We start from the raw sequence: 56,322 nt of genomic DNA on the forward strand, positions 1-56,322 counted from the left end.
GCTCGCCGTGAACTTCGCTGCCGCCGTCTCGCTCGCCGCTATCGTCACCTGGTGGGCCTGATTGAGTCTGGAGCCTAGGCCTTGAGCATGCGCCCCTCGGCCACCTGCCGCACGTCGGCAAGGGCGTCCGGCGTGTCCACATCGAGAAAGGCGCCGAGATCGGCCGCCTCCACTTCGCACACCGCCTCGCCATGGGCGGCGATGAGATGGCGCGCGCCCACGTCGCCTTCGAGCGAGCACAGGTCGGCGAAGAAGCGCCTCGACCACAGGACCGGATTGCCCCGCCGCCCCTCCCGCACGGGGACCACGATGAGACGGCCCCGCTCCGGGCCGAAGGCTGCGATCTGCGAATCGATGAGAGCAGTGGACACCAGGGGCATGTCGCCCAGGAGCAGGATCGCGCCGCCGGCGTCGCGGGGCACGGCGGCGATGCCGGTGCGCACGGAGCCGGCCATGCCCTCGGAGAAGCGTTCATTGTGCACGAACATCACCGGCAGGCCGGCCAGTGCGGCCTCGATACGGGGGCCGTCATGCCCGGTCACCACGATGACGGGGCGGGCTGCGGAGGCCAGCGCCGCCTCCACCACGCACCGGATGACAGGGCGACCGCCAACGGGCTCGAGAAGCTTATTGGCGCCGACCATGCGGGTTCCCCGACCGGCAGCGAGAACGACGGCGGCAATGGCGGGGGGATGGTCGGGCGGCGGCTCGTCGCGCGGCTGCGGCCGGGTGGGGATCTCGGTCAGGAGCCCGCCCACGCCGAGCCGGGCGATGTCGGCACCGGTCACCGGAATGTCGGCGAGGACCCGGCCCAGCACCCAGTCGAAGCCATTTTCTTTCGGGCTGCGGGCGCAGCCGGGCGCGCCGAGCACCGGAAGGCTACCGAGCCAGCCCAGCATCAGCAGATTGCCCGGGTCCACCGGCATGCCGAGCCGCTCCACCCGCCCGCCCGCGCGTTCCAAGGCGGCGGGAATGACATCGCGCCGGTCCGCGATGGCGGAAGCCCCGAAAACCAGGATGCACTGCGCCCCAAGGCCGCGGGCCTCGTCCAGGGCGGCGGCGAGCGCGGCTGAGGTGTGAGGCACGCGCAAGTCACAGACCAGGCGCGCTTCCATCCGGGCGAGTCGCTCGGCGGTGACGCGGCGCGTCTTGTCCAGCACCTTCGGGGCGAGGCCGGGCAGCAGGGTTGAAACCAGGGCGACCCGCTGGCGCCGGAAAGGCGCCACCTCCAGCAGGCCCTGCCCGCGGGCGCAGGCCACGGACACGACGGGCTCAGGCACTGCGAAGGGGATGATCTTCACCGTGCCCGCCATGTCGCCGGGCATCACAGGGCTGAAGCGCGGCAAGGTGGCCAGCGTGATGCTCTCATCCACCAGGTTGAAGGCATCCACCGCCTCGGGCGCAAGGCGGAGAAGGCCCGCCTGGACCGCGTGAAGATTGGCGCGGCCGGTGAAGGCGGGCGCAGCCTCAAGGCCCTGGCCCGCCAGCGCCGCAGCGAGGCGGGCGGCGGCTTCATCCTCCGGCACGTCTCCAGGTTCCAGTTCGGCGGCGATGACCGTGCTCAGGCCCTCCGCGCGAAGGATAGCCAGGTGGCTCTCCTCAAAGCGCGTGCCCTTGCGGAACGCATGCCCGCCCGCCTGCACCGAATGGCCGGCGATGCGCCCGAGGGCCTGCGCCAGCGGCACGGGTCCGAATTTCACGCCGCGCCTCCCCGCGTCCCATCCTGTTCCTTGCGCAGGCTGGCAATCACCTCGGCAAGAACCGCCACCGCGATCTCGGCGGGGCTGACGGCGCCAATGTCGAGCCCGATGGGGGCATGGATGCGTCCCGTCTCCTCTGGCGTCAGGCCCCGGGCGGCGAGGCGCTCCAGGCGCTTGGCATGGGTCCGCCGGGAGCCAAGGGCACCCACATAGAAGCAGCCGGCCTTCAGCCCGGCCTCCAAGGCGGGCTCGTCGATTTTCGGATCGTGGGTCAGCGCCACCAGGGCCGTGAAAGGGTCGAGCGCAAGATCGCCCATCACCTCTTCGGGCCAACGCGCCAGCAAGCGCACATCGGGGAACCGATCCGCGGTCGCAAAGGCGGTGCGGGGATCGATGATGGTCAGGTCAAAGTCGGTCAGCTTCGCCATGGGGGCGAGAGCCTGGGAAATATGCACCGCACCGATCACCACCATGCGTGGCGGGGGAACCTGCACGGTGAGGAAGGCCCGCGCCTCCCCCTCCCCCGCCAACGTGCTCTTTCCGGTGCGAAACGCCGCCCGCAGCGCCGGCCCCAGGGGATCCTCCGCCACGTCCGCCGGGCGCACGATCCGCTGCCCGCCGCCGGCCAGCTCGGTCACGAGAATCACGGGACGGCGCATGGCGCGTTCCGCATGGAGGGTTTCAAGCACATCAAGGCGCATGGACGGGACCCGGAATGAAGACATGACAGGACCGCACTGCCGATGACGGCCGCGGCGAGCGCATGTCGCCGCGCGGAGGCCATCGGTTCGCGGGAGGGAAAGGCGTCAGAAACACAGAGTTCCGCTAGTCCACCCGCTCCACATAGACGCGGATCGCGCCGCCGCAGGACAGGCCCACGCGCCAGGCGGTCTCATCCGCCACGCCGAATTCCAGGATCCGCGGGGTCCCGGTCTCGATCACCTCGGCAGCCTCGCCGACCACCGCCCCTTCGACGCAGCCGCCCGAGACGGAGCCGAGAAAGTTGCCCTCCCCGTCAATGGCGAGATGGCTTCCCACCGGCCGGGGCGCCGAGCCCCAGGTCTCCAGGACCGTGGCGAGCGCCACGCCCCGCCCCTCCCTACGCCATTGAAGCGCCGCCCCAAGAACGTCCTCATCCCGTGCCAGCATGGCCAATGCCTCCCTTGAAGGGCTTATGGCTTCGTCATTCCCTTCCATATATAGGAGGCCTGCGCTCCGCCCGCGAGCCTGAAGCGCACCCGTCACCCCGTCTCGGACCCGTAATGACCACTTTGCGTACCGCGGAGGACCTGATCGCCGCCGGCCTCGCGCCCGAAGCCAGCCGCGCCGATCTGGCCCGCATCGCCGCCCGTTATGCCGTTGCGATCACACCGACGCTCACGCGCCTGATGAAGGACGGGCACGACAGTGCCGCCATTGTCAGCCAGTTCGTCCCGGACGTGGCCGAACTGGACGTGCGGCCCATTGAGCGGGCCGATCCCATCGGGGACGAGGCCTTCTCCCCGGTCAAGGGCATCGTGCATCGCTATCCCGACAGGGTGCTGCTGAAGGTGGTGGGGGTGTGCGCGGTCTATTGCCGGTTCTGTTTCCGGCGGGAAATGGTCGGACCCGGCGCGGAAACCACCCTGAGCGAGGCCGAGGTGGCGGCCGCGCTGTCCTATGTGGCGGACCACCCGGAGATCTGGGAAGTCATCCTGACCGGGGGCGACCCCTTCATGCTCTCCGCGCGCCGCATGCGGCATCTGGCGGAGCGCCTCGCCGACCTCTCCCATGTTCACGTGATGCGCCTCCACACCCGCGTGCCCATCGCGGCGCCCGAACGGGTCAGCGCGGATCTGGTGTCGTCCCTGCGGGCGGAGGGGCTCACCCCCTATGTGGCTGTTCATATCAACCATGCGGCGGAGCTGACGCCGGAGGCGCGCGGCGCCCTCGCCCGGCTCGTGGATGCCGGCATTCCCGTGCTCGCGCAGACCGTGCTGCTGCGCGGCGTGAACGATCGGGCGGAGACGCTGGCGGACCTCTTCCGCGCGCTGGTGGCCAATCGGGTGAAACCCTACTACCTCCACCATCCCGATCTGGCGCCGGGGACCTCCCATTTCCGCCTGTCCATTGCGGAAGGCCAGGCGCTGGTGGCGCAATTGCGCGGGCGCATATCGGGCCTTTGCATGCCCACCTATGTCCTGGACATTCCGGGCGGCCACGGCAAGGCGCCTCTGGAGACGGCGGTGGAGCGCGCCGCCGACGGCGCCTTCAATGTGCGGGACCGGGACGGCCGGCTGCATTCCTATCCGGCCGAGCAGTGAGCGCCGGCGCCGAGAGGGCCTCCACCAGCGCGTCCAGGCTGTCCAGATTATGCACGGGGCGGAAGTCGTCCACGTGGGGCAGCAGGGCCCGCACGCCCTTGGCCTTGGGCTCGAAGCCGGCATAACGCAGCAGCGGGTTGAGCCAGATGAGGCGCCGGCAGGAGCGATGCAGGCGGCCGATCTCGTCCTCCAATTCCGCACCGACGTCGCGCTCCAGCCCATCGGTCACGAGGAGGACCACGGGGTTTTGCGCCAGCACCCGGCGCGACCACTCCTTGTTGAAGGCGCGCAGCGAGACGGCGATGCGGGTGCCCCCCGACCAATCCTTCGCGGCGGCCGCCACCTGGGCCAGCGCCTCGTCGGGGTCCTTGTGCCGCAAGGCCCGGGTCACGTTGGTGAGCCGCGTGCTGAACAGGAAGGTGTGCACGCGCTTGCGCTGTGCGGTGAGGGCGTGGAGGAAATGCAGCACCGGGCGGGAATAGTCCGCCATGGAGCCGGAAATATCCACCAGCGCCACCAGCGGTGGCGCGCGCCAGCGCGGCGCCCGATGCCGGAGCGGCAGATACTGGCCTCCGGTGGCCAATCCGGCCCGCAGCGCGGCCCGCAGGTCCGGCCGGCGTCCGCGCGGGTCCGGCGTGAAGCGCCGGGTGGGCACGAGGTCGTCGGGCATGCGCATCTGCGCGATGCGCTGGCGGGCATTGCGCGCCTCGTCCGCGCTCATCTGGGCGAAATCCTTGGCCCGCAGCACCTCCTGTGCGGAGGCGGTGAGGCGGGCGTCCCACTCCATCTCCTGCGGCTCGGGTGCAGGGCGCGTCGTCGGTGGCGGGGCGAAGGCATCCTCCACCCGCCGCAGCAGGCCTTTCTCCTTAGGCGCCGCGCCGACCGCCTCGGGGGACAGGAGGGCGATGAGCTTCTCCATGCGGTCCCGCCGCCGCCAGAACAGGCCGAACGCCTGGTGGAACACCTCATGGTGCTCCCGCCGGGTCACGAACACGGCGTGAAGCGTCCAATAAACATCCTCGCGGCTGCCCACCCCGGCGAGCGCGAGGGCCTGAACCGCATCCAGAATGGCCCCCGGCCCCACGGGCAGTCCTGCCGCCCGCAAGGCACGGCCGAAATAGAGCACATTCTCCGCCAGCCGGCCGTCCGCCACCGCCCTAGCCTTCCGCGGCGGCGAGGCGCGCATCCTCCAGCAGACGCTGAATGCGCGGAGCGTCGGTCCGGGCCAGGTCGTCCTGATATTTCAGAAGCACACCCAGCGTGTCCTTCACCACCGCCGGGTCCAGCGCCACCGCGTCCAGCTCCACCAAGGCCGAGGCCCAATCCAGGGTTTCGGCGACGCCGGGGACCTTGAACAGGTCCTCCTTGCGGATGGCCTGCACGAAGGCCACCACCTGCCGCGACAAGGTCTCGTCCACACCGGGCAGGCGCGCACGCAGGATGGCCCGTTCCCGGTCCGCGTCCGGGTAATCCACCCAATGGAACAGGCACCGCCGCTTCAGCGCATCATGGATCTCGCGGGTGCGGTTGGAGGTCAGGATCACGATGGGCGGCTGCGGCGCGCGGATGGTGCCGAGCTCGGGAATGGTGATCTGGAAGTCCGACAGCAATTCCAGCAGAAAGGCCTCGAAGGCTTCGTCGGTGCGGTCGAGTTCATCCACCAGCAGCACCGGCGGACCGGCGGGATCGGGATTGAGCGCATCCAGCAATGGGCGTCGCAACAGGAAGCGTTCGGAGAAGATGTCAGAGGCGATGGTCGCCTTGTCCGCGTCGCCGGCCGCTTCCGCAAGCCGGATGGCAATCATCTGGGCGGGATAGTTCCACTCATAGGCCGCAGCCGCCAGGTCCAGACCCTCATAGCACTGCAGCCGGATGAGGCGCCGTCCCAGGGCCCGGGCGAGGGTGCGGGCCACCTCCGTCTTGCCTACCCCCGCTTCCCCTTCCAGGAGCAGCGGGCGGCCCATGCGCAGGGCGAGATGGACCACGGTCGCCAGCGCACGGTCTGGCACATAGCCGGCGTCCCGCAGCAGATGCGCGGTATCGTCGATGGATGCTCGACGTGCAGGGTGCTCCATCATCCCACCTCCGGCGTCCGACACGCGGCGCGGATCGGCGAAAAAGCGAACCGCTGGCGGACGATAAAGGCTGCCCCCTGCCCCTGCAATCCGCCCGCCGCCCGCCGTTTCGCGTCGGCGTATAGGGCGCTCGGAATGAACAGGCATTCAGGATGAAACATGCATCGCGCGCCAAAAATCCGTCACGTTATGGTTCATGTCACGAAGACGGGAGATTTATCTCCCTTCAAATCGCCACAAGGCTACGCTAAAGGCGGACAAACTGCTCACGATCGCGTCCACAGCGAGAATAAAAAATGGCCTTTACGGATTCGACTTTCGTCACGCTTCGCGGCTCAGCCTATGACGACTTGATCGAGGGCACTGACCTCGCGGAACGCCTGCTCGGACATGCCGGCAACGATACGCTTTTGGGCGGCGCCGGAGGCGACATCCTGAATGGCGGCAAGGGCGACGACGTGATGATCGGGGGCGCCGGCGGCGACCTCTATCGCGTGGATTCGGCGGGCGATCTGGTGGACGAGGAAAGCGGCCAGGCCGTCGATGACGGCGCCGTCGATACCGTCGTCTCCAAGGTGGACTTCACCTTGCCCGACTTTGTGGAAAATCTCCGGCTCGTAGGCAGCGCCCTCATCGGCTCCGGCAACGGCCTCGACAATGTGATTTTCGGCAATGCCGCCGCCAACGAGCTCTATGGCGGGGCCGGCAATGACGAGATCTTCGGCCGCGCCGGCGACGATGCACTGTTTGGCGGCGACGGAAACGATCACCTGGTGGGCGGCCTGGGGGCCGATCTGTTGTTCGGCGGCGCCGGAAACGACATTTTGTCGGGCGGCGCGGGCGCCGACAACCTCTATGGCGGCGACGGCAATGACGTGCTCGGCGGCGGCGCAGGGGCCGACCACCTTTATGGCGGCCTCGGTAATGACACCTTGCTGGGTGGCGCCGGCACCGACTTCCTGGATGGTGGCCTCGGCGCTGACGTGATGCAGGGCGGCGCCGGTTCGGACGTCTATTTCGTCGACAATGTGGGCGATGTGGTGGACGAGAAGGGCGGGGACGGGGCGGCCGACACCGTCATATCCACCATCTCCTATATCCTCGGCGACCGGGTGGAAAACCTCACCTTGCTCGGCAGCGAGGGATTGTCCGGCACCGGCAACGGCCTTGCCAACACGCTCATTGGCAATGACGGCGACAATGCCCTCTACGGCGGCGGCGGCAGCGACCTGCTGTTCGGCGGCGCCGGCCGGGATTATCTGGACGGCGGTGCCGGCTCCGATCACATGTATGGCGGCGCCGGCTCCGACTATTACGTGGTGGATTCCGCGGGCGACGTGGCCATTGAGAACGCCGGAACGGATGATGGCGCCTGGGACGTGGTCTATGCGGGTGTGTCCTACACCCTCGGCGACCACATCGAGGTGCTTCAGCTCCAGGGCAGCAAGAACCTCTCCGGCACCGGCAACGACGAATCCAATTACATCTACGGCAATGACGGCGCCAATGTCCTCACGGGCCTCGGCGGCAACGACTATCTGGATGGCGGCGCCGGCGCCGATGTGATGCGCGGTGGCGCAGGCGCCGATTATTACAAGGTCGACAACATCCTCGACATCGTGAACGAGGTGTTCGGCCAGACCATCGACGATGGCTCCATCGACACGGTGGAAAGCTCGGTCTCCTTCAAGCTCGGCGCCAATGTGGAGAACCTCACCCTCACCGGCCTCGCGGACCTCTCCGGGACCGGCAACGACATCGGCAATCTGATCGTCGGCAATGAGGGGGCCAATGTGCTTTCCGGCTTCGGCGGGAACGATTATCTGGCCGGACGCGGTGGCAATGACGTGCTGGACGGCGGTGCGGGAACCGACACCCTCGAAGGGAATCAGGGCGCCGACATCTTCGTGATGGGCAAGGGCTACAGCTTCGACCAGATCGCCGATTTCGAGGCCGGCATCGACAAGGTCCAGATCAAGGCGGATCTCAACGTCGACACCAGCGCTCAGGTTCTGGCCCTGGCCCAGCAATGGGGCAACGATGTCGCCTTCGTGTTCGGCAATGACGATGTGCTGCTGGTGCGCAACATGACGGTGGCCCAGTTCGACGGCAGCGACTTCCTGTTCAGCTGACGCCTCCGCCCTTCAGTAACCGGCCGCCCCTTGGGCGGCCGTTTGCGTTTCAGGGCTCCTCTTCCGGGCTTGGCGCATGCCTCCGTCCGGCTCCGGGGAAGCGCGTGACCAGGTTCAAGAGATAGGCGAGCATGGCATATTGCGGCGTCATCAGGCTCAGCCCGGCCGACAGTGCCGCCGAGGCGATGAAGACCGGCATGTGCGCACCTGCCACCTGCCAAAAAGTGGGGTGCGCCCCCTCGGCGATGTCCTGATAGCGCAACGCAATGGACAAGAGGCCCAGGGCGATCATGTTCCCGGCATAGAACATGACCGCCGGAGGCAGGCCGCCATACTTTCCCACAAGACTTGAGGAAAACGGCACAAGGGTCACGAAGAACAGATAAATCAGCTGCAGATGCACTTGCCCCGCGGTGGCCGCCCGGCGGCCCGGCCGCCATTCGGCGATGCCCCGCCAATGGGCGCCGAGCACGAAGAAGCTGATGACATAGGTCACCGTCTGCGGCCACAGGCTGACCAGATGGGCCGTCAGATCAGCGGAGGTGGTGAGCGGCAGATCCGGCGGCAGCCGGATGTCGAGCACCAGCACGGTCATTGCGAAGGCGAAGATGCCGTCGGTGAGGCTGTCGAGGCGCGGCCGGGAAAATCGGCTCATGGCATGTGGGCCCTGCTGCGGCACCTCGGTCCGGCGGGATGGGCAACACCCCGCCGGTCGGGTCACATCCTGAAAAGATCAGCCGCTGATGGCCTCCACCGCGCGCTTGGCCATCACCTTGGCCAGATGCGCCCGGTATTCGGCGCTGCCGTGCAGGTCCGCCATCACGTCTGAGGGATCGAGCGTCAGCGGGTCAAGGGCCTGGGGCGTGAAGGAGGTGGCGAGCGCCGCCTCCGCTTCCCGCCAGCGGAACACGCCGCCCTGCCCCACGCCGGTGATCGCCACCCGCACGCCGCCCGCCGTCTGCGCCACGAAGGCACCGGCCATGGCATAGCGGGAGGCGGGATTGCGGAACTTGCGATAGGCGGCCCGGGCGGGCTTGGGGAAGGAGATGGCCAGGATGACTTCGTCCTCCGCCAGCGCCGTCTCGAACAGGCCGATGAAGAAGTCGTCCGCCGCGATCTCCCGCGCCGAGGTGAGGATGGTGGCCCCCAGCGCCAGACAGGCGGCGGGATAGTCGGCAGTGGGGTCGTTATTGGCCACCGAGCCGCCCAGGGTGCCTCGGTTGCGCACCGCGGGGTCGCCGATGAGCCCAGCCAGATCCGCCAGCGCGGGGATGGCGGCGCGGACCACGTCCGAGCCCGCCACCTTGGCGTGGCGCGCCATAGCGCCGATCTTCACGCCATCGCCGGTGGCCTCGATGACGTGGAGGTCGGGGATGGCGGACAGGTCCACCAGCGTGCCGGGCTGGGCAAGGCGTTGCTTCAGCGTGGGCAGGAGCGTCTGGCCGCCGGCCAGGAGCTTGGGCTCGGCCCCCTCGCGCAGCAAGGCGACGGCGGCATCCACGGCGGCCGGGCGCTGATAGTCGAAGGCATACATGCTCGCGTCTCCTTCACTCGGCCGCGCGGCGCGAAACGGCGCCCTGCGCGATGGCCCAAACCTTGGCCGGCGTTGCCGGCATGTGAATGTCCTGCGTCCCCAATGCGTCGGTCAGCGCATTGATGACGGCGGGCGGCGCCGCGATGGCCCCAGCTTCCCCGCAGCCCTTGATGCCCAGCGGGTTGGAGGGGCAGCGCGTCTCCGTCAGTCCCACCGTGAAGGACGGCAGGTCACCGGCGCGCGGCATGGTGTAGTCCATGTAGGAGCCGGTCACGAGCTGGCCGTCCTCGTCATAGCGCACGCCCTCGTGCAAGGCCTGGCCAACGCCCTGGGCGATGCCGCCATGGACCTGGCCCTCGACGATCATGGGGTTGATGACCACCCCGAAATCGTCCACCGCCACCCAATTGACGATCTCAGTCACCCCCGTGTCCGGGTCCACCTCCAGCTCGCAGATGTGGCAGCCGGCGGGGAAGGTGAAGTTGGTGGGGTCGTAGAAAGCCCCTTCCTTCAGACCTGGTTCGATCTCGGAGGTGGGGAATTTGTGCGCCACATAGGCGTTCAGCGCCACCTCGGCGAAAGCAAGCCCCCGGTCGGTGCCGGCCACCGTGAAGCGGCCATCCTTGAACTCGATGTCGCCTTCGCTCGCCTCAAGAATATGGGCGGCGATCTTCCTGGCCTTGGCCTCCACCTTGTCCAGCGCCTTGGAGATGGCAGACATGCCCACCGCCCCCGAGCGCGAGCCATAAGTGCCCATGCCGAACTGCACCTTGTCGGTGTCGCCATGGATGACGCTGACCTGGTCGATGGGGATGCCGAGGCGAGAGGAGACCAACTGGGCGAAGGTGGTCTCGTGGCCCTGGCCGTGGCTGTGGGAGCCGGTGAGCACCTCCACATTGCCGGTGGGGTTCACGCGCACCTCGGCGCTCTCCCACAGGCCGACGCCGGCCCCCAGCGAGCCCACCGCCGCTGACGGGGCGATGCCGCAGGCCTCGATATAGTTGGACAGGCCGATGCCCCGCAGCTTGCCGCGCCGGGCCGCCTCGGCCTTGCGCGCCGGGAAGCCCGCATAGTCGATGAGCGCCAGCGCCTTGTCCATGGAGGCCGCATAGTCGCCGGCGTCGTAGCACATGATGACCGGCGTCTGGTGCGGGAAGCTGGTGATGAAGTTGCGCCGGCGCATTTCGGCGGGGTCAATGCCCAACTCGCGCGCCGCCTTGTCGATGATGCGCTCCACCAGGAAGGTGGCCTCCGGCCGCCCGGCGCCACGATAGGCATCCACCGGGGCGGTGGTGGTGTAGCGGGCATCCACCTCGCAATAGATGGCGGGAATGTCGTACTGGCCCGACAGGAGCGTGGCGTAGAGATAGGTGGGAATGCAGGACGCGAAGGTGGAGAGATAAGCGCCCATATTCGCGATGGTCTTCACCCGGAAGCCCAGGATCTTGCCATTGGCATCCAGCGCCAGTTCGCCATGGGTGATGTGGTCGCGCCCATGGGCGTCGGAGAGAAAGGCCTCCGAGCGGTCCGAGGTCCATTTCACCGGCCGGCCCAGGCGCTTGGAGGCCCAGGCGCAGGCGGTCTCCTCCGCATAGATGAAAATCTTCGAGCCGAACCCGCCCCCCACGTCGGGGGCGATCACGCGCAGCTTGTTCTCGGGCGCCAGCCCCACGAAGGCGGAGAGGACGAGACGGGCCACATGGGGGTTCTGGCTGGTGGTCCAGAGCGTGAAGGCATCGTCGCCCGCATCATATTCGCCGATGGCGGCGCGGGGCTCCATGGGATTGGGCGCGAGGCGGTTGTTGACGATGTCGATGGCGGTCACCCGCGCCGCCCGGGCAAACGCCGCCTCGGTGGCGGCCTTGTCGCCCAGCTCCCACTCATAGACGGTGTTGCGCGGCGCCACCTCGTGCACCTGCGCCACGCCTTCGTCGGCGGCGGTGGCGAGATCCACCACGGCGGGCAGGATTTCGTAATCCACCACGATGGCGGCGGCGGCGTCCTTGGCCTGGTTCAGCGTCTCCGCCACCACCAGGGCCACGTGGTCGCCCACATAGCGCACCTTGTCGAGCGCCAGGGCGGGATGGGGGCCCATGCGCATGGGCGAGCCATCCTTGGAATGGATCATCCAGCCGCAGATGAGCGAGCCGATCTTGTCCTCGGCAATGTCCGCGCCGGTGAGCACGCCCACGACGCCCGGCATGGCCGCCGCCGCGCTGGTGTCGATGGAGCGGATGTTGGCGTGGGCATGGGGGGAGCGCAGGAAATAGGCGTGGGCCTGGCCGGGGCGGGACAGATCATCCGTATAGCGGCCCTTGCCGGTGATGAAGCGCTGGTCTTCCTTGCGCCGCACGGGGGCGCCAATGGGTGTGACGGTGCTGGCGTTCACGGGGGTGTCCTCCCTCAAGGACGAATGCGTTCGTTCACTTCATGCGTTGCACAGGTGCGCGGGCGGTGCCCGGCGGTCACGATGCGGCGATAACGGCTCTTTGGCCGCTTATTCCGCCGCAACCGTCATGGGCGCGCCGCCCATGGCGCGGGCGCCTGCCTCGATTGCCTTGACGATATTGTGATAGCCCGTGCACCGGCACAGATTGCCGTCGAGGTTCTCGCGGATGGTGGCCTCGTCCACCGCCGTGCCGTGGCGGGCCACGATGTCGAGGGCGGTCATAATCATGCCGGGCGTGCAGAAGCCGCACTGGAGGCCATGATGCTCGCGGAAGGCGGCCTGCATGGGGTGAAGCTCCGCCCCATTGGCGACGCCCTCAATGGTCGTGACGGAGGCGCCGTCGGCCTGGACGGCCAGCATGGTGCAGGACTTCACCGAGGCGCCGTCCACATGCACGACACAGGCGCCGCACTGGCTGGTGTCGCAACCCACATGGGTGCCGGTCAGCAGCAGTTTCTCGCGCAGGAACTGGACGAGCAGGGTGCGCGGCTCGACCTCGGCGGTCACCGCGCGCCCATTCACGGTCAACGAAATCTTCGTCATGCACGACCTCCCATTCGGGCTGCTCGCCCCGGTCCGGCCGGAACCGATCGGACGAGGCGCCGTCCTGTTTTGAATTTTATGGGTTCCAGTGTGGCGCCCCGCGTTCCTCCCGGTCAAGCCAAAGGAATGCCGCGCCCGGCCCGTGGAATGCCGCACCGCGCTGGTAGGGCGGGAGGCTCAGCGCCCCACCGCCTCGATCTCCTCCGCGCGCGCCGGACGGCCGGGACGGGAGGCAGCCTCCCGCCCTTTTGCGTCGGCCTTGGCCGGTGTTTCGAGGCTCGCCGTGTCCTCTGGGCGGCGGGCATAGCCGGCGGCCAGAAAGCTGACGATGACCAGTTGGAAGAAGTGGAACATCATGGTCGGGGCGATCAGCACTCCCAGCGCCCCGCTTGATCCAAAGATGACGCCGGCCATGGGGAGCCCGGTGGCCAGGGACTTTTTGGAGGCGCAGAACAAGGTGGCGATGCGGTCGGAGACGGAAAAGCCCAGCAGCCGGCAGATGCCGCCGACAATGCCATAGACCACGAAGAACAGGGCGATCACCGCCGCCGCCATGCCCGCCAGCACCAGCGGGCTCTGCTTCTCCCAGACGCCAGCGGCAACAGAATCACAGAAGGAATTGTAGACGATCATCAGGATGACCGCCCGGTCCGCCACCTTGATGACGGCCTTGTGCCGCGCCACGAACGCACGCAGCAGCGGACGCAGCAATTGCCCGACGCCCAGCGGCAGAAGCACCATCACCACCAGCTTGAGGATGACCTTTTCCAGCGGCAGGCCGCCGCCGTTGGCGTGCAGGTACCAGGCCAGCAGCAGCGGCGTGACGAAGACGCCGATCAGGCTGGAAATGGAGGCGTTGAAGATCGCCACCGGGACATTGCCCCGCGCCAGGGACGTCATGGCCACCGAGGACGAGACGGTGGACGGCAGGGCGGCCAGGAAGAACAGGCCCAGCATCACCTCGGGCGGAAAGACCAGGCCGAGCAGGGGTTGGGCGGCCACCACCACCGCTGGAAACAGCACGAAGGTGGACAATTGGACCACCAGATGCACGCGCCATTTGCCGGCGCTCTTCCACAAATGCTCGGGCGCCAAGGACAGCCCATAGAGGAAGAAGATGACACCGATGCCGTAGGTGGCGACCATGTCGGCATGCAGGATGCCGCCGGTCTGGCCCGGCGACGGCCAAGCCAGGGCCAGGGCAACGGTGGCCGCAAGCGCCGGCAGAAAAGGATCGAGCTTCAATCTGTACGACATGACGGGCAAAAGTCCTGAGGACGAAATGCTCCGCGGTCGTTTCCTCCTCCGGCCCCATCAGGCGAGGCCGGCCCACATGTTTCATATTATTGGAAGAGCGCCGACAGCCTGAGGCCGCCGACGCCTCGCTCTGGTATACACGTATACAGGTATACCACGGCGATCTCAATGGACCCCCGGTGGAAGCCGCGAGGACCCCGAGCACGGGGACGTGATGGCGGCCATCCACAACCGACCTTCGACTATTTGTGTCCAAACGCAGGCCGCGCTATGACTCAAATGGTACGCTCGCCCGTTCATGAGGCACGATCAAAGATTAGGCGTATCCAGAAAGAGGGGCAGTCTCGGAATGGATGTCTTCCTCCAGCAGCTCATCAATGGGCTGACGCTCGGTTCAATCTACGGATTGATCGCCATCGGCTACACGATGGTGTTCGGCATCATCGGCATGGTGAACTTCGCCCATGGCGACGTGTTCATGGTGTCCATCTTCATCGCATTGATCTTTTTCCTGTTGCTGACCACGGTGCTCGGCATCACCTCCATCTTCGTGGCGCTGGCCATTGTTTTGATTCTGGGAATGGCGTTCACGGGCCTGGTGAGCTGGACCATCGAGCGGGTCGCCTACCGCCCGCTGCGGGGTTCCTTCCGCCTCGCGCCGATGATCTCCGCCATCGGCATGTCCATCCTCTTGTCCAACTTCGTCCAGGTGGCCCAGGGCCCCCGCAACAAGGCGATCCCGCCCATGCTGCCGGACGTGGTGGTGATCTACGACACCGGCTCCTACCAGGTGACGCTGGCCTATAAGCAAATCCTCATCATGGTGGTCACCGCCGTGCTGCTCGGCGCCTTCTGGTGGCTGGTGCAGAAGACCCCGCTGGGGCGCGCGCAGCGGGCCTGCGAGCAGGACCGCAAGATGGCGGCGCTGCTCGGCGTAGACGTGGACCGCACGATCTCCCTGACCTTCGTCATCGGCGCCGCGCTCGCCTCGGTCGCCGGCGTGCTCTACCTCATGTATTACGGCGTGGTGAATTTCTCCGACGGCTTCGTGCCGGGGGTGAAGGCCTTCACTGCCGCGGTTCTGGGCGGCATCGGCTCGCTGCCCGGCGCGGTGCTGGGCGGGCTTCTCATCGGCCTCATCGAGACCTTCTGGTCGGCCTATTTCACCATTGAATACAAGGACGTGGCGGCCTTCTCCATCCTCGCCATCACGCTCATCTTCATGCCGCAGGGCCTGCTCGGACGGCCCGAAGTGGAGAAGGTGTGATGGCCCTCGCCACCGCGGCGAAGACCCCGCCCTCCCCCATTGCGTCCGCCTTGAAGGATGCCCTCATCAGCGGGGCGATCACCGCCCTGCTGTTCCTGCCTCTGGTGGGTATGCGCGCCACGGAGACCTCCGAGGGGCCGCTCATCCTCACCTACCGGTTCGGGATGGTCGCGACCTTCGCCATCCTGGTGGCCGTGCTGCGGTTCATCCTGCTGCTGACCCTTTGGCGTCCGGGCCGGGAGAAACGCACAAGCACCGGCAATCCCGCCCTGGCGGCCGCCGGAGAGCGTTTGGGCGCGCTGCTGAAGCCGGCCTTCTTCGTTCTCCTGGTGCTGTATCCCGCCTTGGCCATCCTCGGCTCCGGCGGGCTCGGGCCGAGCCGCTATTGGATCGACCTCGGCATCTACATCCTCACATATGTGATGCTGGGCTGGGGGCTGAACATCGTGGTGGGCCTCGCCGGCCTCCTCGACCTTGGCTATGTGGCCTTCTATGCGGTGGGTGCCTATACGTTCGCCCTCCTGTCCACCAGCATTCCGGTGAACGAATTCCTTTCCGGCGCATTGGGAGAGGACTTCTGGAAGGCCTGGAGCTTCTGGGTCTGCCTGCCCGTGTCGGGCCTGCTGGCGGGCCTGTGGGGGGTGATCCTCGGCTTCCCCGTGCTGCGGCTGCGGGGTGACTATCTGGCCATCGTCACGCTGGCCTTCGGCGAGATCATCCGCCTGGTGCTCATCAATTGGGTGGATCTGACCAATGGCGGGGCGGGCATCTCGTCCATTCCCCCCATCACCTTCTTCGGCATACCCTTCACCTCGGGCGACACGGGATTTGCGGCGCGGTTCGGGCTCGCCTTCGACCCCATGCAGCGCAACATCTTCCTTTATTTCGTCATCCTGGGCCTGGCGGCGCTGACCGCGATCGCCACCGTGCGCCTGCGCCGCATGCCGGTGGGACGGGCCTGGGAAGCGCTGCGGGAGGACGAGATCGCCTGCCGCTCGCTCGGCATCAACACCACCTTGACCAAGCTCACCGCCTTCGCCACCGGCGCCATGTTCGGCGGCTTTGCCGGCGCCTTCTTCGCGGTGCGCATCCGCTTCGTATCGCCGGAATCCTTCACCTTCATGGAATCGGCGGTGATCCTGGCCATCGTGGTGCTCGGCGGCATGGGATCGCAAATGGGGGTGGCAGTTTCCGCCATTCTGCTCATCGGCGGCATGGAGATGCTGCGCAACCTCACCTTCCTGAAGGACCCCTGGCTGTTCGGGCCCGACTTCGACCCCACCCTCTACCGCATGCTCATCTTCGGCTTTGCCATGGTGGCGGTGATGGTGTGGCGGCCGCGCGGGCTGGTGTCCAGCCGGATGGCCACCATCTTCCTGAAGGAACGCAAGAAGGTGTCCGGTGACCTGGTGAAGGAGGGCCACGGATGAGACCCTGGGAACAGGACCCCATCCTCACGGTCGACCATCTGTCCATGCGCTTCGGCGGCCTGGTGGCGGTGGGCGACGTCTCCTTCCATGCCGGGCGTGGCCAGGTGACGGCGGTGATCGGCCCCAACGGGGCCGGCAAGACCACCGTGTTCAACTGCATCACCGGCTTCTACAAGCCCTCCGTGGGTCGCCTCGCCCTGGCCCATGGGGGCGCGCCGAGCCCGCAGGAGCTGGCGGAGCTGACCCGCAATGGCCTCGCGCAGGCCCGCACCAAGGCCGGTGCGCTCTATCTTCTGGAGCGCCTGGCGGACCACAAGGTGGCCTCCGCCGCCAAGGTGGCGCGCACCTTCCAGAACATCCGGCTTTTCTCCGGCATGACGGTGCTGGAAAACCTGCTGGTGGCCCAGCACATGAGCCTGACCCAGAGCGGCCTCATGAACCCCGCCGCCCTGCTCAACCTTCCCTCCTGGCGGCGGCAGGAAAAGGCGGCGGTGGCGCGCGCGGTGGACTGGCTGGAGCGCATCCAGCTGACCCACCGGGCGGATGATCCCGCCGGCGACCTGCCCTATGGCGACCAGCGCCGGCTGGAAATCGCCCGCGCCATGTGTTCCGAACCCGTGCTGTTGTGCCTGGACGAGCCGGCGGCGGGCCTCAACCCGCGCGAATCTCTGGCGCTCAATTCCCTGCTCCTGTCGCTGCGGAACGACTACAAGACCTCGGTGCTGCTCATCGAGCATGACATGAGCGTCGTGATGGAGATTTCCGACCACGTGATCGTGCTCGAATACGGCCGCAAGATCGCCGACGGCACGCCCGAGGAGGTGCGCTCCGACCCCAAGGTCATCGCCGCCTATCTGGGCGTGGACGAGGATGCGGTGGAAAGCGTCGAGGCGGAGGTGAGCGCATGAGCCAGCCCCTGCTCTCCGTCCGCGATGTGCGCACCCATTACGGCAAGATCATCGCCCTGAAGGGCGTCGACCTTGATGTGAACGAGGGCGAGATCGTCACCATCATCGGTGCCAATGGCGCCGGCAAGTCCACGCTCATGATGACGGTGTGCGGCGCACCGCGCGCCAGCACCGGCGAGATCCGGTTCGCGGGCGAGGACATCACCCGCCTGCCCACCCACGAAATCTCCCGCCGCCGCATCGCTCAATCGCCGGAAGGGCGGCGGATTTTTCCGCGGATGACGGTTTATGAGAACCTGCAGATGGGTGCCGCCATCGATGGCTATGCCCATTTCGAGCAGGACCTGGAGCGCATTTTCGAGATGTTCCCGCGCCTGCGGGAGCGCCTGCATCAGCGCGGCGGCACATTGTCGGGCGGCGAGCAGCAGATGCTGGCCATCGCCCGCGCGCTGATGAGTCGCCCGCGCCTGCTGCTTCTGGACGAGCCCTCCCTCGGCCTTGCGCCTCTGGTGGTCCGCCAGATCTTCGATGTGATCCGCGACCTCAACGAGACCGAGGGGCTCACTGTGTTCCTGGTGGAGCAGAACGCCTATCACGCCTTGAAGCTCGCCCATCGCGGCTATGTGCTGGTCAACGGCGCCATCACCATGTCCGGCACCGGGCGGGAATTGCTGGAAAGCCCGGAAGTGCGCGCGGCCTATCTGGAAGGGGGGGCCTGAGCATGGCATCGACCTCCGCTCACCCCGGCCGGTTCGGCTCGCCCATGGTCATCCTGCCCCTGGTGGGACTTGCCCTGGTTGTGGCGCTTGCCCTGGTCCGGCCTGGTCTGGTGGTGGAAGTGTCCACCGGCGATTTCATGCTGGTGACGCTTTTCCTCGGCGGCGGCGCCGCCTGGCTCACCGGCCGGGCGGTGGCGAAGGGCTGGAGCCCGTTCTGGCAAGTTCCGGTCTATTGCCTGCTCCTCACCGCGGCCGTGCGCTTCTGCCACTTCGCGCTGTTCCACGGCACCCTGGCCCTCGGCAGCCACGCAGGGGTGGAATTCGTGCTGATCGTCTCCATCGCCGCGCTGGGCTTCCGCTCGGTGCGCCGGCGGCAGATGACCGAGCGCTATGAGTGGCTCTATGAGCCGGCCGGCGTCCTGGCCTGGCGCACCCGCGCGGACGCGGGAGACAGCACCCCATGACGCGGCGCCCGCCATCGACAGCAGGCGGGAATTTGGCACAATGCCGTTCCGAGAGGCCCGCCCCCGAAGGGGCAGGCCACGCTCAGGCTCTTCCGACGTGAACAACCCGACGGGCCGGCAACAGGTCGACACCGTCAGACAGAGGAGAACCGGATGAAGAAGCTTCTACTGGCCGGGCTTGCGCTCGGCGCAGGGCTCGCCTTGAGCCCCGCCTTCGCCCAGGCACCCGTGAAGCTCGGCGTCGGCGGCCCGATGACCGGCGCCAACGCGGCTTTCGGCGCCCAGCTCAAGACCGGCGTGGAACAGGCGGTCGCCGACATCAATGCCGCCGGCGGCATCAATGGCCAGAAGATCGAGCTTTACGTGGGCGACGACGCCTCCAAGCCCGAGCAGGGCAAGTCGGCCGCCAACAAGTTCATCTCCGACGGCGTGAAATACGTGGTCGGCCACTTCAACTCCGGCGTGTCGATCCCGACCTCGACGGACTATGAGGAAGCCGGCGTGCTGCAGATCAGCCCGGCGTCCACCAATCCGCAGTTCACGGAGCGCAAGCTGTGGAACACGTTCCGCACCTGCGGCCGCGATGACCAGCAGGGCGCGGTGGCGGGCGAGTACATCGTCCAGAACTTCAAGGGCAAGAAGGTCGCCATCGTCCACGACAAGACCCCCTACGGCAAGGGCCTGGCGGACGAGACCCAGAAGGCCATGAACAAGGGCGGCGTGAAGGAAGTCCTCTATGAGGGCATCAATCCCGGTGAGAAGGACTATTCCGCCCTCGTGTCCAAGCTGAAGGCGGCGGGCGTTGACCTCGTCTATTACGGCGGCCTGCATCCCGAGGCCGGCCTGCTGGTGCGCCAGATGCGCGACCAGGGCCTCACCACCGTCCTGTTCTCCGGCGACGGCATCACCGACAAGGAGTTCTGGACCATCGCCGGTCCCGGCGCCGCTGGCACGCTGATGACCTTCGGCCCCGACCCGCGCAAGAACCCCGCCGCCAAGGAGGTGGTGGAGAAGTTCAAGGCCAAGGGCGTCGATCCCGAAGGCTATGTGCTTTACTCCTACGCGGCCACCCAGATCATCAAGCAGGCGGCGGAAGCCGTGAAGTCCAACGATCCCAAGAAGATCGCGGACTACATGCATTCCGGCGCCACGTTCCAGACCGTGCTTGGCCCGCTCTCCTTCGACAAGAAGGGCGACATCACCAAGAAGGACTATGTGGTCTACGTCTGGAAGGATGGCGGCTACAGCGAGATGTGATCCCGCCTGTTCCGCGTTTTATGAGGGGCCCGCGCCGGTCGCGCGGGCCCTTTTTCATGCCTGCCCCGGCGCAGAATGATTAAAAGCACCTTCTGCACGGGCCCCATCGGCCGCGACTCCCACCTCTCGCGGCAGGGCCCATCAAGGAGGCAACATGCTCAAGATCTGGGGACGGGCCAATTCCACCAATGTGAAGAAGGTCGTGTGGTGCGCCCGGGAACTGGGCCTTCCCTTCGAGCGGATCGAGGCCGGTGGCGCCTTCGGCCTGGTCAACGAGGCCGCCTATCGCGCCATGAACCCCAACGGCCTGGTCCCCTGCATCGAGGATGACGGCTTCATCCTGTGGGAATCCAATGCCATCGTGCGCTATCTCAGCGCCAAATATGGCGTCGGCACCCTCTGGCACACCGACCCCGCCGTGCGCGCGGTGGGCGACAAATGGATGGACTGGCCCACCTCGTCCCTCGCCGCGCCCTTCCGCGACCTGTTCTGGAACATGGTGCGCCTCGCGCCCGCCGAGCGCGACATGGCGGCTGCGGAAAAGGGCCTTGAGACCTGCACGACCCTGTTCAAGCGCGTGGATGCCGAATTGGCGCGCATGCCCTATCTGTCCGGCGAGACCTTCGCCATGGGCGACATTCCGTTGGGCTGCTTCGTCTATGCTTGGTTCGAAATGGCCATCAGCCGGCCGGACTTGCCCCATCTGCGCGCCTGGTATGACCGGCTGCGCGCGCGGCCGGCCTTCCTGGAGGCGGTCGCCATTCCCCTCACCTGAGGGGCCCGGCCTCAGCCGATGCTGGACAAAGCGGGGAAGGTCTCCAGCAGCCAATAGCTCACCGAGGCCACCCAGCCCGACATGAACGCGATGCCGGTGATGACCAGGAAGGCGCCCATGGCCTTCTCCATCACCGGCAGCAGACGGCGCATATGGATGAGCGCCTTCAGGAACGGCCGCACCATCACCGCCGCCAGGAGGAACGGCACGCCGAGCCCGGCGGAATAGACCCCGAGCAGCAGCGCGCCCTTGGAGACGGTGGCCTCCGACCCCGCCACCGCCAGGATGGCGCCCAGCACCGGGCCAAGGCAGGGCGTCCAGCCAAAGGCAAAGGCGAGCCCCATCACAAACGCGCCCCACAGGCCGGTGGGCGGCGCCACGGCGGGCCGCGCGGTGCGCGAGAGCAGGTGGATGCGGAACACCCCGAGGAAATTCAGCCCCATGATGATGATGGCGATGCCCGCCAGCATGCCCAGCACGTCCATATGGGCCCGCAGCACGTCGCCAATGGCCGAGGCGCCCGCGCCCAAAGCCACGAACACCAGGCTGAAGCCCGCCACGAACAGCAGCGAGCCGAACAGGGTGCGCCGGGCCACCGTGTCCAGCCGGCCGGACGAGGTGAGATTGTCCAGCGTGGTGCCGGCCAGGAAGCACAGATAGGGCGGCACCAGCGGCAGAACGCACGGCGAAAGGAAGCTGGCGAGCCCGGCAAAGAAGGCGGCGGGAAGCGTAACGTCGGCCATGGACACCCGGTGGCGGCAGGACAGGGGGGCGCCCCCCCGGCAAGGATGATCGGCCGACCCCGCCGCCCGGGGTGCCGATATCCGGCTTCATGGCGCCTGAGCCCGACCACGGCAAGGCCGCACTGGCGGCCTCCCCGCGATGTGAAGGGGCAGACAGCCGCACAGGCCGATTGAAATCCCCTGCCCGGATCGTGCACAGAGGCACAGCGTCGCACGGAACGCGGGTCGGCGAAGGGACAGGAAGCGGAATGCTGAACCTCATCACCGACATTGCCGGCCTCAAGGTGGGCCATGCCCAGGACCTCGCCCTCGGCTCCGGCACCACCGTGATTCTCGCCGAGGCGCCGGCCGTCGCCGCCGTGGATGTGCGGGGCGGCAGCCCGGGCACCCGCGAGACCGACCTGCTGGCGCCCGCCGCCGTCGTTGAACAGGTGGACGCCATCGTATTGTCGGGAGGGTCGGCGTTCGGCCTGGACGCGGCGAGCGGGGTCATGGCCGCGCTGGCGAGCGCGGGGCGCGGCTTCGCCGTGGGGCCAGCCCGCGTGCCCATCGTGCCCTCCGCCATCCTGTTCGATCTCCTCAATGGCGGCGACAAGGCCTGGGGCGACACCCCGCCTTACCGGGCACTGGGCCTTGCGGCACTCGGCAATGCCACCGACGGGGCGTTCGCGCTTGGCTCGGTGGGCGCCGGCACCGGGGCCCAGACCTCCACCGTGAAAGGCGGGCTCGGCTCCGCCTCCGCCCGTGCCCCCACGGGCCATAGGGTGGGCGCGCTGGTGGCGGTGAATGCCTTCGGCAATCCCCTGGTGGGCGAGGGCCCTTGGCTGCGGGCCGCGCCTTATGAGCGCAATGGCGAATTTGGCGGGCGGGGCCTGCCGGTCCCGTGGCCGGACGAGACCCTGCCGCGCGTCAAGGGGCTTGGCCCCCGCGGTAACACCACCATCGCCGTCATCGCCACCGATGCGCCCCTGTCGGTGGCGCAGGCCCGACGCCTCGCGGTGATGGCGCAGGACGGCTTCGCCCTTGCCCTTCACCCCGCCCATGCGCCGCAGGACGGGGATTGCGTTTTCGCCCTCGCCACCGGCCGGAACGCTGTCCCCGTCACGCTGGCGGACGAAACACTCATCGGCGCCACCGCTGCCCATGTGATGGCCCGTGCCATCGGGCGTGCCATCTACGAGGCCACGGCCCTCCCCGTCCCCGGGGCTCAAAAGGCGTGGCGCGACCTCTTTGCCTGAAGGAAGACCCATGGCCTCTCTGCCCCGCATTTTTACCCCGCGCCGCCGCCGGCCCGATGAGCCAGCCCTATCGGGCATGCTCGCCATCCTCTTCTGGTGCGCCTGCGGCATCACGGCGGTGCCCCTGGCCGGGATCTTCAGCCTGATCGCGGCCATCGGACCGGCGGGAGCGGTCTCGGCCGTGGTGGACAGCCTGTCCGGCCCCTCCATGGCGGCTCAGATCCTGCGGCTGGGGCTCATCCCGCAGCTGGCCCTGTTCATCTGGTCGCTGAGCTTTGTCATCCTGACGGTGCAGCGCTCGGTTCATGCGCTCACCGTTTCGCCCTGGCTGCTGGCCACCTGGGCGCTGGTGACGGCGCTGTGCCAGTTCGGCATCCGCAATGCCATGGCGGTGGACGGGCTCACCGTGGGTGATCTCGCCGCGCTGCTGCCCGGCATCCTCGTGCAGACGGCCGGCGCCGCCGCCTTCTGGGGCTATCTGCGGGAAGGCGACCGGCCGCGCCGGTATTTTTCCCGCGGCCCCGCCAAGCCGGCCGTGTCTAAGCCGTAAAGCGCTCCAACCCATAGGGTGCGGGATCGGTGAAGGGCGTCGCGCCGGTCATCATCTCCGCCAGAAGCTTGCCGGTGGTGGGCCCCAGCGTGAAGCCCCAATGGCTGTGGCCGAAATTCAGCCACAGGCCGGGCTGGCCGGGCATCTCGCCCAGCACCGGCTTGGAGTCGGGGAAGGCCGGCCGGCTGCCGATCCACGGCTCCGCCTCGCGCACGGTGCCGAGCGGAAGGAGCCGCCGCGCCAGCGGCGCCACCTCCCTGGCCTGGCGGGGATCGGGGGGATCGTCCCGGCGCGCGAACTCGATGCCGGTGGTGGCCCGGATGCCATAGCGGGTGGATTGGAGACAGAATCCGCCCGCCCGATCCACCACGGCGCGGGACAAGGTGACGCCGGGCTCCGGCGCCAGATGAATGTGGTAGCCCCGTTTCACGGCGAACGGCGCCCGCAGGCCGAGGGGCTGCAGGAGATCGGGGCTCCACGGGCCAAGGCAGGCCACCGCCCGCTCCCCATCCACCGGCCCCTCCGCCGTCTCCACCCGCCAGCGCCCGCCCGTGCGCCGCAGGCTGCGGGCATCGCCCCGTAAGACCAGCCCGCCCCGCTGCTCGAACAGGCGCGCATAGGACTTCACCAGGCCGCCGGGATCATCGCAATTGTCGCACTCGGGCCAGAAGGAGCCGCGTCGGACATCCGGCTTGAGATGCGGCTCGAGCGCGCGCACGCCCTCCAGGTCCAGTTCCGTGCAGGCCACCCCCACACTGCGGGCGAGCTCCCGCTCCGGCGCGGCGGAGCGGAAGTCCGCCTCGCAATGATAGATCTTGATCCAGCCAGTCGGCCGCAACAGGTGCGCCGCACCGGCTTCGGCCGCCAACCGGCGATGATCCGCCCGCGCGGCGGCCATGAGCGGGCGCAAGTCGCGCGCGCTCCTGGCAAGGCCGGCCGAGCCCGAGGCAACGAAATAGGCGTGGAGCCAGGGCAGCAGGCCCGGCAGGGCGCCCAGCCGGTAATTGCTTTGCGGCGCCAGCTTCAGCGCATGGCGAACCAGCACCTTCAGCTCGCGGGGAAAAGACACGGGAAACAGCGCGCTGCCCTCGATCACCCCCGCATTGCCGAACGAGGTTTCCTCGCCGGGCGCGCGGCGATCCACCACCGCCACCGAAAGCCCGGCCGCCTGGAGATGCAGCGCGCTGCCCACCCCCACCATGCCCGCGCCCAGAACAACGCAATCCACCCGTGCCATCGCCGCCCCCTTGGGTCGGCGCCGATCTTAAGTCGGGCGGAGGAGGGGCGGAACAGGAGGGCGCACGCGCGCCCTGCACGTCATCACGCTCCACCTCTGCCGCTGCCGCATGGCGCGGGGGCAGCAAGCGGTCGCCTCAGCCGGAGCGCCGGCGCAGCCAGGTGACGAGGAACGCCACATAGACGCCAAGCAAGGTGGCCGCGAGGCCAAACCAGGTGAGCGCATATTCCAGATGCCGGTTGGGGAATTCCACCCGCGTCTGCCCCCCCAGAGGCAAGCCGCCGGGATTGGGCGTGGCATCGGCATCGATGACGAAGGGCGCGGCATCGGTCAGGCCGCGCGCCGCCGCGATCTGCACCGGCACACGGCGGTACCAGGCATTGCGTCCGGGCTGGTTGTCCGGCACGAACCAGCTGGGCTCCTCCGCGAAACGCAAGAGGCCGCGCACCGTCACCGGTCCGGTCACCTGGCCCGCCTGGCGGGTGGCCGCATCCTTATTGTCCTGCGGGACGAAGCCCCGATTGACCAGGATGGCCGACCCCGTCGGCAGCATCAAAGGCGTGATGACCCAGAAGCCCGGGCCGCGCAGGGGACCCTTGCCGTCGGACAGGACCGTGTACAGGAGGGTTTCGCGGCTATGGTCGAACGTGCCCGTCGCCTGAACCGGCCGATACTCATCCTCCGCGGGGGTGAGCTCGTCCCAGCTTCCCTTCTGGAGGATCTCCGGCGGCTGCCCCGTGCGGCTGCGCACGGTCTCCAGCAGGTCTTCTTTCCATGCCAGCCGATCCAATTGCCACAGGCCGAGCCCCACCAGCAGGGCGAACGCGACCACCGACAGCAAGGTCGCCAGGAGAAACGAGGCCCGGCTCATTCGGCGGAGGGGTCCCGCAGCCGGCCCTCGGCCGCCTTGTTGCGATATTGGAACGCCACCAGCACGGCCTTGAACGGCCGTAAAAGCCCGAGCGTCACCAGCAAGATGGCAGGAATCCACAAGACCGCATGCAGCCACAAGGGAGGCTCATAGGCCGCTTCCACCCAGAAGGCCAAGGCCACCACGATGAAGCCGCCGATGAGGATGACGAAGACCGCCGGTCCATCCCCCGCGTCGATGAAGCTATAGTCGAGGCCGCACGCCTCGCAGCGCGGCGCCACGTCCAAAAAGCCCTTGAAGAGCTTCCCGCGTCCACAGCGCGGGCATTTGCAGGCCAGACCCGCGGCTACCGGCGAGACGGGCGCGTAATAATTCCCCGTGGACATGGCCTCTCCCGCTGCACGTGCGCGCCGCATGGGCCGCCGGCCCGCCTCAGAACAAAACCGCCGGCCCTCTCCTGCGAGGGCCGGCGGCCGATGCCTCAAACCGTCGGGCAGGACGAAGGCGGGCCGCGATCGGCTCCGCCCCATCGTGCAGACTCAGTGGCCGCCACCCGAGCCGGCGCCCCACACATAGATGAACGTGAACAGGAACAGCCACACCACGTCCACGAAATGCCAGTACCAAGCCGCCGCCTCGAAGCCGAAATGCTTCTTGGGGGTGAAGTCGCCCGCCAGGGCCCGCAGCAGGCACACCAGCAGGAACAGGGTGCCGACGATCACATGGAAACCGTGGAAGCCGGTGGCCATGAAGAAGGTGGCGCCATAGATGTTGCCCGAGAAGTCGAAATGGGCGTGCATGTACTCGTAGGCTTGGCACAGCGAGAACAGGGCGCCGAGCACGACGGTGCAGACGAGGCCCCATTTCAGCCCCTGCCGGTCATCCTCCAGCAGCGCATGGTGCGCCCAGGTCACCGTGGTGCCGGACGTCAGCAGGATCAGCGTGTTGAGCAGCGGCAGATGCCAGGGATCGAGAGATTCGATGCCCTTGGGCGGCCAGGCGCCGCCGGTGAACTCGAAGCGCGAATAATTGATCGCTTCGCCCGAGAAGAGGGAGGCATCGAAGAAGGCCCAGAACCAGGCCACGAAGAACATCACCTCGGAGGCGATGAACAGGATCATGCCGTAGCGGAATGCGATCTCCACCACTGGCGTGTGGAAGCCCTGATGGCCTTCCCGCACCATGTCCCGCCACCAGCCGAACATGGTGTAGAGCACACCAAGGAAGCCGATGCCCATGGGAATGGCGGTGCCGCCATGCATCCACAGGACGGCGCCCGCCGTCAGGATGAAGGCCGAGATGGCGCCGATGATGGGCCACGGGCTCGGCTCCACCATATGGTAGTCGTGCTGCTTAACGTGTCCCTCGGCCATATCGCCCGGCCTCCCTTTCCCAACGTCCCATCCGATCCTGACGCGTCCCGAAGGCACCGGTAACATTCCCCGGTCGTCCGTCTGGCCGCGCCTCTTGTCTGCTCGCGCCTCTCGCGGCCACCGTTCGGCAGCCGGCCCGGGCGCGTTCACATGGCCTTGCCGGCCTCACCTGCTCCCGGCCCGGCCGAATTGCGTGCCAGCGGCTGGCTGGGCGCTTTGGCGGGGAAGAAGGTGTAGGACAGCGTAATGACCTTCACGCTCTTGAGGTCTTCATCCTGCTCGATGGCGGGGTCGATGAAGAAGACCACGGGCATGTCGACCTTTTCCTTGCCCTCAAGCACCTGCTCGTTGAAGCAGAAGCACTGCATCTTCACGAAATAGAACCCGGCCTGGGCCGGTGTGACATTGTAGGTGGCATTGCCATAGGTGGGCGTAGCCGCCTGGTTGGCGGCGAGATAGTAGGCCATCTTGGTCTCGCCGACCTTGACCTCCACCTCCCGCTGTTCGGGCTTGAAGTCCCAGGGCAGGCCCGGCGCCACATTGGCGTCGAAGCGGATCTTCATGGTGCGGTCGAGCACCGTTTCCGGGGCTGCCGCGCCCACGCGGGTGGCGCCGCCGAAGCCGGTGAGCGAACAGAACATGGAATAAAGCGGCACGGACGCATAGGCCGCCGCGATCATGGCGACCACGAAGCCGACGCAGGCGGCCGCGACGAGACCATGGCGCGGCTTGCGCCGCTCCGCGCCCCCACCTGCCCCGTTTCCGCCGTCCATATACATGTCCTGCCCTCGCGCCTGCCGTCAGAGCGGCCGGTTCAAAACATTGGGGCCCAGCTTCACGATGGTGACCACATAGAAGAGCACCACCAGAAAGCCGAGCACGGAGGCAATGGCGATGTTGCGCGCCCGCCGCCGCTTGGCCTGTTCTTCGGTCAGCACCACCCCGTCCTGGCGGGGCGGCTCCTTCTCCTTTTTCGCCACGCCTCAGATCCTCGTCACGAGCGCTTCCACCAGCAAGGTGGCAAACAGCAGGAAGAGATAGAGGATGGAAAAGCCGAACAGCCGCTTGGCCGCCTTGATCGCCTCGGCGCCCGCGCGCCGGCGGAACACATCGATGGCCAGCCAGATCATGCCCGCGCCGGTGACCGCCGCCACCGCCCCATAGGCAAGGCCCGCATAGCCGAGCGCGACAGGCGACAGCGCCAGCGGCACCAGGAACAGGGTGTAGAGCAGGATCTGCCGGCGGGTTTCATCCGGCCCGGCCGTGACGGGCAGCATGGGCACGCCGGCCCGCGCGTAATCATCCGCCCGATAGAGCGCCAGCGCCCAGAAATGGGGCGGCGTCCAGAAGAAGATGATGGCCACCAGCAGCAGGCTCTCCAGGCTCACCGAGCCCGAGGCGGCGGCCCAGGCCACCATGGGCGGGAAGGCGCCGGCGGCCCCGCCGATAACGATGTTCTGGGGCGTCGAGCGCTTCAGCCACATGGTGTAGATGACCACGTAGAAGAAGATGGTGAAGGCCAGCAGCGCCCCCGCCAGAGCATTGACCAGCAGGCCGAGAACGCCGACGGAAAAGGCGGCGAGCGTCAGGCCAAAGGCCAGCGCTTCCTGCGGCGTCACCTTGCCGGCCGGAATGGGCCGCCGGCGGGTCCGCGACATGACGGCGTCAATGTCCGCGTCCCACCACATGTTCAGCGCCCCGGCCGCCCCGGCGCCCACGGCGATACACAGAATGGCGGTGAAGGCGATCACCGGATGCACATGGTCCGGCGCCCGAACGAGGCCGACCAGCGCGGTGAACACCACGAGCGACATCACCCGCGGCTTCAGAAGCGCCACATAGTCTCCCGGCGAAGCCAGCCCGCCCGATGTGTTGGGAGCCAGGGCCGCGCCTTGAGACTGGTCGATGCTGGCACTCACGTCACTCATTCAACTCACTCCGCCCCGACGGGGCACCCCGTTCGACCGATGCGACATAACATCCGCCTGATCCTACACCATCGGACGACGGACCGGGACCGCCCCGATCTTGGTGGGGGCGAGCCGGTTCACCCGCCTCGCCCTCGTCCCCCGGCGGCGCGGTAAGCGCGACGCCGGGAGCGACTTCACTTGATCCGCGGCAGGACCTCGAAGGCATGGAAGGGGGGCGGAGAGGACAAGGTCCATTCCAGGGTGGTCGCACCCACGCCCCACGGATTGGGACCGGCCAGTTCCTTTCGGCGGAAGGCGACGAAGATGCCGGTCAGGAAGATGAGGACGGCAAAGCCCGAGATGTAGGAGCCGATGGACGAGATGTAGTTCCAGTGCGCGAACGCATCCGGATAGTCCACATAGCGGCGGGGCATGCCGGCAAGGCCGAGGAAGTGCTGCGGGAAGAAGATCATGTTCACGCCGACGAACGTGACCCAGAAGTGCAGCTTGCCCCAGAATTCCGGGATCATGTAGCCACTCATCTTCGGGAACCAGTAGTACCAGCCGGCAAAGATGGCGAACACGGCGCCCAGCGACAGCACATAGTGGAAGTGGGCGACCACGTAATAGGTGTCATGCAGCGAGCGGTCGATGCCCGCATTGGAGAGCACCACGCCCGTCACGCCGCCCACGGTGAACAGGAAGATGAAGCCGATCGCCCACAGCATGGGGGTACGGAACTGCACCGAGCCGCCCCACATGGTGGCGATCCAGGAGAAGATCTTCACGCCCGTGGGCACCGCGATAATCATGGTGGCGGCCACGAAGTAGGACTGCGTGGAGGCGGACAGGCCCACCGTATACATGTGGTGCGCCCACACCACGAAACCCACCACGCCGATGGCCACCATCGCATAGGCCATGCCGAGATAGCCGAACACGGGCTTGCGGGAGAAGGTGGACACGATGTGGGAGACGATGCCGAAGCCGGGCAGGATGAGGATATAGACTTCCGGGTGCCCGAAGAACCAGAACAGGTGCTGGAACAGGATCGGGTCGCCGCCGCCGGCCGGATCGAAGAAGGTGGTGCCGAAGTTGCGGTCCGTCAGCAGCATCGTGATGGCGCCGGCCAGCACGGGCAGCGACAGCAGCAACAGGAAGGCGGTGATGAGCTGCGACCAGGCGAACAGCGGCATCTTGTGCAGCGTCATGCCCGGGGCGCGCATGTTGAAGATGGTGGTGATGAGGTTGATGGCGCCCAGAATCGAGGAGGCGCCCGACACGTGCAGCGCGAAGATCAGCAGGTCCATGGCCGGGCCGGGATGGCCGAGCTTGGACGACAGGGGCGGATAGATGGTCCAGCCGCCGCCGAAGCCGTTGGAGCCGGCCGCGCCTTCCACGAAGAGCGAGATGATGGCCAGCGCGAAGGCCGGCGGCATCAGCCAGAAGGCGATGTTGTTGATGCGCGGGAAGGCGGTGTCGGGGGCGCCGATCATCAGCGGCACGAAATAATTGCCGTAGCCGCCGATCAGCGCGGGCATCACCATGAAGAAGATCATGATGAGGCCGTGGCCGGTGGTGAAGACGTTGAAGGTCTGCGGATTCTTGAAATACTGCAGGCCCGGCTCCATCAGCTCCATGCGGATGCCGATGGACAAGGCACCGCCCACGATCCCCGCCACCAGGGCGAAGATCAGGTACATGATGCCGATATCCTTGTTGTTGGTGGAAAACACCCACCGCTTCCACCCGGTCGGGATGTGATGGTCGTCGGCGTGATCGGCGTGGGCCGCAGGGGCGTGGCTGGCCATGGCACAGTCCTCAGTCTTCGACGTTTCCGTCTTGTCTCAATCCGTGTCGCGCGCCGGGACCCTGTCCCGCGCGCCCGTATCCCGTTCGCCTGCACCGGGCGCGCGGCCCGGCGGCTTGCCTCAGCGGGCGGCGTCCGCCAGCTGGAAGCGGGCCGGTTCCTCGGCGGCGCGCACCGGGCTCGGCGCCTGCGCATATTTCTGCTTCGCCTGGGCGATCCACTGGTTGAAGTCGGCCTCGCTCACCACGCGCACCGCAATGGGCATGAAGGCATGGTCGCGACCGCACAGTTCCGAGCACTGGCCGTAATAGATGCCTTCCTTGGTGGCCTTGAACCAAGACTCATTCAGGCGGCCGGGCAGCGCGTCGATCTTCACGCCGAAGGAGGGGACGGCGAAGGAATGGATCACATCCGCGGCGGTCACCTGGATGCGCACATTCTTGTTCACCGGAACGACCACCTCATTGTCGACGGCGAGCAGGCGCGGCTGACCGGGCTTGAGGTCCTTCTCCGCCACCATGAGCGAGTCGAAGCTGAAGCCGCCGTTATCGGGATATTCATAGGACCAGTACCACTGGTGACCCGTCACCTTCACGGTGATGTCCGGCTGGGGAATGTTCAGCTCCAGATGGAGCAGGCGGAACGAGGGGATGGCGATGGCCACCAGGATCATCACCGGCACCACCGTCCAGGCCACCTCGATCATGGTATTGTGCGAGGTCTTGGAGGGCACGGGGTTGGCGCGCTCGTTGAAGCGCACCATCACGATGGCCAGAAGCACCATCACGAACAGCACGATGGCGGTGATGATGATCAGGATGAAGGTATTGAAGGAGTGGATGCTCTCCATCACGGGCGTCGCCGCCCCCTGGAGGTTGATCTGCCAATCCGACGGCTGACCCATGCCGGCCCACGCAGTCGCACCCGACAGACTCACGCCAGCCGTGGAGGCCAGGGCGAGAAGGGCAGAGCGAACGGACTGTCTCATGGCGATGATGTCTCCCTGAACAGCAATCCCTTGCCGTTCCTTACGTTATGGCATCCCGCGACCAAAGACGAATGCGGCGGATTGGCCTGAGCGCCCTTTCTTTGATTTACATCAAACACAATTCGGGGGGTCCCGCAATTGAGACACGGGCGCGCACGATGCGACAGAAAGTCGGTACCCATGCGCCTTGCGCCCCGCTTCAAGGCGTGTCCTTCCCCTGCCGGAAGCCTGCGGTGCCCGGCGGGTCGCGGCACCCCGCGCGGCCCTCTTCGAGGCCCCCTCACCGCTCCGTGTCTGTGCGAATCGGGGCCGAATGCGCATTTCACGGCAAAACATGCCGCCGCATTCTTGACACGGACGGTCAGCCTTTTAAGCGAAACCTTGCGAGGATCGACGAAAGTTCGGTCGTCGCCGACATGCGGCCATGCCGCCAGGATTTGGAGCCGGGAGCCAATGGGGTTCATGTTGTCGCGGGGCGATGCCCGCAAGTCGCCGGGCGCGTGCGTCCGCAGCATCGCCCGGACGGGAGCGCCACAGCTGAGCCGGATCGCCCGTCCAGCGCAGGCGTTCCTTTTCAGCATCTTCGTGGCGCTTGTGTTCCTGGCGGGCGCACCCGCCGCCCATGCCCAGGGCACCGTCAAGCAGGTCTACAACGATTGGCAGATCCGCTGCGATACCCCTCCTGGCGCCCAGGGTGAGCAGTGCGTCCTGCTTCAGAGCGTCCAGGCAGAGGATCGCCCCAATGTGGGCCTCACCGTCATCGTGCTGAAGACGGCGGACCAGAAGAGCCGCCTCCTGCGCGTCCTGGCCCCGCTCGGCGTTCTCATCCCGTCGGGCCTTGGGCTGAAGATCGACGATGCGGATGTGGGACGGGCCGGCTTCGTGCGCTGCCTGCCCAACGGCTGCGTGGCCGAGGTGGTGATGGACGATGCCCTGGTCAATCGCCTGCGCAACGGCAAGCAGGCCACTTTCATCATCTTCCAGACCCCGGAAGAGGGCATCGGAATACCGCTCAGCCTGAACGGATTCGGCCCCGGGTTCGATGCGCTGAAATGAGGTGACGCAGCGCTCGCTGCGTCGCACACATTTTCCCGCCCTTAGGCTAGGTTTGGCCATTCTTGGTCCCCACAAGGGGCCCGGCTTGGGCGTTGCAGGAGGCAGGCGGGATGCACGGAACCGACCATACACTGTTCCTGAGCGCCCTCGCCTTCCTGGCGGCTGCGGTGATTTCCGTGCCGCTGGCCAAGCGGCTCGGCCTGTCCCCGGTGGTGGGCTATCTGGCCGCCGGCATCGCCATCGGCCCTGCCGGCTTCAATGTGGCCGATCCCGGCACCGTCATCACGGTGGCGGAACTTGGCGTGGTGCTGCTGCTGTTCCTGATCGGCCTGGAGCTTCAGCCCTCGCGCCTGCTGTCCATGGGGCGCTATATTTTCGGCCTCGGCACGGCCCAGCTCCTGGTCACCGGCGTGCTCATCGCGTGCGTGGCCTGGTCGCGCGGCATGACGGTCGCGGGCGCGGTCATTTCCGGCATGGCGCTCGCCATGTCCGCCACCTCCATCGCGCTGCAACTGCTCACCGAGCGGGGCGACCTCCAGAGCGGCTACGGCCAGCGCGCCTTTTCCATCCTCCTGTTCCAGGACATTGCCATCGTCCCCCTGCTGGCGTTGGTGCCCTTGCTGTCTCCCGGCAAGGAGGAACTGCCCGCAGATCCCATCGGCACCTTGCTCCAGGCGTCGGCGGCGCTGTCGGCCGTGGTGGTGATCGTGGTGGCGGGACGCTATCTGCTGAACCCGCTGTTCCGCGTGCTCGCCCGCTCCGGCGCCCGCGAGGCCATGACCGCGGCGGCCCTGCTGGTGGTGCTGGGGGCGGCCGGCCTGATGGCGGCGACCGGCCTGTCCATGGCGCTCGGCGCCTTCCTGGCCGGCCTGCTGCTCTCGGAAAGCACGTTCCGGCACGAGCTGGAGGCCAATATCGAGGCCTTTCGCGGCCTGCTGTTGTCCATGTTCTTCATGGGCGTGGGCATGACGCTGGACCTCGATCTGGTGCTGAGCCATCTCGGCCCGCTCACCGCCGCGGCTTTGCTCATCACCCTCATCAAATTCCTGGTGGTGTTCCTGCTCTATCGCGGCGATCACAACACCCGGTCGGAGGCCATGAAGGCCGGCGCGGTGCTCATGCCCGCCGGCGAGTTCGCCTTCGTCCTGTTTCCCCTGGCGCTTTACAACGGCATCCTCACCAAGGACCAGGCGGAGCTGCTCACCGCCATCGCGGCCCTGACCATGATGATCGGTCCGCTGGTGTTCTCCCTCATCAACCGCTTGCTGCCGCGCTTCCGCAAGGACGCGCCGGAGCGCGAGGCGGACGACTTCTCTGAGGCCAGCGGCCGGGTGCTGGTGATCGGCTTCGGGCGATTCGGCCAGATCGTGGCCCAATGCCTGCTCGCCGAAGGGGTGCAGGTCACCATCATCGACAATGACGTGGAGATGATTCAGAGCGCCGGCCGCTTCGGGGTTCATATCTATTATGGCGATGGCACGCGGCTGGATGTGCTGCGGGCGGCGGGCGCGGAGAATGTGGAGGTGATCTGCGTCTGCGTGGACGATCGCGAATCGGCGGATCGCATCGTCGACATCGTGCAGGCCTCCATGCCCAATGCCGCCCTCCATGTGCGCGCCTTCGACCGGGTGCATTCCATGGACCTGCTGCGCAAGGGCGTGCGCTACGAGATGCGCGAGACCCTGGAATCGGCCTTCGCCTTCGGCGGGCGTACCCTGGAGGCGCTCGGCTTTGACAAGGACGCGGTGGGCGAACTGGTGGCGGATGTGCGCGCCCGCGACCGGCTGCGCCTGGAGCGGCAGGTGGCGGAGGGGCTCTACAGCGGCGGCGACATGGTGCCCTCCCGCAAGGTGGAGCCGGAGCCGCTCACCGAACCGGAAAAGCCCGCCCGGCCGCTCAATCCCGAGGCCCAGGACGTGCTCGCTCACGAGACGGAATTTTCCGGCTGAGCCGGGGCCGGCGCGCGCGGCGCAAGGCCGCGGGCGGGCGGCGCGATTCGGGCGCGCCCGCCTGTGTCAGGGAATGACGGGCGGTTCCATCCCACCCTTCGCCGCAGCTTTTACCGCGAAGGCACAGTGATTTCCCCTGAACCATGACGTAAACTCCGCCATCGGGAGGGCACAATGGATCAGTTCGTACAGTTGATGCGCGCTGCGCAAGGCGGCCAGGGCCTGGACAATATCGCGCAGCTCTACGGTCTGTCGGTCCAGCAGGCGCAGAAGGCAGCGGAAGCCCTCATGCCGGCCTTTGCGCTCGGCGTGCAGCGGGCCATGGCCTCGCCGGATGGCATGGCGCAGCTCATGGCGCTGATGATGCGCGGGCCCTACAGCACCCTTTATGACCGTCGCCCCTCCGGGCCGGCGGCGCTCAACCAGGCCGGCAGCCCGGCGCTGGACGCGCTGTTCGGCTCGCAGGAGGTGAGCAAGGCGGTGGCCGATCACGCGGCTTCCTCCACCGGCCTCGGCGTTGCCGTTCTCAAGCAGCTCATGCCGGCCTTCGCCTCCATGGTGCTGGGCGGCTTGACCAAGTCGCTGGCGGCCTCCGGCGCGCTCAACCAGATGCTCGCCGCCATGCTCGCCCGCGCCAACGGGCAGCCCGTCCCCACCGGCAATCCCTGGGTGGATACGCTCGCCTTGACCCTGTCGTCCGGCGGCGGCATGGGCCGGGTGTCCACGGGCAATCCGTGGATCGATTCCTTCGCCCAGATGATGGCCCAGTCGCCCTGGGGCGGCACCGGCATGGGCGGTGCGCAGAACCCCTGGCAGGACATGATTTCGGCGACGCTCTCGCTGATGGGGAGTTCCATGCCCCAGCCGCCTCAGCCGGCGGCCCCTCCTCCGCCCCCGCCGCCGCCTCCCCCGCCGCCGGCGCCCCTCGGCCAGTGGCCATTCCAGGATTATTTCGCGCAGCTGTTCTCCCAGGGCTTTCCGCCTGCCGGCATGATGCCGCCCGGCTACGACCCGAAGACGCTCAGCCAGTTTGCGGCCTTCTTCCCGTTCCAGGACTTCTGGGGCCAGATGCTGGACCGCACCTCCGGCCATGGCGGCACGCCGCCCAAATCCAAGGGGTGACGGGGCCAGGCGTAGAAGTCGACGCACAACGAAAGAACCCGCGCCGGCTGCGGACGGCGCGGGTCAAGTGGGCGGTCGCGAGGGGCGTGACCGCCGATGGATCGGGCTCAGCCGCGCGGGCGGCCCTTGAGCCGGTTCGCGGCTCGGCGCTCGACGGCGCGGCTCACCAGAACATGGCTCGGATCGCTCCAGAGGGGCTCTGACGCGGCATCGCGGAGATCGGAGCGGGTCAGCCCCACATCACGCAGTAGATAATCATCAAATTCAAGCATCTGAGACACGATGCGTCGATGCTCGACGGCGCGGACGAGTTTATTGACCGTGGAGATCCCGTGCGTGATGAGACCGGCCACGACTGCACCAACGGGGGCGACAATCAGCCTGCGTGTTTCACCATAAACGCTCATATCGATCTCCATCAGACAACGTACGAGTACCTTCCGCTTTGCCTCCTGCCAGCGAAACAAGCCACCCGATTTCGGTCCGTCATCCGTGCTGACCTATGTGCTACGGACGATTGAATCACGCTAGCGAATGTTTTTCATCCCACCTATCATTCTCCGTGATGTTTCTTTCGGAGAGTCCCATGAGCGCTCTGTTTGACGCGGATCAGCTGCGCACCTTCGTTGCCATCGCCGAGACCGGCAGCTTCACGCGCGCGGCGGATGTGGTGCACAAGACACAGTCCGCCGTCTCCATGCAGATGAAGCGCCTGGAAGAGCGGGTGGGGCGACCCGTTTTCGTCCGCGACGGCCGCGCCTCGCGCCTGACCGAAGACGGCGAGCGGCTGCTCGGCTATGCCCGGCGGATCGTGAAGCTGAACCTGGAGGCCGCCGCCAGCTTTGCGGACGAGATGCTCACCGGGCGGGTCTGCCTCGGCGTGCCCGATGATTATGCCGACCGCTACCTGCCGGAAATCATGGCGCGGTTTTCAGCAACGCACCCTTCGGTGGAATTCACCGTCATCTGCGAACCCACGTCCGAACTGGTGGAGCGGGTGCGGGCGGGCACCATCGATCTGGCCATCATCACCTATACGGAGGACGCGGCCCGCAATGCCCAGCTGATCCGGCGGGAGCGCCTGCTCTGGGTGAGTTCGGCGCGCCATTCGGTGCATCTGGAAACGCCGGTGCCGCTGGGGCTGGGGCGGCCCACCTGCCAGTGGCGGCACGTGGCGCTCTCCCGCCTGGCGGCGGCCGGCCGCGCCCATCGCGTGCTCTATACCAGCCCCAATTGCGGAGCGGTCTCCGCCGCCGTCCTGGCGGGGCTGGCCATCTCGGTCTTCCCCGAATCGGCGCTGCGGCCGGGCATGCGGGTGCTCGGCGCCGCGGACGGCTATCCGCCCTTGCCGCCCTGCGACATCGCCCTGCTGCGCAATCGCCACGAGCCCTCGCCGCTGGCGGAGGCCCTGGCCCAGCACATCATCCAGGGCCTGGACAATCTCACCGAGGCCGACGCGGCGGAGTAAGGCCGGAGCGCGGGGCGCGCAGCACCACCACGTTGCCCACCAGCACCAACGCCACGCCGAAGGCGGCGAACACCGTCCAGTGATAGCCCTCGAACACGGTGGAAAGCGCCAGCGCGATCACCGGAAACATGACGGTGCCATAGCCCGCACGGCTCGGACCAATGCGGCGGATGAGGGTCATATAGACCCCAAAGCCGAGCAATGTCGGGACGACCACCAGATAGGCCAGCGACCCGAGATAGCGCGCGGTCCACTCGAGCTTGAAGTCCGCCCCCGTGAGCAGCGCCAGGGCGGCGCAGAAGACGACGCCGTAGAGCATGCCGAAGGCATTGACCGAGGCCTGCGGCAAGCCGCGCCGGCCCACCGTGGCGATGACAAAGCTGCCGCAGGAAAAAGACAGGGTGCCCACCAAGGCCAGGCCAAGTGCCAGCGGCAGGCTGGGGGAGACCTCTTTCTCGAGCACAGATGGGCCAAACACGAGCACGACGCCCATGATCCCCAATATCGCCCCGAACAGGATGCGCCGGTTGGGCGCGATGCCGGTCAGGGCCGCACCCATGAGCGGGATGAAGACGGCGGCCAGCGAGAACAGGACGGACAGCAGGCCAGACGGCAGATAGAGACCGGCATAATAGAAGCTGACGAAATTCACCGAGAACAGCGTCAGGCCCAGGGCCGCAAACAGGAGGTGATCCTTCACTGGAAAGGACAGCCGCCCCCGCCGCGCCGCCACCCAGGCGAACATGACCAAGCCCGCCACGAGAAAGCGCCATACGCCGGACACTTCGGGCGCCACGACGCCCAGTTGCAGGCGGAGCGGCAGCCAGCCGGTTCCGAAGATGACGACGGTCGCCAAATAGAGGACGACGTCCAGGGGACCCAGTCCAGCGGACGAGCCAGGTGAGGGGGCGGTCATTGGGGTTTCCCGTTGCCCGCCATTTGTGGGCACTGGAGTCCCGCCCGTCACCCGGCCCACGCGCATGCCAACCATGCACGTCACGCATGGTCAGCGGGGCGTCACCGCTCAGTAGGCGAGTTCCGCGAAGATGGGTTCGACGGTCTCGCCCCAGGGGCCGAAATAGCGGGCGAGCAGGTCTTCGGCCGGCGTGCGGCCATTGCGCAGCACCTCGTCGACAGGGGCGAGGAAGCGCGTCTCGTCGCGCCCCTGGCTGTCCAGCAGACGGCGGCGGGTCAGGCCCTGGCGGGCCAGCTCGACCACTTCGGCGGCCACCTCCTGCACCGATCGACCGCGAATCTGCGTCTTCAGGCCCTGCGTGGGCACGTCGTCCCGCAGCGATTGGCGGTCCTGCGCGGTCCAGTCCTTCGTGAGGTCCAGGGCGGCATCAAGGCTGGCGCTGTCATAGAGCAGACCGGTCCAGAGCGCTGGCAGCGCGCACAAGGTGCACCAGGGCCCGGCATCGGCGCCGCGCATTTCCAGGAAGCGCTTCAACCGCACCTCCGGGAAGATGGTGGACAGGTGGTTGATCCAGTCGGACAACGTTGCTGTCTCGCCGGGAAGAAGCGGGTGCCGCCCTGCCAGGAGATCGCGGAAGGACGAGCCGGCCACGTCGATATAATGGTCGCCGCGCTTGACGAAATACATGGGCACGTCGAGCGCATAGTCCACATAGCGCTCAAAGCCCATGCCCTCCTCGAAGGCAAACGGCAGCATGCCCGAGCGGTCCGCATCCGTGTCGCGCCAGATCTCGGAGCGGAAGGACAGGAAGCCATTGGGGTGCCCCTCGGTGAAGGGCGAGTTCGCGAACAAGGCGGTGGCGATGGGCTGGAGCGCGAGGCTCGCGCGCAGCTTGCGCACCATGTCATGCTCGCTGGAGAAGTCCAGGTTCACCTGCACCGTGCAGGTGCGGAACATCATGTCGAGGCCCAGATTGCCCACCTTGGGCATGTAGGCCGCCATGATCTTGTAGCGCCCCTTGGGCATCACCGGCGTCTCGGAGCGGCTCCATTTGGGGCTCATGCCGATGCCGAGGAAGCCGAGGCCGAGCGGATCGGCCACCGTGCGCAGGTGGGTGAGGTGCGCATTGATCTCTGCGCAGGTCTCGTGAATGGTCGCCAGCGGCGCCCCGGACAATTCGAACTGGCCGCCCGGCTCCAGCGAAATGGCGCCCCCGCCCACCGGATCAGCCAAGCCGATGATGTGCGGCCCGTCCATTATGGGTTCCCAGCCCGTGGCCGCCTGCATGCCTTCCAGCACCGCGCGGATGCCCTTTGGCCCCTCATAGGGCACCGGCTCGTGGCGGCCGAGCGTGAAGGGAATCTTCTCATGCTCGGTGCCGATACGGAAACGCGCCTCGGGCTTATTGCCTTGCGCCAGCCAGGCGACGAGCTCGTCGCGGGATTCGATCGGCGTGGCATCCAGCGTATCGCGGGCCATGAAACTGCATCCCCTGAAGACAGTCGCGGGCGCCTCCACAGGCCCCGGCGACCGCACCACATCCAAAGCAGCCGTCGGCACCGCGTCCCGAACCGCGTTCTGCCCCCGCCTGCCCCGCCCCCGCTCCACATCCAAACCGCGGCCCCGTTTTCAGGTGCCTGCGGGCCCTGGCCTCCGGTGTGAGGTCGCCGCCGTGGGAACGGCGGGCCACACCCGTTGCGGGCGCGCGAACATACACGGCCCGATCCGCACCGCAAACACCGCGGGAAACGTCGCGCGCGGGGCCTTTCGCCTCGCCGATTTCAGCGCGGGGCCACCACCGGGTCCCGCGCCAGGGCGAAGATCAGCACCGTCAGCGGGGTCGCCAGCACCACGCCCAGCATGCCGAACAAAGTGGCGAAGGCCACCACCGCGAACAGCGCCACCGCCGCGGGCAAAGCGACAATCTGCTGCTGCAACAAGGGCATGACCACATTGCCCTCCAATTGCTGCACCACCACCACCAGCACCAGCGTCCACATGGTCGTCTCAAAGCCCACCGTCGCGGCCAGGAGCAAGGCCGGGATGGCGGACGCCACCGGCCCCACCATGGGCACGAATTCGGCCAGCCCGGCGAACAGGCCCAACGCAAAGGCGGAGGGCACGCCGATCATCCAGAGCCCCACTCCGGTCAGCAGGCCTACCAGCACCATGGCGAAGAGCTGGGCCTTCAGGAACAGGCGCAGCGCCACCACCGCCTCCTGGAAGCGGGCCCTGGCGGCAGCCTGATTCTCCTCGGGGAACAGCGCCACCAGGCCATCCAGATAGAGCTTGGGCTGGATGGCCATGTAAAGGCCGCCTGCCACCACCAGGAAGATGCCCACCATGAGGTTGGCCACATTGCTGGTGAGACCGCGCACCGCCGTCAGCAAGGCTTCCCCGGTGGGCACATTGTTCTTGGCCTGCTCCATCACCGAGCGCTCCAATTGCTGGAGCTGGAAGCGGTCCCGGAGCGAGGCCCAGGCCCCCGGCAGGCGTTCCACGAGGTCGGCGACCTGATCCTGGATCAGCGAGCCGAACAGATAGAACACGGCGCCGAAGCTGACGGCCACCGTGAGGGCGGTGAAGATGAGCGCCACATGGGGCGGCAAGCGGGTCACGCGCGCCACCGGCTCGGCCAAGGCGTGAAGCATGATGGCAACCAGGATGGCGAAGAAGACCAGGAGGAGAATCTCCACCAGCTGCCAGGAGATCCAGAAGGCGCCAACCACCAGGCACGCCACGGCCACGTTGCGCGCCATGCGCCGGTCCGATCCCCTCATACCCGCCTCCCCGCCCCATCTCCGCCCGGGCGTTTGTGACCACGCCGTGGGGATGTGGCTGCCATTGCTGCACAGCCGGGCTCACGCCCGCAGGGCAACAACGTCGGAGCGGGGAAACTGATCCATGGCCCCGCCGCCCGCGTGCGAAGGGCTGCGGCGGATGGCGGATGGATCGGCCGGTCAGGTGGGATGCGTCTTCTTGCGCTCCTCTTCCACCAGCTCTTTCTTGGACAGCTTGCCCACCAGCGTCTTGGGGAGCTGCTCGCGGATCTCCACGGCCTTCGGCATTTCGATCTTCGAGACCTGCTTGGTCAGGAAGGCCAGCAATTCCTCCGGCGTGGCGGTCTCGCCGTCGCGCAAGGTCACAAATCCCTTGGGCGCCTGGCCGCGATATTTGTCCTCCACCCCGATCACCACCGCCTCGGCCACGGCCGGGTGGAGATAGAGGGCCTCCTCGATCATGCGCGGATACACGTTATAGCCGCCGCACAGGATCACATCCTTGATGCGATCCACCAGATAGAGATAGCCATCCTCGTCCACATAGCCCACGTCGCCGGTGCGGAAGGCCCCGTCCACGAAGGCGTTGCGGGTTTCCTCCGGCCGATGCCAGTAGCCCTGCATCACCTGCGGGCCACGGGCGCAGACCTCGCCGCGCTCGCCCTGTGGGAGCACGCGATGGGGCTGGGTGAGGTCTCGGATCTCAATGACGGTCTGCGGCACCGGAAGCCCCACGGACCCGTCCTTGATGACGCCCAGCGGCGGATTGGCGGTGAGCACCGGGGAGGTCTCGCTCAGGCCGTAGCCCTCCACCAGCTTGCAGCCGGACAGTTCCTCGAATCTCTGGCGCACCTCGCCCGGCAGCGGAGCGCCGCCGGAGATGCACAGCTTCAGCGAGGACAGGCCCTTGGGGTCGAGGCCCGGCGCATTGTTGATGGCCGTGTAGATGGTCGGCACGCCGGGAAACACCGTGACCTTTGCCGCCGCAATGGTGGCCAGGAGGTCCTGCAGCTGAAAGCGCGGCACCAGGACGATTTCGCAGCCTAGCGCCACCGGGATGTTCATGACATTGGTCATGGCGAAGACATGGAACAGGGGCAGCACGCCCAGCACCCGCTCTTCCGCCGCCCGCAGGCACCCCACATGCCGGATCACCTGATAGGCGTTGGCGGTGAGATTGGCGTGGGTGAGCATGGCGCCCTTGGGCACGCCGGTGGTGCCGCCGGTATATTGCAGCACCGCCACGTCCACCTTGGCGTCGATGAAGACGGGGGTGGGCTTGTCCGCCCCCCGCATCAGGGTCTCCATGCGCAGATGGAGGCCGTCGCCTTCCGAGAACACCGCCTGGTCCTTGCGCTTGAAGAGCTGGAACAGCCAGCCCTTCACGAAGGGCAGGATGCCGCGCATGGGGCACACGATGATGGAGCGAAGCCCCGCCTCCGCCGCCACGGCGGCGACCCGGCTATGCACCACCTTCAGGTCGGGCACCACCATGATGGTGGTGCCGGAATCGGCGATCTGGTGCTTGAGCTCCCGCTCCACATAAAGCGGGCTGAAGTTCACCACCGTGGCGCCGGTCTTCAGGATGGCGAAATAGAAGATCACCGAATAGGGCGTGTTGGGCAGGCACAGCCCGACCTTTGAGCCCTTGCCGACGCCCAGTTGCTGAAGGCCGGCGGCAGCCTTGTCCACCAGGTGGCCCAACTCCGCATAGGTCCAGCGCCGGCCCATGAAATTGAGCGCCGGGCGCGGGCCATGTTCGGCCACGGCGGCGGCCAGCAGATCGGGCACGGGACCCGCTTGAATGCCATTGTCATCGAGCCGCTTGAGCATCGATGCCCTCCCCTGCATATGGAAGGGACCGCCGCAGGGCCCCTCGCCCCGCGCGGCCTTCCCCTTGCGTTCAAACCGGCGCTCTTGCGGCGCCGTTGGTATTATCGGAGTGGAATGCGCCAAACTGAAGGTGGCGGGCCGCAGCCCGCCACGTCGCCTCACTTGGTGATGAGGGCGGCCGTATTGGTGGGCGCGTCGAACTTGTAGCGGATGCCCATGGAGACGATGTCCACATAGGCGCTGTTGACCTCGGCCACCAGCGTGCCACGGGTAAGGTTGGCGGGATCGTTGGGTCCGAGCGCGATGTTGCCGCTCTGGCCGAAGATGTGGGTATAGGCGAAGTCGATGCTCAGCTGGGGCGTCCAGGCATAGGTGAAGCCGGCGGAGAGCCACAGGCGGTTGCTGTCGGGCAGGCGCGGCGTGCGATATTCGTCCGTGACCGGCGAGATCTCATAGGCAACGCCCGCGCGCAGGGCGAGCTTGGGATCCCACTGATACTCGACGCCGCCGGAGAAGAACCAGCCATCCTGCCAGTGCAGCGACAGCACCGACGGTGCGCCGGCGGACGGCACGATCACCAATTGCTGCAAGGTGGACCAATTGGTCCATTCCACCGTGCCCATGACGGTCCAGCGCGGATCGAGCTTGGAGCGGAAGGAGCCGGTGATCTGGTCGGGCAAAGTCAGGCCCGCCGTGCTGCCCAGAACGCCCACAGGGGTGCCCAGCGGCGTGTAGATGGTGGTCGTGCCTTCGAGGTTCTGGCTGAGCTGGGACCGATAGCCAATGCCGACGGTGGTTCCGGGGGCCAGCGTGAAGAGGGCGCCGAGGGTGAAGCCATAGGCGATGGAACTGCCATCCACCTGGGTGTAGCCCGTGGCAAAGGTGGGCGCGCCGGTGATGTACTGCGCTTGGCCGAGGCGCGCATCCATGTAATTGGCCTGGAGACCGCCGCCGATGGTCAGCCAATCGGTGACGCGATAGGCCACCTGGGCGGCCATGTTGAAGTCGGCGATGCGATTGTAGCAGCCGTAATAGCGGCCGGACCAGTTGCAGGGCGCATCGGTGATGAGGCCGTAGGGCGAGGTCAGCGACAGGCCGATGGCCCAGCGATCCCAGGCATAGGTGGCGTAGCCGGTGGGCAGGACGCCATTGTCGACGATGTCGCCGACCCCCACCGCGCCCAGATTGGAGCCGAGCGCGCTGCGGGCGCTCAGGACATCGATGGAGGCATGGGGGGCGATATAGGTGACGTTGCCTTCCAGCTGGAGGCCGGGGACGAAGCTGATGGCCGCCGGGTTCCAATACATGGAGGCCAGGCCCGCGCCGCCCGCCGCGTTTCCGGCAAACGAGGTGCCCTGGTAATAGGCGCTCTGCTCGCGAAGACCGAAGCCGCCCGCCTGCGCGGCCGTGGCCGCGCCCAGCAGGACGACCGGCACCAGAAGGGCCGGGGAAGTGCGAGACAGGCCGGTGGCGATGGACATGGTGCCCCCTACGATTTGAGCGTTTCCTGGGATCCGATTTTTGTGCGGCGCACTTATTCGTGCATCAGATGCCCTATACGTCATCCAGCATGAACAAGCCGCGGGGATCGTCAACCGGGCAAATGAGGACCCGGAGGCGCTTCCCTCACCTCCATGTGAATGTGTGTCATTTCAGTCACGAAAGCGGCACCGGAATGGCGATTTTCGGGCGGGCTGTCCCCGACTTTTCCAAAAGTCAGGACGTCGGAAGGTCAATGTTCCTGACCGTTTGCACCGCCATTCCCGGCAGAATCGATGGACATGGGTTGTGCGATGCACGAAGCACAGCCGGCCAAGCTTCGGCCATGTTCGGCAATGCAGCGACGATTGGCGGGAGCGCGGTTTCGCAGCCTCTTGCAGCCAAGGTCAAAGCATGTATCGTAAGCGCCGTGAGTTGACGTATAGGTGAGGTGCCGGCTGTGGATTCCCCTCGCAATGCCCACGGTGGACTGACGGACACCTTCTTCACCGTCACCGAGCTGGCGCGGGACCTGGCCATCACGCCGCGCACCATCCGCTTCTATGAGGACAAGGGTCTCATCACCCCCCGCCGGGCCGGCAACATCCGCGTCTATACCAAGCGTGACCGGGCCCGCATGGTCCTGATCCTGCGCGGCAAGCGGCTCGGCTTCAGCCTGCGCGAGATCAAGGAATATCTCGACCTCTACGACATCGATCCCTCGCAGACCGAGCAGATCCGCCTGCTGCTGAAAAAGGTGCGCACGCGCCTCGACATGCTGGAGGACCAGCGCCTGGCGCTGGAGGAAAGCATCCTGGAACTGAAGGACATCGAGGAACAGACGCTGGCCGCGCTGGAAGCGCAGGTGGCAGCCGCCAAGGCGGCCAGCTGACCTTCCGGCGAGCGGCCCTCGCCCCTCACGTGCGCCGGACCCCGGTTCGGCGGAACGCAACGAACAACACAATGAACCTGGCAGGAGAGCCCATGCAGAACGTGGTCATCGCGGGCTATGCCCGCTCGCCTTTCACCCCGGCCAAGAAGGGTGATCTGGCGCGGGTGCGGCCCGACGATCTGGCGGCGCAAGTCATCCGCGAGCTGATCGTCCGCACCAAGGTCAATGCCGAGGACATCGAGGACCTGATCCTCGGGTGCGCCTTTCCCGAGGCCGAGCAGGGCTTCAACGTGGCGCGCCTGGTGGGCATGATTGCCGAGCTGCCGCAGTCGGTGGCCGGTGTCACCGTCAACCGCTTCTGCGGCTCGTCCATGCAGGCGGTGCACATGGCTGCCGGCCAGATCCAGCTGGGCGCCGGGGAAGTCTTTATCTGCGCCGGTGTGGAGAGCATGAGCCGCGTGCCCATGACCGGCTTCAACCCCATGCCGAACCCCGCCCTGCACGCCAAGAATCACGCCGCCTACATGGGCATGGGCGACACCGCCGAGAATGTCGCCCGCAAGTGGCAGATCACCCGCGCCGACCAGGATGCCTTCGCCCTGGAGAGCCAGCGCAAGGCGGCCGCCGCCCAGGCGGACGGGCGGCTTGACGCCGAAATCGTCGCCATCCGCGCCAATGGTTCGGTGATCGAAAAAGACGGCTGCATCCGTGCCGAGACCACGGCCGAGGATCTGGCCGGCCTCAAGCCCTCCTTCGACCAGAACGGTACCGTGACCGCCGGCACCGCCTCTCCGCTCACCGATGGCGCGGCCGCAGTGCTGGTGTGCACCGAAGCCTATGCGGAGCGCAACGGCCTCACCCCGCTCGCCCGCATCAAGGGCGTGGCGGTGGCCGGCTGCGCGCCGGAAATCATGGGCATCGGCCCGGTGGAGGCCACCCGCAAGGCGCTGAAGCGCTCGAACATCGAGATCGGCGACGTGGACGTGGTGGAGCTGAACGAGGCCTTCGCCTCCCAGGCGCTGGCCTGCGCCCGCGAGCTGGGCATCCAGGGCGAGACGCTCAACAAGGATGGCGGCGCCATCGCGCTCGGCCACCCGCTGGGCGCCACGGGCGCGCGCATCGTCGGCAAGGCGGCGGCGCTGCTCCAGCGGGACGGCGGGCGCTATGCGCTGGCCACCCAGTGCATCGGCGGTGGCCAGGGCATTGCCACCGTCCTCGAGCGGATCTGAGGGAGGCGCACGCCATGAGCGACACGCCCCGTCCCATCAAGAAGGTCGCCGTCATCGGCGCCGGCGTCATGGGCGCCGGCATCGCCGCCCATGTGGCCAATGCCGGCGTCGAGGTGCTGCTCCTCGACATCGTCCCGGACGGCGCCACCAACCGCAACGCCATCGCCGAGAAGGCGGTGGAGCGCCTCCTGAAGGCCGATCCCGCCGCCTTCATGGCCAAGCGCAATGCGCGCCTGGTGAAGCCCGGCAATATCGAGGACAACCTCGCCGACCTCGCCTCCTGCGACTGGATCGTGGAAGCGGTCATCGAGCGGCTCGACATCAAGCAGGCGCTCTACGCCAAGATTGATTCCGTGCGCACGCCGGGAACGGCGGTGTCCTCCAACACATCAACCATTCCGCTGGCCGACTTGACCGGCGGCCTGCCCGAGGGCTTCCGGCGGGACTTCCTCATCACCCATTTCTTCAATCCGCCGCGCTACATGCGCCTTTTGGAGATCGTTGCCGGCGCCGACACGGACCCGGCGACGGTTGAGCGGGTGAAGGCCTTTGCCGACGTGAAGCTCGGCAAGACGGTGGTGGACTGCAAGGACACGCCCGGCTTCATCGCCAATCGGCTCGGCACCTATTGGATTCAGGCGGCGGTCATCGGCGCGCTGGACCTGGAGATGCGTGTCGAGGAAGCCGACGCCGTCATGGGGCGCCCCTTCGGCATCCCCAAGACCGGCATTTTCGGCCTGCTGGACCTGGTCGGCCTGGACCTCATGCCCCATGTGCAGGGGAGCCTGGAGCGGGCACTGCCCAAGTCCGACCCCTTCCATGCTTTGCTGCGCGATGTGCCGCTGCTGCGCGACATGATCGCCAACGGCTATATCGGCCGGAAGGGCAAGGGCGGCTTCTATCGCCTCAATCGCGAGGGCGGCGGCAAGGTGAAGGAGGCCATCGACCTCAAGACCGGTGCCTATCGCCGGGAGGAAAAGGCCCAGTTCGCCGAATTGGAGGAACTGTCCAAGGACCTGCCCGCGCTGCTCGCCAGCGACGGCCCCGCCGGACGTTATGCCTGGGCCGTCATGGGCCCGACTTTGGCCTATGCCGCCCGCCTCGTTCCCGAGGCCGCCGATACGGTGGTGGCCATCGATGAGGCCATGCGCCTCGGCTACAATTGGAAGTTCGGCCCCTTCGAGCTGATCGACAAGATCGGGTCCGAGGCCCTCGCCGCCCGCCTTGAGGCGGAGGGCTTGGAAGTCCCCGCTTTGCTGGCCGCCGCCCGCGGAAAGCCCTTCTACCGGGTGGCCGAGGGGCGTCAGCAATATCTGGGGACCGATGGCGCCTATCACGACATAGAGCGGCCCGAGGGCGTGCTGCTGCTCGCCGACATCAAGCTGCGCTCCCAGCCGATCCAGAAGAATGGCTCGGCGGCGCTGTGGGACATTGGCGACGGCGTGGTGTGCCTGGAATTCACCAGCAAGGGCAATTCCCTGGACGAGGGCATCATCACGCTGCTCGCCCGCGCCATTCCGCTGGTGAAGTCCAAGTACAAGGCCCTCGTCATCTATAACGAGGGCACCAACTTCTCGGTGGGCGCAAACCTCGGCCTCGCCTTGTTCGCCTGCAACATCGCCGCCTTTGGCGAGGTGGAGAAGCTGGTGGCCACCGGCCAGCAGACCTATCAGCAGCTCAAATACGCCCCCTTCCCCGTGGTGTCGGCGCCCGCCGGCATGGCGCTCGGCGGTGGCTGCGAGATCCTGCTGCATTCCGACGCGGTCCAGGCCCATGCGGAAAGCTATATCGGCCTGGTGGAATGCGGCGTCGGGCTGCTGCCCGGCTGGGGTGGCTGCAAGGAGATGCTGACCCGCTGGCAATCGGAAAAGATCTTCCCGCGCGGCCCCATGCCGGCCACCTCCAAGGTGTTCGAGATGGTCTCCACCGCCACCGTCTCCAAGTCGGCGGCGGAAGCCAAGGAATATCTGTTCCTGCGCGAGACCGACGGCATCACCATGAACCGCGACCGGCTCCTGGCGGATGCCAAGGCCAAGGCCCTGGCCCTGGCGGAAAACTATGTGCCGCCCAAGCCCGTGGACCTCACCTTGCCGGGCCCCTCCGGCAAGACCGCCCTCGTGATGGCGGCCGAAGGGTTCCACAAGCGCGGCATCGCCACCACGCACGACCTGGTGGTGGCCGACGCGCTGGCCGAGGTGCTCTCCGGCGGCAATGCGGATCACATCGAGCCGGTGAAGGAAGCCCACGTGCTGGAGCTGGAGCGGGCCGGGTTCATGCGCCTCATCCGCACCAATGCCACGCTCGCCCGCATCGAGCACACGCTCGAAACGGGCCGCCCGCTCCGCAACTGATGTCGCCTCCCCCGCCGCCCGGCGCGGCGGGGGAGTTCTCCCACGGATTTCGCAGCCGGCCATCGAACGTCGCCATCGCTTGAGGCCACCGTCCAAGGCAGAACAATTCGGGAAGACGCCCATGCAGACCTATCAGCCGCCGCTTCGCGACATGCGCTTCGTGCTGCACGAGCTTCATGGCAGCGAAAGCCTCAAGGACATGAAGGGCCTTGAAGAGGTCACGCCCGACCTCATCGATGCCGTGCTCGAGGAGGCCTCAAAGCTCGTCACCGAGGTGCTCGCCCCCCTCAATGTGGTCGCCGACCAGAAGGGCTGCACCTATGAGAATGGCGTGGTGCGCACCCCGCCCGGCTTCAAGGAGGCCTACCAGACCTATCGGGAAGGCGGATGGAACGGCATTGCCTGCGACCCCGAATGGGGCGGCCAGGGCCTGCCCGCCAGCGTGACCAAGCTGGTGGAGGAGATGATGTGCTCCGCCAACATCGCCTTCGGCCTCTATCCCGGCCTCACCCACGGCGCCTATGTGGCGCTCTCCCATCATGCCTCGCAGGAGCTGAAGGAACGCTTCCTGCCGAAGATGGTGGAAGGCGTATGGTCCGGCACCATGTGCCTCACCGAGCCCCATTGCGGCACCGACCTCGGCCTCCTGCGCACCAAGGCGGAGCCGCTGGGCGACGGCTCCTATGCGGTCACCGGCTCGAAAATCTTCATCTCGGCCGGCGAACACGACATGACCGAGAACATCGTCCATCTGGTGCTGGCGCGCCTGCCGGACGCGCCCAAGGGCATCAAGGGCATCAGCCTGTTCCTGGTGCCCAAGTTCCTGCCCACGGAAGATGGTCGCCCGGGCATGCGCAATGGCGTCACCTGCACCGGCATCGAGCACAAGATGGGCATCCATGGCTCGGCCACCTGCCAGATGTCGTTCGACGAGGCCAAGGGCTGGCTGGTGGGCGAACCCCATAAGGGGATGCGCGCCATGTTCTCCATGATGAATTCCGAGCGCCTCTCGGTGGGCGCCCAGGGCCTGGGCGTCGGAGAGGCCGCCTATCAGGGCGCGGTCTCCTACGCCAAGGAGCGCCTCCAGGGCCGGGCGCTGACCGGCGCCAAATACCCCGACAAGCCCGCCGATCCCATCATCGTGCACCCCGATGTGCGGCGCACGCTGATGACCATGCGGGCCTATAATGAGGGTTGCCGCGCCCTGTCCGGCTGGGTGGCCCGCCATCTCGACCTGATGGAGCGCGCCCAGGACCCGGAGGAGCGCCAGCGGGCGGAGGATTTCACCGCCCTCATGACCCCCATCGTGAAGGCGCTGTTCACCGACCTCGGCTTCGAGAATGCCTCGCTTGGCGTCCAGGTCTATGGCGGCCACGGCTATATTCGTGACCATGGCATGGAGCAGTATCTGCGCGATGCCCGCATCGCCATGATCTATGAGGGCACCAACGGCGTGCAGGCGCTCGACCTGGTGGGCCGCAAGCTCGGCGCCCACACCGGCCGCTATCTGCGCGCCTTCTTCCATCCCGTGCTCGCCTATATCGAGAGCAAGGTGGACGACGACAATCTGGGCCCCCTGGTCGGCCCGCTGAGCAAGGCCTTCGGCGCGCTCCAGCTCGCCACGGCCCACATCGCCCAGAAGGGCCTGAAGGACCCCGACGAGGCGGGTGCCGCCGCCACCGAATATCTGCGCCTCTTCGGGCTGGTGGCGCTCGGCTATATGTGGGTGCGCATGGCCGAGGTGGCCTATGCCAAGAAGGACGAGCCCGACGCCGACCGGGCCTTCTATGAAGGCAAGATCGTCACCGCCCGCTTCTTCATCGACCGCCTGCTGCCGCAGGTGGCCGGCCTGTGGGGCTCCATCAAGTCGGGCAAGGCGTCCATGATGGATCTGCCCGCCGACCTGTTCTGACCCCTGCGCCGGCCCCGTTCTCTCATCCTCGCATCCCGCCCACTCGGGCGGGATGCTTTTTCCTGGAAGGCCCGACCCCGATGCCCGACGCCGCAACCCTCATCGAGAAGCTCGGCGAACATGCCGCCACCCTCTCCACCCTCGGCTATAAGGTCCGCTTCGACCTGACCGATACGCAGGGCTCCATCCTGCTCGACGCCAGCACCGGGGGCGCCGCCCTCTCCGAGGAGCGTGGAGAGGCCGATGCGGTGCTCAAGCTGTCCAGCGACACGCTGGAAAAGCTCATTTCCGGCCGCCTGAGCCCCATGCTCGCCTTCACCACCGGCCGGCTGAAGCTGGAAGGCTCCCAGGGCGTCGCCCTGAAGCTGGCGGGACTGCTCGACGAGATGAACTGAGCGGAATGGGGCGCCGCACCCCCGCGTCGCCCCTTTCCCCAGTCACGATTTGGCCGGCTGTATAAATTGCATCCGAATTGAACGAATTCGTCAGGGTGTCGATCCAAAGCACACCTTGAATATTTCCAACCTTTGCCCTGACCATGGCTCGACAACCTAAAGGAGGCGGATTTCTCCCTTTCTGTCCTAAATGTAATGTGATTTGCATCGGACAGGATGAGCGCCGGGACTGGAAAAAGGCTTGGACGATGATATGGTGCCCGCGCGGTGACGGACAAAAGTCCTGCGTTGGAGAGATCGATGAAGTCATTGATTTACGGAGCGCTTTTCGCGATGGTCGGCGCGGTCGGCGTCGCGCAAGCCCAGACCAGCAAGCCCGCGAATGTCATCGACATGCCGCCGGCCAATTGGCTTTTCGTTCAGGTGGCAGATTCCGTCACAATCGACGAGAAGACCATCACCCTGAAGGGCGTCGCGCCACAGACGCTGATGTTCACGGACCGTCCCGAGCGGATGACCGGCGATGCCCCCACCCCGTCTTTCGTGAAGTTCTGGAACAGCGGCAAGTCCGACTTCCAGAAGGACCCGCCGAACGCCACCCTGGCGGTGACCGTGGACGGCAAGCCCACCACCACGGTGGTGGAGCTGACCGATCCGCAGCTCAATGGCGATACGCTTGTCTATAATTACCGCGTGCTCGGCGGCGACGCCCTGCCCAAGACCGGCACCAATGCCAACCTGTTCATCGACTGGTGGTACGGCCCCGGCTGGGGTCCCGGTTGGGGCGGCGGCTATTGCTGGCGCGGCCCGTACGGCGGCCTGCACTGCCGTCCGGCGTGGTGATCGGCAATCACCCCATCTGACATGAAGAACCCCGCCCGGCTCGGCCGCGGCGGGGTTTTTCGTTTCAAGGCGCGCGTCTCGCGCGGGCCGCGCGATCGCTTCAGTGTCTCCATGAAACCCCGAAGCGATCGCGCCGGGGTTCAGACCACTTCCAGGCCCACGTCCACATTGCCGCGCGTGGCGTTGGAATAGGGGCACACCTGGTGCGCCTTCTCCACCAGGCGCTCGGCCTCGGCCTTCTCGACGCCGGGCAGGGAGATCTTCAGCGACGCGGTGATGCCGAAGCCGCCTTCCGAGCGCGGGCCGATGCCCACGGTCGCGGTGACAGTGGCATCGGACGGGACGCGCACCTTCTCCTGGGACGCAACGAACTTCAGCGCGCCGAGGAAGCAGGCGGAATAGCCGGCCGCGAACAGCTGCTCGGGATTGTTGCCCTCGCCGCCGGCGCCGCCCAGCTCCTTGGGGGTGGCCAGCTTCACGTCCAGCGTGCCGTCGGCGGTGGTGGAGCGGCCGTCACGGCCGCCGGTGGCGGTGGCCTGGGTGGTGTATTTCACATCGACCGACATGGGTTCTCTCCTCTGCTCGGCCTCGGTGCGAGGCCCGTTGCCGTGATGGGATTTATATACTGTTCGATTTAATCGCACACAATATAAATCGGAGCCCCTCTCGATCTCGTGAACGCCGCGCGGCCGATGGGGTTCCCCGGCCGACCGGTCTCAGATGGCAGGAGGCCTCATATCAAGCGGCAGGGTCATGTGCTGGGAGAGCCCGCCAGCGGGGCGGTTGGCCAGTCGCAGCGTGCCGCCGTGGCGGGTGATGATCTCATGGGCGATGGCCAGGCCCAGGCCCGCGCCGGGAATGGCGGCCTGCTGGCGGGCGGGATCGATGCGGAAGAAGGGCTCGCAGGCCCGGTCCAGCAAGGCATCGGGAATGCCGGGCCCCTCGTCCTGGATGAGTAGATGGGCCGTCTCACCCTCGCGCCACACCTTCAGCCGGGCACCGCGGCCGTGCGTCGAAGCATTCACCACCAAGTTGCGGATTGCCCGCTTGAGGGACAGGGGGCGGGCGGGGACCACCACCGGTTCGCGGCCGTCCATCTGCGCGTGGAGCCCCCCTTGCCGGGCTTCCTCGCAGACGGCGGCGGCGAGCTCGTCCAAGTCCAGAAGTTCCAATTCCGAGGTGGACACCTCCTCCCGCACCAGGCGGATGGCGCTGTCGGCGATCCGGTCCAGTTCCTCGAGATCGGCGAACCATTTCTCGCGCTCATCCTCGTCGGAGAGGAATTCCGCCCGCAGGCGCAGGCGGGTGAGCGGGGTGCGCAGGTCGTGCGCGGCCGCCGCGACGATGCGCATGCGGCTCTCCATGGCCCCCTTCAGCCGCTCACCCAGCGCATTGATGGTGCGCACCGCTGCCCTCACCTCGGCCGAGCCCGTCTCCTCCAGCACCGGCAGCTCGCCGTTGGGGCCGATTTCGTCCACCGTCTTCTGGAGCAGCACCAGGGGGCGCAACAGACGGTTCACGACCACCAGGATGACGGCGGTGAAGCCGATCCCCGTCAGCGTTAGCCAGGCCACCAAGCGAAGCGGGAAGGAGGGCGGCGGCATCATGCCCACATCCGTGGGCACACTCAGCCACCGGCCGTCCGCCATGCGCACGACGATCACTTCCCTGGGGCCCGGCCCCTGCCTGTCAGGCGGAGGCGGCGGCGCTGCCGAATCGGGCGGCGGCGGGAAAGGCTCGGGCAGGCGCACCACCTGCACATCCATGGGCTGGCCCACCTGTGCGAAGGCGCCGGCCACCTCCGCCGTGCGCCGGGGCTCAATCGCCCCCTTGGGAGGCGCATCCGTCACCAGCGCGGCCCGCACCTTCTCCGCAGCCGGTCCACCCTGCACGAGGGCGGCAATCAGGCTGGCCTGGGTCACGATGGACGGCAGGTCGGGCCGCGCCGGCGGCCCGCCCCGGTCGAGAACAAAGAAGGTGATGGCGCCCGACAGCACCACCACGATGAGCAGCACGGCGACGACGAGGGCGGCAACCTTGGTGCGCAGAGAGTTCAAGAATCACACTCGGCCACTTCAACCCGCGCCGCGAATTGGTAGCCGCCATTGCGCTGGGTCTTCAGCAGGTTGAAGGCGCCCTGGTCGCCCAGCTTGCGCCGCAGGCGGCTCACCAGCACATCGATGGACCGATCGAAGGGGCCGGCCTCCCGGCCTTGGGTGATGTCGAGCAATTGCTCCCGCGAGAGGACGCGACCGGGCCGCTCCAGAAAGGCGATCAGAAGGTCGAACTCCGCGGCGGTGAGAACCACGTCCTTGCCGTGCTCATCCAGCACCCGGCGGCTGCTCGGCTCCGCCATATAGCCGGAGAAACGGAACTGCCGGTGGGTGACAACGTGCTCGTCATGATCGGAGAAGCGCCGCATGACCGCACGGATGCGCGCCACCAGCTCGCGGGGATTGAACGGCTTGCCCAGATAATCGTCCGCCCCGACCTCCAGGCCGATGATGCGGTCCACTTCCTCTTTCAGGGCCGTGAGCAGGATGATCGGCACCCGCGAGCGGCCCCGCAGGCCGCGGCACAGGTCGAGCCCGGACGCGTCGGGAAGCATCAGGTCGAGGACGACGAGATCGATGCGGTTGGTGGCGAGCGCCTCTTCCATTTCCCGCCCGCTGGCGGCGGTGGACACGCGAAAGCCCTGCCCGGTCAGATAGCGGCCGAGGAGCTTGCGGATTTCATGGTCGTCATCGACCACCAGAACGTGCGTTGATGCGTCCACGGGGCCTCTTTGCCTCAAAGTGTTGCTGAACGCGCTTCTACCCGAGCTTGCTGGCGCCGCCCTGGCGGCATTTGCAAGCGCGTGTTTCCAGCTTCACCACGGCAACATTCAGACATCATTTTCCACCCGTTGGACACGGCCGGGCAATGGTCCGACGAAGTCAGGCAATGCCGGGGACCTAAGGTGACTGCGGTCAAGGCAACAGGACATCCCCAATGAACCGGTATTCCAGACCGTCGCGCGGCACTGTTCTTCAGATCGCCGTCGCCCTTGCGGGCGTGGCGGTCGCCGGATGGGCCATCGCCGACACGGCGGGCCTTATGCATCTGTCGAAGTCGGAGCTCCCCTCCGGGATTGTGCTGGCCGCCGGGCCGGCGCCCAGCGACAGCCCCTCCCCCTTCCTTCCGCCGGCTCGCGCCGATCGCGCCGAGGCCAATGGCGCGCCGACGGCCGGGCGGCCGCCGCACCCGCCCGGCCCTCCGGGACTGCCGGGGCCCGCGCGGCTCGCAGCGCTCCTCGCCGCTGCGGAAACCTATGTGGGGGTGCGGACCGACCAGATGGACGCCTGGCGCACCTTCACGGATGCGGCCATCGCCTTGGTGCCCGAGCCGCCCACGGGCCGGCCGCCGGCACAGGCTGAGCCCTTTGCCCGCTCGAGCGAAGTGGCCAACCGGCTGATTTCGGAGGGCAAGAAGGCCGAGACGCTGCTGGCTGCCATCCAGCAACTCAAGGCCAAGCTGACGCCGGCCCAGCTGCAGCGGGTGGCGCAGTTCGAGGCGCAGCTTCCCCCGCCCCCGCGCGGCCCGGGCGCCCCGCCAGTGCCCAACTGAAACTCTGCCCCACTGATTTCTAACGGCCTTTATTTCCGACAGGCGGGCGCGCCCCCACACCTGCGCCTGCCTTAGGCGGGCGTGCTTCGGCACGCCCGCTGCCCCATCGCCGCCCCTTGCGTGGGAAAGCGCCGGCCCCGCCGGCGCAAGCCAACAGGCGACGCGCCCCTTATCCGGCGCGAAACGCCCTGAAAAGAAGGGATGCGCCCCCACACCTGCATCCCTTCCCAGGACGGGCGTGACTTCGGTCACGCCCGTCTGCCCCTCGTGAGAGGTGCGCGCACGCGACCGAGACCCACATATCAGATGTGGCTGTAGCTGGTGCGCGAGAGGGTGACCGGCCCGCCATCGGCGTCCAGGATCTCGAAGCCGGGGCTCTCGAAGGTTTCGCCCACCACCCGCGCCGCGATCCCCACCGCGCCCAGCTCACCGATGAAATCCTCCGCGGCCTCGATGGGCACGCTGGCGGCGATCTCATAGTCATCACCCCCCGCCAGGATCGTCTCCAGAAGCCCTGGCTCAGCCGCGAGCACCGCCCGCGCCGGATCGGACAGGGGCACGTCCTCAAGTCGGATCAGCCCCCCGCACCCGGACACCCGCAGCATCTTGGCCACATCGCCGGCCAGGCCATCGGAAATGTCCATGGCCCCGCTCGCCTTGTTGCGCAAGGCCGCCGCCGCGAGCAAGCGCGGCTGGGGATGGAGATAGCGGTCCAGCAGGAAGTCGCGCTGAACGGGCGAGAGGGCGGCAAAGCCGGGGCGTTCCGGGGTCAGCCGCAAGGCGAGGCCCAATGCCGAATCCCCGATGGTCCCGGTCACGATGAGGACCTCGTTCGGCCGGGCGCCCGTGCGCGCCACGAACCGGCCTTGGGGGACGGCACCGATGGCCGTGAGCGACAAGGTGACGGGACCCGGGGTCCGCACCGTGTCTCCGCCAAGGAGCGGGCAGCCATAGAGCA

52 protein-coding genes (1 of these 52 only partly in view) are annotated in these 56,322 nt (G+C 67.2%); 22 read left to right on the forward strand and 30 right to left on the reverse strand.

Annotation, left to right across the window (positions count from 1 at the left end):
- Nucleotides 1-74 precede the first annotated feature (74 nt).
- The 3 genes from ACT54L_RS16335 to ACT54L_RS16345 form a co-directional block, all read right to left on the reverse strand.
- Nucleotides 75-1,700, reverse strand: a complete 1,626-nt coding sequence (locus ACT54L_RS16335) for an NTP transferase domain-containing protein (protein WP_476086698.1) — start codon at nt 1,698-1,700, stop codon at nt 75-77.
- A complete protein-coding gene (locus ACT54L_RS16340) occupies nt 1,697-2,401 on the reverse strand; it encodes an XdhC family protein (protein WP_476086699.1) in 705 nt (234 codons plus the stop codon). The genes ACT54L_RS16335 and ACT54L_RS16340 overlap by 4 nt, the downstream gene beginning before the upstream one ends.
- Nucleotides 2,402-2,525: 124 nt before the next feature.
- Nucleotides 2,526-2,849: an XdhC family protein gene (locus tag ACT54L_RS16345; protein ID WP_476086700.1), complete on the reverse strand. Its 324-nt coding sequence runs from the start codon at nt 2,847-2,849 to the stop codon at nt 2,526-2,528.
- Between the two features lie 113 nt (nt 2,850-2,962).
- On the opposite strand from ACT54L_RS16345, the gene ACT54L_RS16350 reads away from it, so the two are divergent.
- Nucleotides 2,963-4,003, forward strand: a complete 1,041-nt coding sequence (locus ACT54L_RS16350) for a lysine-2,3-aminomutase-like protein (protein WP_476086701.1) — start codon at nt 2,963-2,965, stop codon at nt 4,001-4,003.
- Here ACT54L_RS16350 and ACT54L_RS16355 read toward each other — a convergent pair.
- On the reverse strand, nt 3,951-5,189 hold the full coding sequence (locus ACT54L_RS16355; RefSeq protein ID WP_476086702.1) for a vWA domain-containing protein: 1,239 nt from the start codon (nt 5,187-5,189) through the stop codon (nt 3,951-3,953). The two genes, ACT54L_RS16350 and ACT54L_RS16355, sit on opposite strands and share 53 nt — an antisense overlap.
- Nucleotides 5,161-6,078 carry an AAA family ATPase gene (locus tag ACT54L_RS16360; protein ID WP_476087010.1) on the reverse strand — a complete coding sequence of 306 codons (918 nt, stop codon included), beginning with the start codon at nt 6,076-6,078 and terminating at the stop codon, nt 5,161-5,163. The genes ACT54L_RS16355 and ACT54L_RS16360 overlap by 29 nt, the downstream gene beginning before the upstream one ends.
- Nucleotides 6,079-6,374: 296 nt before the next feature.
- On the opposite strand from ACT54L_RS16360, the gene ACT54L_RS16365 reads away from it, so the two are divergent.
- Nucleotides 6,375-8,210 carry a calcium-binding protein gene (locus tag ACT54L_RS16365; protein ID WP_476086703.1) on the forward strand — a complete coding sequence of 612 codons (1,836 nt, stop codon included), beginning with the start codon at nt 6,375-6,377 and terminating at the stop codon, nt 8,208-8,210.
- Nucleotides 8,211-8,259: 49 nt separating this feature from the next.
- Here ACT54L_RS16365 and ACT54L_RS16370 read toward each other — a convergent pair whose 3' ends face one another.
- The 5 genes from ACT54L_RS16370 to ACT54L_RS16390 all read right to left on the reverse strand — a co-directional run bounded on the left by ACT54L_RS16370 (nt 8,260) and on the right by ACT54L_RS16390 (nt 13,993).
- Nucleotides 8,260-8,865: a TMEM175 family protein gene (locus ACT54L_RS16370; protein WP_476086704.1), complete on the reverse strand. Its 606-nt coding sequence runs from the start codon at nt 8,863-8,865 to the stop codon at nt 8,260-8,262.
- Between the two features lie 78 nt (nt 8,866-8,943).
- The gene (locus ACT54L_RS16375) at nt 8,944-9,744 is read right to left on the reverse strand and encodes an FAD binding domain-containing protein (RefSeq protein WP_476086705.1); all 801 of its coding nucleotides are present in this window, start codon (nt 9,742-9,744) and stop codon (nt 8,944-8,946) included.
- A gap of 13 nt (nt 9,745-9,757) precedes the next feature.
- Entirely contained in the window at nt 9,758-12,133 is a 2,376-nt protein-coding gene (locus ACT54L_RS16380) for a xanthine dehydrogenase family protein molybdopterin-binding subunit (protein WP_476086706.1), read from the reverse strand.
- A 108-nt stretch (nt 12,134-12,241) separates the two neighbouring features.
- The gene (locus ACT54L_RS16385; RefSeq protein ID WP_476086707.1) at nt 12,242-12,736 is read right to left on the reverse strand and encodes a (2Fe-2S)-binding protein; all 495 of its coding nucleotides are present in this window, start codon (nt 12,734-12,736) and stop codon (nt 12,242-12,244) included.
- A gap of 177 nt (nt 12,737-12,913) precedes the next feature.
- Nucleotides 12,914-13,993 (reverse strand): bile acid:sodium symporter family protein, encoded by a 1,080-nt coding sequence (locus tag ACT54L_RS16390; protein ID WP_476086708.1) that lies wholly within the window; start codon nt 13,991-13,993, stop codon nt 12,914-12,916.
- Nucleotides 13,994-14,342: 349 nt separating this feature from the next.
- Here ACT54L_RS16390 and ACT54L_RS16395 point away from each other — a divergent pair, with 349 nt between their 5' ends.
- The 7 genes from ACT54L_RS16395 (at nt 14,343) to ACT54L_RS16425 (ending at nt 20,813) form a co-directional block, all read left to right on the forward strand.
- Entirely contained in the window at nt 14,343-15,260 is a 918-nt protein-coding gene (locus tag ACT54L_RS16395) for a branched-chain amino acid ABC transporter permease (RefSeq protein ID WP_476086709.1), read from the forward strand.
- Nucleotides 15,260-16,690: a high-affinity branched-chain amino acid ABC transporter permease LivM gene (livM, locus tag ACT54L_RS16400; protein ID WP_476086710.1), complete on the forward strand. Its 1,431-nt coding sequence runs from the start codon at nt 15,260-15,262 to the stop codon at nt 16,688-16,690. Before ACT54L_RS16395 ends, livM begins: the two co-directional genes overlap by 1 nt.
- Nucleotides 16,687-17,598 carry an ABC transporter ATP-binding protein gene (locus tag ACT54L_RS16405; RefSeq protein ID WP_476086711.1) on the forward strand — a complete coding sequence of 304 codons (912 nt, stop codon included), beginning with the start codon at nt 16,687-16,689 and terminating at the stop codon, nt 17,596-17,598. Before livM ends, ACT54L_RS16405 begins: the two co-directional genes overlap by 4 nt.
- The gene (locus ACT54L_RS16410; RefSeq protein WP_476086712.1) at nt 17,595-18,317 is read left to right on the forward strand and encodes an ABC transporter ATP-binding protein; all 723 of its coding nucleotides are present in this window, start codon (nt 17,595-17,597) and stop codon (nt 18,315-18,317) included. Before ACT54L_RS16405 ends, ACT54L_RS16410 begins: the two co-directional genes overlap by 4 nt.
- A 2-nt stretch (nt 18,318-18,319) precedes the next feature.
- Nucleotides 18,320-18,781 (forward strand): DUF6867 family protein, encoded by a 462-nt coding sequence (locus ACT54L_RS16415; RefSeq protein WP_476086713.1) that lies wholly within the window; start codon nt 18,320-18,322, stop codon nt 18,779-18,781.
- 153 nt (nt 18,782-18,934) lie between these two features.
- Nucleotides 18,935-20,038, forward strand: coding sequence for a branched-chain amino acid ABC transporter substrate-binding protein (locus tag ACT54L_RS16420; RefSeq protein WP_476086714.1), 1,104 nt, complete (start codon nt 18,935-18,937; stop codon nt 20,036-20,038).
- 154 nt (nt 20,039-20,192) lie between these two features.
- The gene (locus tag ACT54L_RS16425) at nt 20,193-20,813 is read left to right on the forward strand and encodes a glutathione S-transferase family protein (protein WP_476086715.1); all 621 of its coding nucleotides are present in this window, start codon (nt 20,193-20,195) and stop codon (nt 20,811-20,813) included.
- A gap of 11 nt (nt 20,814-20,824) precedes the next feature.
- Here the strand turns inward: ACT54L_RS16425 and ACT54L_RS16430 are convergent, their stop codons facing one another.
- Nucleotides 20,825-21,556: a cytochrome c biogenesis CcdA family protein gene (locus ACT54L_RS16430; protein ID WP_476086716.1), complete on the reverse strand. Its 732-nt coding sequence runs from the start codon at nt 21,554-21,556 to the stop codon at nt 20,825-20,827.
- A 248-nt stretch (nt 21,557-21,804) separates the two neighbouring features.
- Here ACT54L_RS16430 and ACT54L_RS16435 point away from each other — a divergent pair, with 248 nt between their 5' ends.
- Both ACT54L_RS16435 and ACT54L_RS16440 read left to right on the forward strand, forming a co-directional pair.
- Nucleotides 21,805-22,794, forward strand: a complete 990-nt coding sequence (locus ACT54L_RS16435) for a P1 family peptidase (RefSeq protein ID WP_476086717.1) — start codon at nt 21,805-21,807, stop codon at nt 22,792-22,794.
- A 10-nt stretch (nt 22,795-22,804) separates the two neighbouring features.
- Nucleotides 22,805-23,344 carry a hypothetical protein gene (locus ACT54L_RS16440; protein ID WP_476086718.1) on the forward strand — a complete coding sequence of 180 codons (540 nt, stop codon included), beginning with the start codon at nt 22,805-22,807 and terminating at the stop codon, nt 23,342-23,344.
- Here ACT54L_RS16440 and ACT54L_RS16445 read toward each other — a convergent pair.
- The 9 genes from ACT54L_RS16445 to coxB form a co-directional block, all read right to left on the reverse strand.
- Nucleotides 23,334-24,581: an NAD(P)/FAD-dependent oxidoreductase gene (locus tag ACT54L_RS16445; RefSeq protein ID WP_476086719.1), complete on the reverse strand. Its 1,248-nt coding sequence runs from the start codon at nt 24,579-24,581 to the stop codon at nt 23,334-23,336. The two genes, ACT54L_RS16440 and ACT54L_RS16445, sit on opposite strands and share 11 nt — an antisense overlap.
- A 136-nt stretch (nt 24,582-24,717) precedes the next feature.
- Nucleotides 24,718-25,452: an SURF1 family protein gene (locus ACT54L_RS16450; protein ID WP_476086720.1), complete on the reverse strand. Its 735-nt coding sequence runs from the start codon at nt 25,450-25,452 to the stop codon at nt 24,718-24,720.
- Complete coding sequence (locus ACT54L_RS16455; protein ID WP_476086721.1) at nt 25,449-25,838, reverse strand: DUF983 domain-containing protein; 390 nt, start codon at nt 25,836-25,838, stop codon at nt 25,449-25,451. Before ACT54L_RS16455 ends, ACT54L_RS16450 begins: the two co-directional genes overlap by 4 nt.
- Nucleotides 25,839-25,991: 153 nt before the next feature.
- Nucleotides 25,992-26,825: a cytochrome c oxidase subunit 3 gene (locus tag ACT54L_RS16460; RefSeq protein WP_476086722.1), complete on the reverse strand. Its 834-nt coding sequence runs from the start codon at nt 26,823-26,825 to the stop codon at nt 25,992-25,994.
- Nucleotides 26,826-26,971: 146 nt separating this feature from the next.
- Nucleotides 26,972-27,598: a cytochrome c oxidase assembly protein gene (locus ACT54L_RS16465; RefSeq protein WP_476086723.1), complete on the reverse strand. Its 627-nt coding sequence runs from the start codon at nt 27,596-27,598 to the stop codon at nt 26,972-26,974.
- A 27-nt stretch (nt 27,599-27,625) separates the two neighbouring features.
- Complete coding sequence (locus tag ACT54L_RS16470; protein ID WP_476086724.1) at nt 27,626-27,805, reverse strand: hypothetical protein; 180 nt, start codon at nt 27,803-27,805, stop codon at nt 27,626-27,628.
- Between the two features lie 3 nt (nt 27,806-27,808).
- On the reverse strand, nt 27,809-28,753 hold the full coding sequence (locus ACT54L_RS16475) for a heme o synthase (protein WP_476086725.1): 945 nt from the start codon (nt 28,751-28,753) through the stop codon (nt 27,809-27,811).
- A 176-nt stretch (nt 28,754-28,929) separates the two neighbouring features.
- Complete coding sequence (ctaD, locus tag ACT54L_RS16480) at nt 28,930-30,546, reverse strand: cytochrome c oxidase subunit I (RefSeq protein ID WP_476086726.1); 1,617 nt, start codon at nt 30,544-30,546, stop codon at nt 28,930-28,932.
- A 120-nt stretch (nt 30,547-30,666) separates the two neighbouring features.
- Nucleotides 30,667-31,533, reverse strand: a complete 867-nt coding sequence (gene coxB / locus ACT54L_RS16485) for a cytochrome c oxidase subunit II (RefSeq protein WP_476086727.1) — start codon at nt 31,531-31,533, stop codon at nt 30,667-30,669.
- Between the two features lie 453 nt (nt 31,534-31,986).
- On the opposite strand from coxB, the gene ACT54L_RS16490 reads away from it, so the two are divergent.
- The 3 genes from ACT54L_RS16490 to ACT54L_RS16500 all read left to right on the forward strand — a co-directional run bounded on the left by ACT54L_RS16490 (nt 31,987) and on the right by ACT54L_RS16500 (nt 35,660).
- Nucleotides 31,987-32,589, forward strand: a complete 603-nt coding sequence (locus ACT54L_RS16490) for an invasion associated locus B family protein (protein WP_476086728.1) — start codon at nt 31,987-31,989, stop codon at nt 32,587-32,589.
- A 110-nt stretch (nt 32,590-32,699) separates the two neighbouring features.
- Nucleotides 32,700-34,538, forward strand: a complete 1,839-nt coding sequence (locus ACT54L_RS16495; protein WP_476086729.1) for a monovalent cation:proton antiporter-2 (CPA2) family protein — start codon at nt 32,700-32,702, stop codon at nt 34,536-34,538.
- 174 nt (nt 34,539-34,712) lie between these two features.
- On the forward strand, nt 34,713-35,660 hold the full coding sequence (locus tag ACT54L_RS16500) for a DUF937 domain-containing protein (protein ID WP_476086730.1): 948 nt from the start codon (nt 34,713-34,715) through the stop codon (nt 35,658-35,660).
- 107 nt (nt 35,661-35,767) lie between these two features.
- Here ACT54L_RS16500 and ACT54L_RS16505 read toward each other — a convergent pair whose 3' ends face one another.
- The gene (locus tag ACT54L_RS16505; protein WP_476086731.1) at nt 35,768-36,067 is read right to left on the reverse strand and encodes a DUF1127 domain-containing protein; all 300 of its coding nucleotides are present in this window, start codon (nt 36,065-36,067) and stop codon (nt 35,768-35,770) included.
- Between the two features lie 179 nt (nt 36,068-36,246).
- Between ACT54L_RS16505 and ACT54L_RS16510 the strand changes: the two genes are divergently transcribed.
- Nucleotides 36,247-37,128, forward strand: coding sequence for a LysR substrate-binding domain-containing protein (locus ACT54L_RS16510; protein WP_476086732.1), 882 nt, complete (start codon nt 36,247-36,249; stop codon nt 37,126-37,128).
- On the opposite strand, the gene ACT54L_RS16515 is transcribed toward ACT54L_RS16510, so the two are convergent.
- The 5 genes from ACT54L_RS16515 to ACT54L_RS16535 form a co-directional block, all read right to left on the reverse strand.
- Nucleotides 37,103-38,044 (reverse strand): DMT family transporter, encoded by a 942-nt coding sequence (locus ACT54L_RS16515; protein WP_476086733.1) that lies wholly within the window; start codon nt 38,042-38,044, stop codon nt 37,103-37,105. The two genes, ACT54L_RS16510 and ACT54L_RS16515, sit on opposite strands and share 26 nt — an antisense overlap.
- A 108-nt stretch (nt 38,045-38,152) precedes the next feature.
- Nucleotides 38,153-39,523: a glutamate--cysteine ligase gene (locus tag ACT54L_RS16520; RefSeq protein WP_476086734.1), complete on the reverse strand. Its 1,371-nt coding sequence runs from the start codon at nt 39,521-39,523 to the stop codon at nt 38,153-38,155.
- Between the two features lie 302 nt (nt 39,524-39,825).
- Entirely contained in the window at nt 39,826-40,824 is a 999-nt protein-coding gene (locus tag ACT54L_RS16525) for an AI-2E family transporter (protein WP_476086735.1), read from the reverse strand.
- Between the two features lie 180 nt (nt 40,825-41,004).
- Nucleotides 41,005-42,657: a long-chain-fatty-acid--CoA ligase gene (locus ACT54L_RS16530; protein WP_476086736.1), complete on the reverse strand. Its 1,653-nt coding sequence runs from the start codon at nt 42,655-42,657 to the stop codon at nt 41,005-41,007.
- Nucleotides 42,658-42,815: 158 nt separating this feature from the next.
- Complete coding sequence (locus tag ACT54L_RS16535) at nt 42,816-44,138, reverse strand: OmpP1/FadL family transporter (RefSeq protein WP_476086737.1); 1,323 nt, start codon at nt 44,136-44,138, stop codon at nt 42,816-42,818.
- Between the two features lie 458 nt (nt 44,139-44,596).
- Between ACT54L_RS16535 and ACT54L_RS16540 the strand changes: the two genes are divergently transcribed.
- The 6 genes from ACT54L_RS16540 to ACT54L_RS16565 all read left to right on the forward strand — a co-directional run bounded on the left by ACT54L_RS16540 (nt 44,597) and on the right by ACT54L_RS16565 (nt 51,758).
- Complete coding sequence (locus tag ACT54L_RS16540) at nt 44,597-45,028, forward strand: MerR family transcriptional regulator (protein WP_476086738.1); 432 nt, start codon at nt 44,597-44,599, stop codon at nt 45,026-45,028.
- Between the two features lie 92 nt (nt 45,029-45,120).
- The gene (locus ACT54L_RS16545) at nt 45,121-46,257 is read left to right on the forward strand and encodes a thiolase family protein (RefSeq protein ID WP_476086739.1); all 1,137 of its coding nucleotides are present in this window, start codon (nt 45,121-45,123) and stop codon (nt 46,255-46,257) included.
- Nucleotides 46,258-46,271: 14 nt separating this feature from the next.
- Nucleotides 46,272-48,608: a 3-hydroxyacyl-CoA dehydrogenase/enoyl-CoA hydratase family protein gene (locus ACT54L_RS16550; protein WP_476086740.1), complete on the forward strand. Its 2,337-nt coding sequence runs from the start codon at nt 46,272-46,274 to the stop codon at nt 48,606-48,608.
- A gap of 121 nt (nt 48,609-48,729) precedes the next feature.
- Entirely contained in the window at nt 48,730-50,520 is a 1,791-nt protein-coding gene (locus tag ACT54L_RS16555) for an acyl-CoA dehydrogenase C-terminal domain-containing protein (protein ID WP_476086741.1), read from the forward strand.
- An 80-nt stretch (nt 50,521-50,600) separates the two neighbouring features.
- Entirely contained in the window at nt 50,601-50,915 is a 315-nt protein-coding gene (locus tag ACT54L_RS16560; RefSeq protein WP_476086742.1) for an SCP2 sterol-binding domain-containing protein, read from the forward strand.
- A 300-nt stretch (nt 50,916-51,215) separates the two neighbouring features.
- Entirely contained in the window at nt 51,216-51,758 is a 543-nt protein-coding gene (locus ACT54L_RS16565) for a hypothetical protein (protein ID WP_476086743.1), read from the forward strand.
- A 140-nt stretch (nt 51,759-51,898) separates the two neighbouring features.
- On the opposite strand, the gene ACT54L_RS16570 is transcribed toward ACT54L_RS16565, so the two are convergent.
- The 3 genes from ACT54L_RS16570 to ACT54L_RS16580 all read right to left on the reverse strand — a co-directional run bounded on the left by ACT54L_RS16570 (nt 51,899) and on the right by ACT54L_RS16580 (nt 54,534).
- Nucleotides 51,899-52,324, reverse strand: coding sequence for an organic hydroperoxide resistance protein (locus ACT54L_RS16570; RefSeq protein ID WP_476086744.1), 426 nt, complete (start codon nt 52,322-52,324; stop codon nt 51,899-51,901).
- A 150-nt stretch (nt 52,325-52,474) separates the two neighbouring features.
- Nucleotides 52,475-53,815, reverse strand: coding sequence for an ATP-binding protein (locus tag ACT54L_RS16575; RefSeq protein WP_476086745.1), 1,341 nt, complete (start codon nt 53,813-53,815; stop codon nt 52,475-52,477).
- Nucleotides 53,812-54,534: a response regulator gene (locus ACT54L_RS16580; RefSeq protein WP_476086746.1), complete on the reverse strand. Its 723-nt coding sequence runs from the start codon at nt 54,532-54,534 to the stop codon at nt 53,812-53,814. The genes ACT54L_RS16575 and ACT54L_RS16580 overlap by 4 nt, the downstream gene beginning before the upstream one ends.
- Nucleotides 54,535-54,749: 215 nt before the next feature.
- On the opposite strand from ACT54L_RS16580, the gene ACT54L_RS16585 reads away from it, so the two are divergent.
- A complete protein-coding gene (locus ACT54L_RS16585) occupies nt 54,750-55,364 on the forward strand; it encodes a hypothetical protein (protein WP_476086747.1) in 615 nt (204 codons plus the stop codon).
- 302 nt (nt 55,365-55,666) lie between these two features.
- Here the strand turns inward: ACT54L_RS16585 and thiL are convergent, their stop codons facing one another.
- Nucleotides 55,667-56,322, reverse strand: partial view of a thiamine-phosphate kinase gene (gene thiL, locus ACT54L_RS16590; RefSeq protein ID WP_476086748.1) — the 3' portion only. 337 nt of this gene lie beyond the right edge of the window; 656 of the gene's 993 nt are visible here — the last part of the coding sequence; its start codon lies off the right edge, out of view; its stop codon occupies nt 55,667-55,669.

The sequence above is a fragment of the Aquabacter sp. DMC10 genome (assembly GCF_056314145.1).

Coding starts and splice junctions, on each gene's coding strand:
- ACT54L_RS16515 (WP_476086733.1), bottom strand. CDS start 38,044: ATGACCGCCCCCTCACCTGGCTCGTCCGCTGGACTGGGTCCCCTGGAC.
- ACT54L_RS16505 (WP_476086731.1), bottom strand. CDS start 36,067: ATGAGCGTTTATGGTGAAACACGCAGGCTGATTGTCGCCCCCGTTGGT.
- ctaD (WP_476086726.1), bottom strand. CDS start 30,546: ATGGCCAGCCACGCCCCTGCGGCCCACGCCGATCACGCCGACGACCAT.
- ACT54L_RS16445 (WP_476086719.1), bottom strand. CDS start 24,581: ATGGCACGGGTGGATTGCGTTGTTCTGGGCGCGGGCATGGTGGGGGTG.
- ACT54L_RS16585 (WP_476086747.1), top strand. CDS start 54,750: ATGAACCGGTATTCCAGACCGTCGCGCGGCACTGTTCTTCAGATCGCC.
- ACT54L_RS16550 (WP_476086740.1), top strand. CDS start 46,272: ATGAGCGACACGCCCCGTCCCATCAAGAAGGTCGCCGTCATCGGCGCC.
- ACT54L_RS16450 (WP_476086720.1), bottom strand. CDS start 25,452: ATGAGCCGGGCCTCGTTTCTCCTGGCGACCTTGCTGTCGGTGGTCGCG.
- ACT54L_RS16495 (WP_476086729.1), top strand. CDS start 32,700: ATGCACGGAACCGACCATACACTGTTCCTGAGCGCCCTCGCCTTCCTG.
- ACT54L_RS16490 (WP_476086728.1), top strand. CDS start 31,987: ATGGGGTTCATGTTGTCGCGGGGCGATGCCCGCAAGTCGCCGGGCGCG.
- ACT54L_RS16350 (WP_476086701.1), top strand. CDS start 2,963: ATGACCACTTTGCGTACCGCGGAGGACCTGATCGCCGCCGGCCTCGCG.
- ACT54L_RS16520 (WP_476086734.1), bottom strand. CDS start 39,523: ATGGCCCGCGATACGCTGGATGCCACGCCGATCGAATCCCGCGACGAG.
- ACT54L_RS16425 (WP_476086715.1), top strand. CDS start 20,193: ATGCTCAAGATCTGGGGACGGGCCAATTCCACCAATGTGAAGAAGGTC.
- ACT54L_RS16360 (WP_476087010.1), bottom strand. CDS start 6,078: ATGGAGCACCCTGCACGTCGAGCATCCATCGACGATACCGCGCATCTG.
- ACT54L_RS16410 (WP_476086712.1), top strand. CDS start 17,595: ATGAGCCAGCCCCTGCTCTCCGTCCGCGATGTGCGCACCCATTACGGC.
- ACT54L_RS16440 (WP_476086718.1), top strand. CDS start 22,805: ATGGCCTCTCTGCCCCGCATTTTTACCCCGCGCCGCCGCCGGCCCGAT.
- ACT54L_RS16370 (WP_476086704.1), bottom strand. CDS start 8,865: ATGAGCCGATTTTCCCGGCCGCGCCTCGACAGCCTCACCGACGGCATC.
- ACT54L_RS16435 (WP_476086717.1), top strand. CDS start 21,805: ATGCTGAACCTCATCACCGACATTGCCGGCCTCAAGGTGGGCCATGCC.
- ACT54L_RS16545 (WP_476086739.1), top strand. CDS start 45,121: ATGCAGAACGTGGTCATCGCGGGCTATGCCCGCTCGCCTTTCACCCCG.
- ACT54L_RS16375 (WP_476086705.1), bottom strand. CDS start 9,744: ATGTATGCCTTCGACTATCAGCGCCCGGCCGCCGTGGATGCCGCCGTC.
- ACT54L_RS16565 (WP_476086743.1), top strand. CDS start 51,216: ATGAAGTCATTGATTTACGGAGCGCTTTTCGCGATGGTCGGCGCGGTC.
- ACT54L_RS16420 (WP_476086714.1), top strand. CDS start 18,935: ATGAAGAAGCTTCTACTGGCCGGGCTTGCGCTCGGCGCAGGGCTCGCC.
- livM (WP_476086710.1), top strand. CDS start 15,260: ATGGCCCTCGCCACCGCGGCGAAGACCCCGCCCTCCCCCATTGCGTCC.
- ACT54L_RS16570 (WP_476086744.1), bottom strand. CDS start 52,324: ATGTCGGTCGATGTGAAATACACCACCCAGGCCACCGCCACCGGCGGC.
- ACT54L_RS16525 (WP_476086735.1), bottom strand. CDS start 40,824: ATGAGGGGATCGGACCGGCGCATGGCGCGCAACGTGGCCGTGGCGTGC.
- ACT54L_RS16510 (WP_476086732.1), top strand. CDS start 36,247: ATGAGCGCTCTGTTTGACGCGGATCAGCTGCGCACCTTCGTTGCCATC.
- ACT54L_RS16385 (WP_476086707.1), bottom strand. CDS start 12,736: ATGACGAAGATTTCGTTGACCGTGAATGGGCGCGCGGTGACCGCCGAG.
- ACT54L_RS16390 (WP_476086708.1), bottom strand. CDS start 13,993: ATGTCGTACAGATTGAAGCTCGATCCTTTTCTGCCGGCGCTTGCGGCC.
- ACT54L_RS16345 (WP_476086700.1), bottom strand. CDS start 2,849: ATGCTGGCACGGGATGAGGACGTTCTTGGGGCGGCGCTTCAATGGCGT.
- ACT54L_RS16460 (WP_476086722.1), bottom strand. CDS start 26,825: ATGGCCGAGGGACACGTTAAGCAGCACGACTACCATATGGTGGAGCCG.
- ACT54L_RS16340 (WP_476086699.1), bottom strand. CDS start 2,401: ATGCGCCTTGATGTGCTTGAAACCCTCCATGCGGAACGCGCCATGCGC.
- ACT54L_RS16455 (WP_476086721.1), bottom strand. CDS start 25,838: ATGTCCACGGGGAATTATTACGCGCCCGTCTCGCCGGTAGCCGCGGGT.
- ACT54L_RS16395 (WP_476086709.1), top strand. CDS start 14,343: ATGGATGTCTTCCTCCAGCAGCTCATCAATGGGCTGACGCTCGGTTCA.
- ACT54L_RS16355 (WP_476086702.1), bottom strand. CDS start 5,189: ATGCGCGCCTCGCCGCCGCGGAAGGCTAGGGCGGTGGCGGACGGCCGG.
- coxB (WP_476086727.1), bottom strand. CDS start 31,533: ATGAGACAGTCCGTTCGCTCTGCCCTTCTCGCCCTGGCCTCCACGGCT.
- ACT54L_RS16555 (WP_476086741.1), top strand. CDS start 48,730: ATGCAGACCTATCAGCCGCCGCTTCGCGACATGCGCTTCGTGCTGCAC.
- ACT54L_RS16405 (WP_476086711.1), top strand. CDS start 16,687: ATGAGACCCTGGGAACAGGACCCCATCCTCACGGTCGACCATCTGTCC.
- ACT54L_RS16500 (WP_476086730.1), top strand. CDS start 34,713: ATGGATCAGTTCGTACAGTTGATGCGCGCTGCGCAAGGCGGCCAGGGC.
- ACT54L_RS16365 (WP_476086703.1), top strand. CDS start 6,375: ATGGCCTTTACGGATTCGACTTTCGTCACGCTTCGCGGCTCAGCCTAT.
- ACT54L_RS16475 (WP_476086725.1), bottom strand. CDS start 28,753: ATGAGTGACGTGAGTGCCAGCATCGACCAGTCTCAAGGCGCGGCCCTG.
- ACT54L_RS16465 (WP_476086723.1), bottom strand. CDS start 27,598: ATGGACGGCGGAAACGGGGCAGGTGGGGGCGCGGAGCGGCGCAAGCCG.
- ACT54L_RS16430 (WP_476086716.1), bottom strand. CDS start 21,556: ATGGCCGACGTTACGCTTCCCGCCGCCTTCTTTGCCGGGCTCGCCAGC.
- ACT54L_RS16535 (WP_476086737.1), bottom strand. CDS start 44,138: ATGTCCATCGCCACCGGCCTGTCTCGCACTTCCCCGGCCCTTCTGGTG.
- ACT54L_RS16560 (WP_476086742.1), top strand. CDS start 50,601: ATGCCCGACGCCGCAACCCTCATCGAGAAGCTCGGCGAACATGCCGCC.
- ACT54L_RS16530 (WP_476086736.1), bottom strand. CDS start 42,657: ATGCTCAAGCGGCTCGATGACAATGGCATTCAAGCGGGTCCCGTGCCC.
- ACT54L_RS16415 (WP_476086713.1), top strand. CDS start 18,320: ATGGCATCGACCTCCGCTCACCCCGGCCGGTTCGGCTCGCCCATGGTC.